At 45.8% G+C, this 57,671-nt stretch carries 54 protein-coding genes and 3 pseudogenes (1 of these 57 running past the window's edge); 36 read left to right on the forward strand and 21 right to left on the reverse strand.

The features are described 5' to 3' along the window. Window positions 1-53 precede the first annotated feature (53 nt). Window positions 54-2,015 (reverse strand): annotated as a pseudogene (gene mgtA, locus NIES593_RS14700) (magnesium-translocating P-type ATPase); the annotation flags it as partial. 61 nt (window positions 2,016-2,076) lie between these two features. Then, window positions 2,077-2,268 carry a hypothetical protein gene (locus NIES593_RS14705; RefSeq protein WP_073600298.1) on the reverse strand — a complete coding sequence of 64 codons (192 nt, stop codon included), beginning with the start codon at window positions 2,266-2,268 and terminating at the stop codon, window positions 2,077-2,079. 54 nt (window positions 2,269-2,322) lie between these two features. Between NIES593_RS14705 and NIES593_RS14710 the strand changes: the two genes are divergently transcribed. Further along, a complete protein-coding gene (locus tag NIES593_RS14710) occupies window positions 2,323-3,810 on the forward strand; it encodes an Ig-like domain-containing domain (RefSeq protein ID WP_073600299.1) in 1,488 nt (495 codons plus the stop codon). An 8-nt stretch (window positions 3,811-3,818) separates the two neighbouring features. On the opposite strand, the gene NIES593_RS14715 is transcribed toward NIES593_RS14710, so the two are convergent. The 3 genes from NIES593_RS14715 to NIES593_RS14725 form a co-directional block, all read right to left on the reverse strand. Next, a complete protein-coding gene (locus NIES593_RS14715) occupies window positions 3,819-4,016 on the reverse strand; it encodes a hypothetical protein (RefSeq protein WP_073600300.1) in 198 nt (65 codons plus the stop codon). Window positions 4,017-4,093: 77 nt separating this feature from the next. Beyond that, window positions 4,094-4,774, reverse strand: coding sequence for an ImmA/IrrE family metallo-endopeptidase (locus tag NIES593_RS14720; protein WP_073600301.1), 681 nt, complete (start codon window positions 4,772-4,774; stop codon window positions 4,094-4,096). A gap of 8 nt (window positions 4,775-4,782) precedes the next feature. After that, entirely contained in the window at window positions 4,783-5,124 is a 342-nt protein-coding gene (locus NIES593_RS14725; protein WP_015145250.1) for a helix-turn-helix domain-containing protein, read from the reverse strand. Window positions 5,125-5,305: 181 nt separating this feature from the next. Here NIES593_RS14725 and NIES593_RS14735 point away from each other — a divergent pair, with 181 nt between their 5' ends. From NIES593_RS14735 to NIES593_RS14745, 3 genes are all read left to right on the forward strand, one after another. Further along, window positions 5,306-6,295 (forward strand): coiled-coil domain-containing protein, encoded by a 990-nt coding sequence (locus NIES593_RS14735; RefSeq protein ID WP_073600303.1) that lies wholly within the window; start codon window positions 5,306-5,308, stop codon window positions 6,293-6,295. 30 nt (window positions 6,296-6,325) lie between these two features. Continuing rightward, window positions 6,326-7,414 carry a coiled-coil domain-containing protein gene (locus tag NIES593_RS14740; RefSeq protein WP_073600304.1) on the forward strand — a complete coding sequence of 363 codons (1,089 nt, stop codon included), beginning with the start codon at window positions 6,326-6,328 and terminating at the stop codon, window positions 7,412-7,414. Window positions 7,415-7,643: 229 nt separating this feature from the next. Further along, complete coding sequence (locus NIES593_RS14745; RefSeq protein WP_073600305.1) at window positions 7,644-9,239, forward strand: DEAD/DEAH box helicase; 1,596 nt, start codon at window positions 7,644-7,646, stop codon at window positions 9,237-9,239. 388 nt (window positions 9,240-9,627) lie between these two features. Here the strand turns inward: NIES593_RS14745 and NIES593_RS14750 are convergent, their stop codons facing one another. Next, on the reverse strand, window positions 9,628-11,037 hold the full coding sequence (locus NIES593_RS14750; protein WP_073600306.1) for a DUF3370 domain-containing protein: 1,410 nt from the start codon (window positions 11,035-11,037) through the stop codon (window positions 9,628-9,630). 256 nt (window positions 11,038-11,293) lie between these two features. On the opposite strand from NIES593_RS14750, the gene NIES593_RS14755 reads away from it, so the two are divergent. From NIES593_RS14755 to NIES593_RS14765, 3 genes are all read left to right on the forward strand, one after another. Next, window positions 11,294-13,024 carry a diflavin flavoprotein gene (locus tag NIES593_RS14755; RefSeq protein ID WP_073600307.1) on the forward strand — a complete coding sequence of 577 codons (1,731 nt, stop codon included), beginning with the start codon at window positions 11,294-11,296 and terminating at the stop codon, window positions 13,022-13,024. A gap of 34 nt (window positions 13,025-13,058) precedes the next feature. After that, window positions 13,059-13,583, forward strand: a complete 525-nt coding sequence (locus NIES593_RS14760) for a phosphate-starvation-inducible PsiE family protein (protein WP_073600308.1) — start codon at window positions 13,059-13,061, stop codon at window positions 13,581-13,583. 63 nt (window positions 13,584-13,646) lie between these two features. Continuing rightward, window positions 13,647-15,386 (forward strand): diflavin flavoprotein, encoded by a 1,740-nt coding sequence (locus tag NIES593_RS14765; protein WP_073600309.1) that lies wholly within the window; start codon window positions 13,647-13,649, stop codon window positions 15,384-15,386. Window positions 15,387-15,396: 10 nt separating this feature from the next. Here the strand turns inward: NIES593_RS14765 and NIES593_RS14770 are convergent, their stop codons facing one another. After that, entirely contained in the window at window positions 15,397-16,158 is a 762-nt protein-coding gene (locus NIES593_RS14770) for a GAF domain-containing protein (RefSeq protein ID WP_073600310.1), read from the reverse strand. 160 nt (window positions 16,159-16,318) lie between these two features. Between NIES593_RS14770 and NIES593_RS14775 the strand changes: the two genes are divergently transcribed. From NIES593_RS14775 to NIES593_RS14795, 5 genes are all read left to right on the forward strand, one after another. Beyond that, window positions 16,319-18,811, forward strand: coding sequence for an EAL domain-containing protein (locus NIES593_RS14775; protein ID WP_073600311.1), 2,493 nt, complete (start codon window positions 16,319-16,321; stop codon window positions 18,809-18,811). An 87-nt stretch (window positions 18,812-18,898) separates the two neighbouring features. Further along, window positions 18,899-20,998 (forward strand): EAL domain-containing protein, encoded by a 2,100-nt coding sequence (locus NIES593_RS14780; protein ID WP_073600312.1) that lies wholly within the window; start codon window positions 18,899-18,901, stop codon window positions 20,996-20,998. A gap of 322 nt (window positions 20,999-21,320) precedes the next feature. Next, window positions 21,321-23,120, forward strand: coding sequence for an EAL domain-containing protein (locus tag NIES593_RS14785; protein ID WP_073600313.1), 1,800 nt, complete (start codon window positions 21,321-21,323; stop codon window positions 23,118-23,120). 131 nt (window positions 23,121-23,251) lie between these two features. Next, window positions 23,252-25,015: a S8 family peptidase gene (locus NIES593_RS14790; RefSeq protein ID WP_073600314.1), complete on the forward strand. Its 1,764-nt coding sequence runs from the start codon at window positions 23,252-23,254 to the stop codon at window positions 25,013-25,015. Beyond that, window positions 25,012-25,236, forward strand: a complete 225-nt coding sequence (locus NIES593_RS14795; protein WP_073600315.1) for a hypothetical protein — start codon at window positions 25,012-25,014, stop codon at window positions 25,234-25,236. The genes NIES593_RS14790 and NIES593_RS14795 overlap by 4 nt, the downstream gene beginning before the upstream one ends. A 34-nt stretch (window positions 25,237-25,270) precedes the next feature. Here the strand turns inward: NIES593_RS14795 and NIES593_RS14800 are convergent, their stop codons facing one another. The 4 genes from NIES593_RS14800 to lysA all read right to left on the reverse strand — a co-directional run bounded on the left by NIES593_RS14800 (window position 25,271) and on the right by lysA (window position 28,906). Further along, window positions 25,271-25,615, reverse strand: a complete 345-nt coding sequence (locus NIES593_RS14800; protein WP_073600316.1) for a hypothetical protein — start codon at window positions 25,613-25,615, stop codon at window positions 25,271-25,273. A gap of 39 nt (window positions 25,616-25,654) precedes the next feature. Then, window positions 25,655-26,404 carry a polyprenyl diphosphate synthase gene (gene uppS / locus NIES593_RS14805; RefSeq protein WP_073600317.1) on the reverse strand — a complete coding sequence of 250 codons (750 nt, stop codon included), beginning with the start codon at window positions 26,402-26,404 and terminating at the stop codon, window positions 25,655-25,657. Then, window positions 26,401-27,318: a diadenylate cyclase CdaA gene (cdaA, locus tag NIES593_RS14810; RefSeq protein ID WP_073600318.1), complete on the reverse strand. Its 918-nt coding sequence runs from the start codon at window positions 27,316-27,318 to the stop codon at window positions 26,401-26,403. Before cdaA ends, uppS begins: the two co-directional genes overlap by 4 nt. A 148-nt stretch (window positions 27,319-27,466) precedes the next feature. Then, window positions 27,467-28,906, reverse strand: a complete 1,440-nt coding sequence (gene lysA / locus NIES593_RS14815; protein WP_073600319.1) for a diaminopimelate decarboxylase — start codon at window positions 28,904-28,906, stop codon at window positions 27,467-27,469. Between the two features lie 1,058 nt (window positions 28,907-29,964). Between lysA and rimI the strand changes: the two genes are divergently transcribed. From rimI to NIES593_RS14835, 4 genes are all read left to right on the forward strand, one after another. Then, a complete protein-coding gene (gene rimI / locus NIES593_RS14820) occupies window positions 29,965-30,618 on the forward strand; it encodes a ribosomal protein S18-alanine N-acetyltransferase (RefSeq protein WP_073600320.1) in 654 nt (217 codons plus the stop codon). A gap of 160 nt (window positions 30,619-30,778) precedes the next feature. Continuing rightward, window positions 30,779-33,244, forward strand: coding sequence for an ATP-dependent Clp protease ATP-binding subunit (locus NIES593_RS14825; protein WP_073600321.1), 2,466 nt, complete (start codon window positions 30,779-30,781; stop codon window positions 33,242-33,244). A gap of 466 nt (window positions 33,245-33,710) precedes the next feature. Next, entirely contained in the window at window positions 33,711-34,220 is a 510-nt protein-coding gene (locus NIES593_RS24895; protein WP_425432541.1) for an HPP family protein, read from the forward strand. Between the two features lie 23 nt (window positions 34,221-34,243). Then, entirely contained in the window at window positions 34,244-34,879 is a 636-nt protein-coding gene (locus NIES593_RS14835) for a MarR family winged helix-turn-helix transcriptional regulator (protein ID WP_073600322.1), read from the forward strand. A 104-nt stretch (window positions 34,880-34,983) separates the two neighbouring features. On the opposite strand, the gene NIES593_RS14840 is transcribed toward NIES593_RS14835, so the two are convergent. Then, complete coding sequence (locus NIES593_RS14840; RefSeq protein WP_073600323.1) at window positions 34,984-35,823, reverse strand: DNA adenine methylase; 840 nt, start codon at window positions 35,821-35,823, stop codon at window positions 34,984-34,986. A gap of 49 nt (window positions 35,824-35,872) precedes the next feature. Between NIES593_RS14840 and NIES593_RS24250 the strand changes: the two genes are divergently transcribed. After that, window positions 35,873-36,046 (forward strand): hypothetical protein, encoded by a 174-nt coding sequence (locus tag NIES593_RS24250; RefSeq protein WP_175561144.1) that lies wholly within the window; start codon window positions 35,873-35,875, stop codon window positions 36,044-36,046. Between the two features lie 41 nt (window positions 36,047-36,087). Here NIES593_RS24250 and NIES593_RS14845 read toward each other — a convergent pair whose 3' ends face one another. The 5 genes from NIES593_RS14845 to NIES593_RS14860 form a co-directional block, all read right to left on the reverse strand. Continuing rightward, complete coding sequence (locus NIES593_RS14845) at window positions 36,088-37,086, reverse strand: LysR family transcriptional regulator (RefSeq protein WP_073600324.1); 999 nt, start codon at window positions 37,084-37,086, stop codon at window positions 36,088-36,090. A 185-nt stretch (window positions 37,087-37,271) separates the two neighbouring features. Continuing rightward, window positions 37,272-37,523, reverse strand: coding sequence for a thioredoxin family protein (locus NIES593_RS14850; RefSeq protein ID WP_073600325.1), 252 nt, complete (start codon window positions 37,521-37,523; stop codon window positions 37,272-37,274). Continuing rightward, window positions 37,510-38,127, reverse strand: coding sequence for a carbonic anhydrase (locus tag NIES593_RS14855; protein WP_217651918.1), 618 nt, complete (start codon window positions 38,125-38,127; stop codon window positions 37,510-37,512). The genes NIES593_RS14850 and NIES593_RS14855 overlap by 14 nt, the downstream gene beginning before the upstream one ends. An 11-nt stretch (window positions 38,128-38,138) precedes the next feature. Then, window positions 38,139-38,303 carry a hypothetical protein gene (locus tag NIES593_RS24255; protein ID WP_175561145.1) on the reverse strand — a complete coding sequence of 55 codons (165 nt, stop codon included), beginning with the start codon at window positions 38,301-38,303 and terminating at the stop codon, window positions 38,139-38,141. Window positions 38,304-38,397: 94 nt separating this feature from the next. After that, window positions 38,398-40,059 carry a SulP family inorganic anion transporter gene (locus NIES593_RS14860; RefSeq protein ID WP_073600326.1) on the reverse strand — a complete coding sequence of 554 codons (1,662 nt, stop codon included), beginning with the start codon at window positions 40,057-40,059 and terminating at the stop codon, window positions 38,398-38,400. A 321-nt stretch (window positions 40,060-40,380) separates the two neighbouring features. On the opposite strand from NIES593_RS14860, the gene NIES593_RS14865 reads away from it, so the two are divergent. The 5 genes from NIES593_RS14865 (at window position 40,381) to NIES593_RS14885 (ending at window position 42,928) form a co-directional block, all read left to right on the forward strand. After that, entirely contained in the window at window positions 40,381-40,602 is a 222-nt protein-coding gene (locus NIES593_RS14865; RefSeq protein ID WP_073600327.1) for a hypothetical protein, read from the forward strand. Window positions 40,603-40,629: 27 nt separating this feature from the next. Beyond that, entirely contained in the window at window positions 40,630-41,472 is an 843-nt protein-coding gene (locus NIES593_RS14870; RefSeq protein ID WP_073600328.1) for a ComEC/Rec2 family competence protein, read from the forward strand. A 61-nt stretch (window positions 41,473-41,533) separates the two neighbouring features. Next, entirely contained in the window at window positions 41,534-41,896 is a 363-nt protein-coding gene (locus tag NIES593_RS14875; protein WP_073600329.1) for a response regulator, read from the forward strand. A 132-nt stretch (window positions 41,897-42,028) separates the two neighbouring features. Beyond that, a complete protein-coding gene (locus tag NIES593_RS14880) occupies window positions 42,029-42,349 on the forward strand; it encodes an ArsR/SmtB family transcription factor (RefSeq protein ID WP_073600330.1) in 321 nt (106 codons plus the stop codon). A gap of 156 nt (window positions 42,350-42,505) precedes the next feature. Beyond that, entirely contained in the window at window positions 42,506-42,928 is a 423-nt protein-coding gene (locus NIES593_RS14885) for a heavy metal-responsive transcriptional regulator (RefSeq protein ID WP_073600331.1), read from the forward strand. Between the two features lie 77 nt (window positions 42,929-43,005). Here the strand turns inward: NIES593_RS14885 and NIES593_RS14890 are convergent, their stop codons facing one another. Further along, window positions 43,006-43,317, reverse strand: a complete 312-nt coding sequence (locus NIES593_RS14890) for a YnfA family protein (RefSeq protein ID WP_217651927.1) — start codon at window positions 43,315-43,317, stop codon at window positions 43,006-43,008. Between the two features lie 97 nt (window positions 43,318-43,414). On the opposite strand from NIES593_RS14890, the gene NIES593_RS14895 reads away from it, so the two are divergent. From NIES593_RS14895 to NIES593_RS14940, 10 genes and pseudogenes are all read left to right on the forward strand, one after another. Further along, on the forward strand, window positions 43,415-43,660 hold the full coding sequence (locus NIES593_RS14895; protein ID WP_073600332.1) for a thioredoxin family protein: 246 nt from the start codon (window positions 43,415-43,417) through the stop codon (window positions 43,658-43,660). Between the two features lie 235 nt (window positions 43,661-43,895). Then, window positions 43,896-45,212 (forward strand): permease, encoded by a 1,317-nt coding sequence (locus NIES593_RS14900; protein ID WP_073600333.1) that lies wholly within the window; start codon window positions 43,896-43,898, stop codon window positions 45,210-45,212. A 45-nt stretch (window positions 45,213-45,257) separates the two neighbouring features. Beyond that, window positions 45,258-45,554, forward strand: a pseudogene (locus tag NIES593_RS25615) (IS607 family transposase); the annotation flags it as partial. Between the two features lie 28 nt (window positions 45,555-45,582). Then, window positions 45,583-46,750 (forward strand): annotated as a pseudogene (locus tag NIES593_RS14910) (RNA-guided endonuclease InsQ/TnpB family protein). Between the two features lie 36 nt (window positions 46,751-46,786). Continuing rightward, window positions 46,787-47,170, forward strand: coding sequence for a F0F1 ATP synthase subunit epsilon (locus tag NIES593_RS14915; RefSeq protein ID WP_073600335.1), 384 nt, complete (start codon window positions 46,787-46,789; stop codon window positions 47,168-47,170). After that, window positions 47,167-47,520 (forward strand): AtpZ/AtpI family protein, encoded by a 354-nt coding sequence (locus NIES593_RS14920; protein ID WP_217651922.1) that lies wholly within the window; start codon window positions 47,167-47,169, stop codon window positions 47,518-47,520. The genes NIES593_RS14915 and NIES593_RS14920 overlap by 4 nt, the downstream gene beginning before the upstream one ends. Next, window positions 47,513-47,815 carry an ATP synthase subunit I gene (locus NIES593_RS14925; protein ID WP_073600337.1) on the forward strand — a complete coding sequence of 101 codons (303 nt, stop codon included), beginning with the start codon at window positions 47,513-47,515 and terminating at the stop codon, window positions 47,813-47,815. Before NIES593_RS14920 ends, NIES593_RS14925 begins: the two co-directional genes overlap by 8 nt. A 4-nt stretch (window positions 47,816-47,819) precedes the next feature. Beyond that, window positions 47,820-48,575: a F0F1 ATP synthase subunit A gene (locus NIES593_RS14930; protein WP_073600338.1), complete on the forward strand. Its 756-nt coding sequence runs from the start codon at window positions 47,820-47,822 to the stop codon at window positions 48,573-48,575. 11 nt (window positions 48,576-48,586) lie between these two features. Beyond that, window positions 48,587-48,865 carry a F0F1 ATP synthase subunit C gene (locus NIES593_RS14935; protein WP_073600339.1) on the forward strand — a complete coding sequence of 93 codons (279 nt, stop codon included), beginning with the start codon at window positions 48,587-48,589 and terminating at the stop codon, window positions 48,863-48,865. Between the two features lie 3 nt (window positions 48,866-48,868). Continuing rightward, window positions 48,869-49,666 carry a F0F1 ATP synthase subunit B family protein gene (locus tag NIES593_RS14940; protein WP_073600340.1) on the forward strand — a complete coding sequence of 266 codons (798 nt, stop codon included), beginning with the start codon at window positions 48,869-48,871 and terminating at the stop codon, window positions 49,664-49,666. On the opposite strand, the gene NIES593_RS24260 is transcribed toward NIES593_RS14940, so the two are convergent. The 3 genes from NIES593_RS24260 to ribBA form a co-directional block, all read right to left on the reverse strand. Beyond that, a complete protein-coding gene (locus NIES593_RS24260; protein WP_175561146.1) occupies window positions 49,656-49,817 on the reverse strand; it encodes a hypothetical protein in 162 nt (53 codons plus the stop codon). The two genes, NIES593_RS14940 and NIES593_RS24260, sit on opposite strands and share 11 nt — an antisense overlap. A 215-nt stretch (window positions 49,818-50,032) precedes the next feature. After that, on the reverse strand, window positions 50,033-51,013 hold the full coding sequence (locus tag NIES593_RS14945; protein WP_073600341.1) for a CHAD domain-containing protein: 981 nt from the start codon (window positions 51,011-51,013) through the stop codon (window positions 50,033-50,035). Window positions 51,014-51,037: 24 nt separating this feature from the next. Next, window positions 51,038-52,708: a bifunctional 3,4-dihydroxy-2-butanone-4-phosphate synthase/GTP cyclohydrolase II gene (ribBA, locus tag NIES593_RS14950; protein WP_073600342.1), complete on the reverse strand. Its 1,671-nt coding sequence runs from the start codon at window positions 52,706-52,708 to the stop codon at window positions 51,038-51,040. Window positions 52,709-53,176: 468 nt separating this feature from the next. On the opposite strand from ribBA, the gene argC reads away from it, so the two are divergent. From argC to larE, 4 genes are all read left to right on the forward strand, one after another. Then, entirely contained in the window at window positions 53,177-54,235 is a 1,059-nt protein-coding gene (gene argC / locus NIES593_RS14955) for an N-acetyl-gamma-glutamyl-phosphate reductase (protein WP_073600343.1), read from the forward strand. Between the two features lie 165 nt (window positions 54,236-54,400). Continuing rightward, entirely contained in the window at window positions 54,401-55,174 is a 774-nt protein-coding gene (locus NIES593_RS14960) for an ABC transporter permease (RefSeq protein ID WP_073600344.1), read from the forward strand. A gap of 137 nt (window positions 55,175-55,311) precedes the next feature. Next, window positions 55,312-57,039 (forward strand): sensor histidine kinase, encoded by a 1,728-nt coding sequence (locus NIES593_RS14970; protein ID WP_083602455.1) that lies wholly within the window; start codon window positions 55,312-55,314, stop codon window positions 57,037-57,039. Window positions 57,040-57,137: 98 nt separating this feature from the next. Beyond that, on the forward strand, window positions 57,138-57,671 hold the 5' portion of the coding sequence (gene larE, locus NIES593_RS14975; RefSeq protein WP_073600345.1) for an ATP-dependent sacrificial sulfur transferase LarE. It continues 312 nt past the right edge of the window; only the first 534 of its 846 coding nucleotides appear in the window; it begins with the start codon at window positions 57,138-57,140; its stop codon lies beyond the right edge, outside the window.

Raw genomic sequence — 57,671 nt, forward strand, 5'->3', positions numbered from 1 at the left:
TGATAGTTAAAGCTAGTAAGCAATAGTTAGCGTTTAATTAACTATTAAAGAACCCCCAAAAAGCCGACAATGTGACCCTTCCGGCGCAGTAACTTGACAATCCTGGCTTTTTGCAGCGGAGAGAGTTTGGCAAAAATCGTTGTTGTTACTGCTATCTCTGCCAATTCATCATCGGATAAAGCATCGATTTCGCTACCCAAGAGGATGTGATGAACGTACAAGCCAACATCTTTGCAAGTCTTGCGGGCGATAATCTCATTGTCGCCAGTTAACACTTTTACTCGTACGCCATTGCGATCGAGGGCGGCAATTGCCTGAGCAGCAGATTCTTTGGGAGGATCGAGAAAAGCAATATAACCTAACAGGATCAGATTGCACTCGTCGGCAACGGAGTATGTGAGTTGCTCTGTGGACAAATCTTTGTAGGCAACAGCAATAACCCGCAATCCATCTTCATTGAGTTCTCGATCCAACTGGAGTACTTGCGCTTGGATTGACTCGCCCATTGGCAAAATTTGCTCTTGGACTTTAACCCGCGTGCTGACCCGAAGAATTTCTTCGGCTGCGCCTTTGCAAATCAGTATATGCTTATGATGGGTTTCTTCCACCACAACTGACATCCGACGGCGCACGAAATCGAAGGGAATCTCATCAATTTTACGGAAGTCTTTTTCGACTTTCAAATCTTCGTGCAATTCGATGTGTTCGAGGACGGCGATATCTAGCAGATTCTTTAGTCCAGTCTGATAGAAGCTGTTGAGATAGGCATACTCCAGAACTTCCTCGCTTTCTTCGCCATTAATGTCCAGGTGCATCTCTAGCACGATCCGGTCTTGAGTGAGGGTTCCGGTTTTGTCGGTACACAGAACATCCATTGCGCCAAAGCTCTGAATGGAGTCGATGTTTTTGACGATGACTTTTTTCTCGGACATGGCGATCGCGCCCCGCGCTAAATTAGCCGTTACAATCATGGGGAGCATCTCCGGTGTTAACCCCACGGCAACTGAGAGGGCAAAAAAGAATGCCTCAGTCCAATTGCCTTTGAGAAAACCATTGATCGTAAAAACCGCAGGAGCAATTACCAGCATGAAGCGCAGCAGCAGCAAGCTAACATCATTCACCCCCCGATCGAAACTTGTCATCGCTTTTTGACCGACAACGGTTTTGGCTATCGCACCCAGGTATGTATTGCTTCCCGTTTCTATTACCACTGCGGTACCCGTACCGCTAACAATGGTGGTGCCTAGAAAACAAATATTCGCAAGTTCCAATGGGTTTGCGATCTGGGTTTGACTATCAGGTAAGGTTGGCTGTTTCTCGACTGGCAGAGACTCCCCCGTCAGCGCTCCCTGGCTGATAAACAAATCTTTGGCTGAAATAAGCCTTATATCCGCTGGGATCATATCTCCAGCGGACAGATAAATGATATCTCCAGGAACTAAGAACTTGATAGGAATTTCTTTTCTTTTTGGAGGACGTGAATGGAGCGCGACTTTGTATTTTTGCAGGACTTCTGAGGAAATATCCGGACTCAACTCTCTCCGACTTACAGTTGCAGTTGTTCTGACCATTTCCCGCAGTTTTTCCGCCGCAAGGCTGGAGCGAAACTCCTGAGAGAAACGCAGAATTACGCTGAAAATCACCATTATTAAGATGATGGCTGATGCTTCGAGATCGCCTGTCACCCAAGAAATAATTGCCAGCGATATCAAGAGAATGACTAAGGGATTGTGAAACGTTTTTAGGAACTGGATATACCACTTGGGGGGCTTTTCGCGGGCAATCTCATTTAAACCGCATTCCTCTAAACGATCGCGGGATTCTTCCTCGGTCAAACCGTCTGGAGAGGTATCGAGCGATCGCAAGACAGTGGGAACATCCTGACGAGCAATATCGAGAAGTTTTGCTGATAGTGCTGTAGGGAATGCCGGCGTTGCTTGAGAAACTCTTCTTGAGCGAGGCAGCCGTTCTAGAAATCGATGCAAAACCGCTCGGTTAAGCCAATTAAATCTCATAGGAAAAGCCTTTTCCTAATTTCTCCAATTTTAATTGGCAACTGCTATGACCTCTTTATGCTTAAACAATATTTAGGTTAAATCCCCATGTAAATTTAGCTTCAATCGCTTCTATTGCAGAAAAATTTGAGACAATATCCACAGAAGCGATCGCATCAAGAAAAACCTCGGATAACAACAAATCGCGCCCGACTTTTTCCCCACTGACCGAGATTGCTCGAAACAGCCCGGAAGCGATCTGAGGAAAAACCACTAACGACTAACCAATAACTGATAACTAATTGACGAATAGTTGATAACTGATTAGATGTGGAAAAGCTTACAACCGATCGATAAGATTGCACTTACCCTAATTTTAATTCTCAGCCTAGTCATCGGCGGAGTAGTTTTAGGAGGGCAAGCTTGCGGAACGAATTGTGTTTTCGGAATGAAACCGCGAGTGCGCGAGTTTAGTTGGCACAATAAAGCAGTCGGGGCGGAAGATAAAGCATTTATCCTGGATTTCGATCGCCCGATGGATCGAGAAAGCGTCGAAAAAAATCTCGTCATCGATCCTCTGCTACCGGGTAAGATAAGCTGGGCAGGACGAAGACTTGCCTATACCCTAGACGCGCCCGTTCCCTACGGAGAAGCCTATCAAGTTAAGCTCAAGAATGCCAGAGAGCATTTTCGAGGCAAAAAGGAAGCAGGACAAGAAATACAGCCTTTCATCGGTCAATTTCGCAGTCGCGATCGCGCTTTTGCTTACATCGGAACTTTGGGGCACGAACGGGGTAGATTAATTCTCTACAACCTAACTCAAAACAAAAAAGCGATCCTTACCCCTCGCGATTTAGTGGTAGTGGATTTCAAATTCTATCCCGAAGGCGATCGCATTTTATTTTCAGCCGCCCAACGCCATCGAGGCAACGACACCTTAAGGAATCTTCAGCTTTATCGCGTATCTACTCAGATACCGGAAAATGTCTCCGAACGCTCCCAATCAGTAGAGTTAATCCTAGACAATAAAGATTATCAAAATAATCAATTCGATTTGTCCTCCGATGGAAAAACCATCGTCGTTGGGCGAGTCAATCGCAAAAATCCGGCGGATTTTGACTTGTGGGTCCTCAAAAAAGGCAATAAGCCAGAACGCCTCAATGCCCCAGGCGGAGAATTTCTGATTGCGCCTGACGGACAAACGCTAGCGGTAGCACAAGGACAGGGAATTGGCATTATTCCCTTGCAATCAGACGCTCAAGCGATCGAGTTTTTGCCCAAATTTGGTAAAGTTCTCAGCTTTTCGCGGGATGGTTCGGCGGCGGCGATGGTGAATTTTAATATGGATAATGCTAAATTGCGCTATACGCGATCGCTTTTTTATGTCAACAACCAAGGCGTACAAAAAGAACTCCTCAATATCAAAGGTTCGATTCTCGATTGTCAGTTCGATCCCACAGCTACCCATCTCTTCTGCTTGTTAACTCAGTTAATCGAAGGAGAAGAATATCGGGAAGAACCCTACCTTGTCAAAATCGACATCAAGACCTCTCAAGTCATACCCTTAGTAGCCTTACCCGATTATCGGGATATGAAAATTAGTCTTGCCCCCGATGGACTCGGCATTCTTTTCGATCGCATCGTTACCGCCAATAGTAACCATTCAGCCGACCCATTAATAACCAGTTCGGGAGAAACGATTCGCGAGAGTCGTCTTTGGTTGCTGATTCCTCCCCCTGCGGATGCGCCTGGCGGTGCCGAACCCAAATTAGAGGAATTGCCGATAGGGGGTTTTCGTCCCCAGTGGTTGCCGTAGAGATGCTCCTATTGCTCAGCGTTTCGAGCGAAATTGCGATCGCTGTCCTGCCCTGTTAAACTCATACCATTGCTAAAAAAGAGCGCTACAGAGGCTCCATGAAAAAGCCTTATACCAATTTTCAGGTTTTCGCGATCGACATTCTTCTCCCCTCTCCCTATTTGGGAGAGGGGTTGGGGGTGAGGGCGATCGACTATCTGTGTCATTAATGAATGAAAAATGGTATTACACAAAAAGCTTTAGCTAATTGCTGATTGTCAATTGTGAACCGCCCCGCAGGACGTTAGTCCGAGGAGCGGCGAATTGGTATCACTCTCTTTCTTCTAGGCAACTTTGACTTGCCCAACTCGATTTGACGGGAATGTTCGGACAGACAAATCCAGTCCAGATCTTTTAAACGATGGATGAGATTAGAAATGGTAACGCCTAACTCTTCGGCAATTTCGTATAAATGCGACCATTTGGTTAAATCTCGCCCTTGTCTAACTTCTTCTAATTTGTATTGCGGCATCAACAGGCAACTGGCAAAATGTTGCGCCTGCCATTCTATCCCGTTTAAATGAGTATCGCTGCGGCACAATAACGGTTCTACTCGTATGTCTTTTCCTCGCTCGTGCAACTCTAAGCACCGCTTTACCGCTTCTGGATTGACGTGCAACACCCAATGTCCGATTTCATGGGCAATGGTGGATTCCCCAAACCCTCCTCGCAATTTGGGAATATCTTCATTGATTTCGATCAAGCGTTCTAGGGGGAGAATCCTTGCTGCTATCGTACCATCGCGATCGCTCGGTATGCTGTCCCAAACTACATCTAATCCCAGAAATTCAGCTACTCGACTCGCATCTAAAGCCCATTTGGGAGAATAGTTAGGCGTTTGCTGCATTCTGCGCAAGATCTCGGTTGCCTCAGCTTCAATCTCTTGTTTGGAAATGAAACGATACGGTCTGAAGATGTTTGTCATAGTAACTCCTATTGGTCTGCTTCTTGCGCTGCTTGAAACACCTTTTGAGCAAATTCAGGGTTTTCTCGCATTCTCCGAAACAGAGTAGGCATGTTTTTATAGTGTTGTTTGAGAACTTCTTCATCGTTTTGGGGGATGCGTCCGGACAAGAAGATTAATTCTTCAGCATCTAAATCTAAATGAGTTGCTAGCGCTCTGATTACCTCTTCTTTTGGCGGATAATCGGCTCGGTTGTTCTCTAGTTTGGATAAATAGGTGAAATCTAGCCCCAATTTTTCGGCTAGTTCCCGCTGGCTATATCCCTTGTCTTTTCGTGCTTGACGAATCAGATGACCAAAGCTTTGATTCACGTTTTTTTCCTTAATCTATTTTTTATTTTAATCTTGCTTGACGAAAAAATCAACAAGGGATATGATAGTTTTGTTGATGAAAAAATCAAGCAAGCTCTGCAATTCATTTTCAGTCAATCGTGGCAATCAAAAAGATTGCCCGCAAAACAAATTTTTTGACAATTTTTGGAGAATTATTCTTATGGGTAACCTTGCTCCCAAAGAGAGCAAAGAGCAAATTATGGCAGCTTTTGCCAAACTGTTATCCGAACAGAAAAAAGTTGAATCGAAAGTCGCAACCAAAGAAGAAGAAGCCGAAAAAGAAAAGAGCAAACAACTACTAGAAAAAGCTACTGACTATACAGTTGACAACATAGTCAATACAATGGCTTCTCTGCAATTAGATTTTGGTCGTACTATTAATAATCTTTCCGATCGCTTAGTCGAGGAATCTTCTAAATTAGATGAACTCAAGCGAGCCATAGCAGTCAAAAAAGAACAGTTAGAGCAAGTTCATAAAGTGCGTTTAGTAGCTGATGCATTGTATCTTTTAAGACAAGAGCATCAAGAACAGCTAAAAATCCTAGAAAATAAGACCAATAGCCAGCGAGAATCCCTAGAGAAAGAAATAACTCAAACTCGCAAAGCTTGGGAAAAAGAACAGCAAGAATTCGAGGCAAGAGTCTCAGAAGCAGCCGAATTAATTGCGAAACAAAGAGAACAAGAAGTAGCCGATTATCAATATCAAATTGAGCGCGATCGCAAGATCGAAATGAATGAGTACGAAGAATTCAAGCGACAACAAGAAAGAGAACTACAAGAGGCTAATCAAGACAAAGAAAAAGCTTGGCAAGAGCGAGAAAAATTCTTAGCAGATAATGAAGAAGAATTTAAAGCCAATCTCAAGAAAATAGAAGGCTTTGAAGAAACTATTAAACAGGAAACCAATAAAGCTAGAGCAGAAGCCATTAAAGAGACAGAAAGAGATGCCAAAGTTAAAGCCGATCTCTTTGAAAAAGAGTGGGAATTAACTAAACAAGGATATGAATTCAAGATTCAAGCTCTTGATGCCACCATTCAAAAACAAGTCGAACAGATAGCCGAACTCACTACCGAATTACAAAAAGTCACGACTCAAGCACAGAACTTGGCAATAAGAGCATTTCAAGGCAATGGAACCGCTGCTAATTAACTTGATTAACATTCACTAGGAGATTTATTGATGGTTGCTAGAGTAACGTCCAAGAGTACAAAAGCTGAATTAATGGAAGCTTTTGAAGAATTAAAAAAAGAGAAAACAGCCCTAGAATCGCAACTCAAAAAAATTGAACGAGAAAGAAAAACTGAATCTCAAGAATCTTCAATAGCCCATAAGGATAAAGAAGAAAAACAAAAAATCATGAGTTCGATAAACCAAAATAACATTAACCAAATTATTCAAAATCTAGAAAAACTGCAAGTAGGATTTGGTAGTGCAGTTAGTCATTTATCAGAACAACTTATCGCCGAAGCTTCATCCCTTGAAGAACTGCAAACTGAGGTAGCCGAAGAACTAAAAAAATTAGAAGAATTACACGAGATAGAATCAGTCAAAGAAGACACTTTAGATACTTTAGTTGCATCCTATGAAGAAAGTGCAAAAGCATTTGAAGAAGAAATTAGCCAGCGGCGAGAGACGCTAGAACAACAAATTATAGCCTTAAAAAAATCTTGGCAAAAAGATCAAGAAACTTATGCTCGCCAGCTCAAAGAACGCAATGAATTTTATCAAAAAGCACGCCAGCGAGATGAAGAAGAATATTGGTATAACTTGGAATTGGAAAGAGATTTAAGCGAAGAAGAATATCAGCAGCAAAAGAAAAATCTCTACAAAGAATTAGACGAAGCTCGTCAAGCACAAGAAAAGCAGTGGAAACAAAGAGAAGAAAGCATTGCCGAGAAAGAAAAACAATATGCAGAGACAAAACAAAAAGTAGAAGCTTTCGAGCAAGAACTCAAGAAAAAAATCGAACAAGCTCAAGGAGAAGGAAAAGGTATTGGCAACTATCAAGCCAAAGTGAGAGCCGATTTGCGAGCTAAAGAAATTGAAGGAGAAAAACGCAATTACGAACTGCGAATTGGAGCGTTAGAACAAACCATTCAAAATCAGCAGGCTAGAATTCAAAACTTGTCTCAACAACTCGATGCCGCACTCAAACAAGTACAAGATTTGGCAGTTAAAGCGATTGAAGGTGCTTCCAATCGCAATTCATTCGAAGCTATTAAAGAAATTGCTCTGGAACAAGCTAAAAATCAGCAAAAAAACAAGTAGTTTAACCTGAGTTTTGAATAACTTAACTCAGACCTTTTTATGCCTGGGCACGAGAAAAGTGGCGCTCAGGCATAAGATCGACTCGCTTGCTGTAAATATTACAATGAACATGAAATCTATCGAGGAGCTTTGTCAAACAAAACACTAGGCATCGAATCTGTTTCTAAAAATAGTAATTTCTTGCTCTTCGTTGGGAATACTTAAAGGAAACACTATGCGGAGAAATTAAATGGTTGAGAATACTGTTGCGGAAACTCTACCTTCCGGATCTTGTCGTCAAATCCCAGAAGGAATGCCTGTTGATAGTCCACTTAGAGTCATTTGCCATCTCGAATCTTCCCTCAAAGTATTAGACGAGCAGCAACAAGAAATTGCTTCTAAATATCCCGATGGGCCGCAGCGCATTCGAGGATTGGCAGGTACGGGGAAAACGATTCTTTTAGCCAAACGCGCAGCCAAAATCCATTACGAACATCCCGACTGGCAACTTGCTTTTGTCTTTTTTACGCGATCGCTTTACAACCAAATCAAAGAACGCATTAGTACATATTATGGCGAACTCAGCGAGGGAAGAGAACCCAATTGGGATAATTTAAAAGTCTTACATGCCTGGGGAGGCAAAGAACGAGATGGCTTTTATCGGCGGTTAGCCATTGAGTGTGGAATGCAACCCAAAACCGTCAAAGATGTTGAAAATGAAATTGGCAAAGTTTCTCCTGGAGGAGCTTTTAAATATGTTTGTAATATTCTCGAAATAGAAATTACAAATTTTCCTATTCTCTACGACGTTATCTTAATCGATGAAGCTCAAGATTTACCAGCGTCATTTTATCGACTTGTTCGCAATACTTTGAGCGAACCCAAACGACTCTATTGGGCGTATGATGAAGCTCAAGGAATAGACTCTTTAATCGTTCCAGATGCCACTAAAATTTTCGGTCGCAATCCCGACGGAACTCCCGTAGTCGATCTGGGATTGGCAAGTAACGGTTCCTTCTTTTATGAAGGAACCAATATCCGCAAGTCAGAAAATTTAAATCGGTGCTATCGAACACCTAAATCGTTACTAATGGCTGCCCATGCCGTCAATATGGGACTTTTGCGTCAAGGAGGCGTATTGCAGGGAGTTAGCAATCAGCAAGAGTGGAAAAAATTAGGCTATAACGTACTCGAAGGTGACTTCAGCGATGCCAGCGTCAAAGCCAGAAAACAAGTCAAAATCGAACGTCAAGTTGAGAAAAGCCCTCATCCGATCGATCGCGATAATTTTGAAGTTCGAGAAGGAATAAAAGATCTGCTCGCGCTCCAAACTTTTCATGACGAGTCAGAAGAACAGGAATGGATTGCCCAGCAGGTTGCCAAGGACTTGCAAGCGGGACTCGCTCCGTCAGACCTAATGATAACAGCGATCGCCGCAGAAAAAGAGCAGGATTATTTCTGTCGCCTGCAAGAGGCTCTAAAATATTACGGCATCAAAAGTTGCATTGTCGGCACGGATAGCGACCCTAGCGAGTTCGGCAAACCGGGTTGCGTCACGATTGCTAACATTTATCGCGCTAAAGGAAATGAAGCTTGGAAAGTGTATGTCTGTCGCTTCCACTACGCTACTCAGCCTTCGGCATGGAAGAAAGAAAACGAACTGCAAAAGCGCAATGAAGCCTTTGTTGCTATGACTCGCGCCCGCGTTTGGTGCGTAGTGACAGGATTAGAAAATCCGATTTTTGACGAGCTGCGGACGGCAAAAGAACAATTCCCCTTTCTAATTTTTCCAGCTTTTAACAAAAATTCGCTCAAACGAGTCATCGACGAACAAGAGAGCGAATAAATTAGACCTATCTTAGATTATCGACGCAAGAATTTAAGTAGAAGCGGCAGAAATGGGATCGAGGTTAGGACTTACCCAGTCACCTGTCATGCAAGGGCGATAGTGAAGCATCTGGGACTCCTGCGAGATTCTTCCCCTTCGCTATCGCTAGGGGCTACGCTGCGCTTCGGCTCACATCGCTCTCCAATGACAAATTAGGTTTGAGTGCGTAACTCCTGGGGGTTTCCCTGGCTTCTAAATGATAAGTAGGTAGGCAGAATTAAATACACGTAGTGCGCTCATCGTAGCGTGCGCTCGCCATTAGCGCATACGTCCTGCTCGCGCGAGCGGGACGCTCGCACTACCTCGCGCTACAACGATCTGGAGATTAATTCTGCTCATCTATTTATCAACGCAGGGGAGCCATGAAGTAATCCATCGTTTGCACCGTCAATACCTGGGGCGGCGTGGCATCGGGAGGATAAAGTAAGTCTATATTCACTTCGCGCGACTCTCCCGGCTGCAAATTTAGAGTTAAGAATGGCTGTCCTTGCTGTCCCTGTCGCTGGACGATATGGAAATATCTTCGCTCGATTAGCCCGCTATCGCCTTTATACTCAACTCGTATCGTTCCTCGGAAAAATACTTGTCCTCTTGGCGCTTTTAGGAAAAATAGACGATCCGAATACTTATCCTGTTTGAGCGGCGTTTGTATCGATAGCGCTACGGTTTGCCGTTTATCGGTGTTGTTAATTAGCGGTAGGGTCAAATTGTAGTGCACTGCATAATTGCCGTGAGCGCGGAAAGCTGTATCGGGATAGCGTACTTGCATTGGGGCGCTTTGTATCTGTCGAGTTCCGTGAGTGCCTCGATTGACCGTACTCAGGGGATAGGAAAAGGCTTTTCCTCGTTCGGGGATGCTCAGATTGGACGTACCCGGATCGACTAACGTGCCTATCCATTCCGAACCGACAGAGATACCAGCCACGCGACCGTAAATGATTTTCTCGATCCGAGGATCGTCTATAGCGTGTAGTGGCGTTGGCGGTCTGTCTCTGGGGACGACTAATCTTCCTTCAACCAGGATTTTCTGCCATTCCTCTAAAGTCGGGGCGCGGAAAGAAGTCGTGCGGGCGTTGCTCCTATCCTTGGTCTTGGATGCCGTTTCGGGAAGGTTGGGAACCTGGTACATGGATAAATTCGCCATGTACACGGGACCGTCGCTTTCCAAGCGCATGAAGGTAGAACGGGCGCTACCAGTCGTAATCGGCAAGTTAAAGAGCATGCGAGTCTGATAGGGAGGAATCAAGATTTGAGTGGGAAAATTCGAGTGCCCGATCCCTCGCAAAATATCTCCCATCAATCTAGATCCCGGTCCGGAAAACACTCGACCCCAGCGATCCTCAACAATAGCAGGGAGATTGATGAAAGGCGCATCGGGTTCGGTCAGATAGCTAGCCCCTTGCAAAACTCTCAGCCTTACCAGTTGTTCGCTAGGGTTGTAAACGATAACGCCTTGATAAAGCGTCCGCCTCTGTTCCTGTGGTCTGGCGATGTGATGGGTAAAGAGATCGAAACGTCCTTCTAGGGTAAGTCCTAGGTGAGCGCTAGGAAATTGCATGCCAGCCGATGGAAAGGTGGACAAGAGAATGCCTTCAGTTTGAACGACTTCGGGACTGTTGCTGTTGAAGACTAAAACGTCATTCAGTTTTCCGGGTAAGGAGCGGATCTCCTGGGATTGTATGATATATTGCTGCTGCGTTAAGGATGGCGGCGTAGCAGCTTGAGCGATTATGACTGAGGAGAGTAAGGGCAGCATTAACCCGAAAATTCACCATTTTTAAGTTTCCTTTAAGCTTGTGCTGTCTTACTCGCGTTTGTCAAGCCTTTTAATAGATGACAAACCCATCTAGATCTATAGATAACTTAAAAGCAACTATTGCGTTTAAATATATAATTATTGCTAATAAGTATCTTTACGAATTGACATTTTACAAATTCAGTGTTCTGGGTAAGGATAAAGAAAGATTAAGCCAACTTACGATCGCTCGCTCAAGTTTTGGAGACAACACTTTATGGTTGCACTGACTGCGCGTTCTCAAAGTACTCGTCCGTCAAGTCGCTTGACGATGCAAACCGTCGAGATCGGCGACCAAACGATCGCCATTCGCTCGCTCGACTGGGATCGCGATCGCTTCGACATCGAATTTGGTCTGCGGAACGGAACGACTTACAATTCTTTTCTGATTCGGGGAGAGAAAACCGCTCTCATCGATACCTCTCATCGCAAATTCGAGCAATTGTACCTGGATGTCCTGAGTGGGCTAATCGATCCTGCTACCCTAGATTATCTCGTTGTCAGCCATACCGAACCCGACCACAGCGGCTTGGTCAAAGAAATCTTGCAACTAGCGCCAAACGTTACCGTGGTCGGGGCCAAAGTGGCGATTCAGTTTCTAGAAAACATGGTGCATCAGCCTTTCAAATACCAAATGGTCAAGAATGGCGATCGCATCGACTTAGGCAACGGACACGAGTTAACATTCGTCTCTGCCCCTAATTTACACTGGCCCGATACAATCTTTACCTATGATGCCAAGACACGAATCCTCTTCACCTGCGACGTGTTTGGCATGCACTATTGCGACGACTATACGTTTGACGAGGAGCCAGATCTTATCGAAGAAGACTTTAAATATTACTACGATTGCCTAATGGGTCCCAATGCTCGTTCGGTGCTGTCCGCCTTAAAACGGATAGAAAAACTGGAGCTAGCAACGATCGCCACCGGACACGGACCGCTGCTGCAACATCACATCCCAGACTGGGTAGAGCGCTATCAAGGTTGGAGTCAAGAGCAGGCAAAAACGGATACGCTCGTGGCTCTATTCTATGTCGAAGATTACGGTTTTAGCGATCGCGTCGCGCGAGCAATCGCCCAGGGTATTACCAGGACTGAGGTAGCCGTAGAGCTGGTAGATTTGAATGAAGTAGACCCCCATGAAGTGCGGGAATTAGTCAACCAGGCGAAGGGATTGGTCATCGGCATGCCTCCCCAGTCTTCGAGCGCAGCCCATGCCGCCCTGAGTACGATTTTAGCCGCCGCGCACAGCAAGCAATCTGTCGGACTGTTTGAGTCCGGCGGCGGTGAAGACGAGCCGATTTTTCCCCTGCGCAACAAGTTTCAGGAAATTGGATTAACAGAAGCGTTTCCGCCGATTTTGCTCAAACAAGCGCCCAATCCAATCATCGAGCAAGCTTGCGAAGAAGCTGGAACCCATTTAGGTCAGTCGCTGACAAGAGATCGTACCATCAAGCAAATCAAATCCCTCGATAACCATTTAGAGCGTGCCCTGGGACGAATCAGCAGCGGACTGTACATTATTACCGCTAAAAAAGGCGATCTTTCTAGCGCAATGGTTGCTTCTTGGGTAATGCAAGCCAGTCTCGAACCTTTGGGAGTCGCCATTGCAGTCGCTAAAGACCGCGCCATCGAGTCAATACTACACGCAGGCGATCGCTTCGTTCTCAATGTCCTAGAGGAAGGCAATTACCAAAAACTGATGAGACATTTTCTCAAGCGCTTACCCTCCGGTAGCGATCGCTTTACTGGCATCAAAACCTATCCTGCCAGCAATGGTGCCGCGATTTTGGCAGATGCCCTTGCCTATATGGAATGCGAAGTGAATAGTCGCATGGAGTGCAGCGACCACTGGATTATTTACAGCACCGCGACAACCGGACGAGTGGCGAAACCAGATGCCCTGACTGCCGTCCACCATCGCAAAGTCGGAAATCACTATTAGTCATTGGTCATTAGCCATTTATTGGATTTTCATCATGTACGAAAACCTTAAAAACTCTCCACTGGAACGGTATAGCTGGTTAAGTCTGAGTCGCATCGTCTTTGCCCTCGAACTCGTTCAAGACTTGATTGTCATTTGTCTGTGCATCGGTCTGTTTAGCTTCATGGTGCTGGAGATAAGAGAGATGTTTGTCTCCTTGCTGCCACCATTAGAGTTTCAGGCTGTTACTGCCGATATCTTGTTTTTGTTGATTTTGGTCGAGTTATTCCGATTGCTGATTATTTACCTCAAAGAACGGAGAGTCTCCATCGGCGTTGCTGTAGAAGTCGCTATTGTCTCCGTTCTGCGAGAAATTATCGTGCGAGGCGTACTGGAAACCAATTGGAGCCAGGTTTTAGCGACTTGTGCTTTCTTACTCGTGCTAGGAGTATTGCTGATAGTTAGGGTTTGGCTGCCACCAACATTTGATGGAATCGACCCAGAGCAAGAGATCGCCAAACGCCATAAGAAGCGCATGACGAAGGAAATGGTCGAATCAAACAGACATTACCAAGACTAAGCCGCCCTCAGCTGTCAACCATTAAACCTCCCAATCTAAAATCTTAAATCCAAAATTATCATGATGTCCTCCCAAACGTTATCGACTACAACAACTCGTCCTCGCGACGTTCAAGTCGCCGAAATCGGTAAAGAAACCATCGTTTTGCGATCGCGTACTTGGGATCGCCTCAAGTTTGAAGTAGAATATGCTCGCCAAAGGGGAACGACCGCTAATTCCTATCTGATTCGATCCGATCGAACTGCCTTAATCGATCCGCCAGGAGAATCGTTTACCCAAATTTACTTACAACAATTGCGGCAGCATCTGGATTTAGCCGCTTTGGATTACGTCATCCTCGGTCACGTCAATCCCAACCGCATGGCAACTCTAAAAGTTTTGCTCGATGAAGCGCCCCAGGCGAAGTTGATTTGTTCTCGACCGGGTGCCAACGCGCTCAAAGCTACTTTTCCTGCCTGGGAGTCGAAAATTGAGATCGTTCGTTCGGAAGATAGCCTTGACTTGGGACAAGGACACGAATTACAGTTCGTCACCGTGCCGACTCCCCGTTGGGCAGACGGACTGTGTACCTACGATCCTCAAACTCGCATTTTATATACCGATAAGTTCTTTGGCGTTCACATCTGCGACGATGCTATCTGGGATGAAAACTGGAAGCAGCTAGACGAAGATCGGCTTTACTACTTCGACTGCCTCCATGCAACCCAGGCAAAACAAGTAGAGGCGGCGCTAGACAAATTGACATCTTTCTCGGCGAGGTGCTACGCTCCCAGTCACGGACCACTGGTTCGCTATAGCCTTAGTCGCTTTACCTACGATTACCGCGACTGGTGCCAGCAACAGAAAACTAGAGAATTGCGGGTTGCCTTGCTCTATGCTTCTGCCTATGGCAATACGACTGCCCTAGCTAGCGCGATCGCGCAAGGACTCCTGCAAGGTGGAGTAGCAGTCGAGTCGATTAACTGCGAACTGGCAGATCCTGCCGAGATTACCCGCGCCGTTGAAGCTTGCGATGCTTTTATTATCGGCTCTCCCACCCTAGGCGGTCACGCTCCAGTCCAAATTCAGACGGCGCTGGGGATCGTTCTGGCGGCAGCGGCAAAAACTAAGCTAGCCGGGGTGTTTGGCTCCTATGGCTGGAGTGGAGAAGCGATCGACTTGATTGAGGGCAAGCTGAGGGATGCCAATTATCGCTTTGGCTTTGAAACCATCCGCGTTCGCTTTAGTCCCACGCCGACAATTTTGCAAGAGTGTGAAGATGCGGGAGCTGAATTTGCCCAGAAGTTGAAGAAAACGAAGAAGCTACAGACTCCTCGCCAGGGGCTAAGCGAAGCGCAAGCCGATCGCACCGAACAGGCAGTCGCGCGTATCATCGGGTCTTTGTGCGTCGTTACTACCCGACGCGGCGAAACTCACCACGGATTCCTTACTTCTTGGGTATCTCAAGCCACATTCAATCCGCCGGGTTTGATGCTTGCCGTCGCCGAAGACCAAAATGCCGAATTGATGATTCATCCCGGCGATCGCTTCGTCCTCAACATTCTCAAAGAGGGACGCAACCTCAGACGGCATTTCTCCTATCGCGCTACGCCAGGGGAAAACCCGTTTGCCCAGCTTGACACGCAAACGGCCGAAAATGACTGTCTCATTCTCAACGAAGCACTTGCCTATCTCGAATGCACGGTACAAAATCGGATGCAATGCGGCGATCGCTGGTTGGTCTACGCCACTGTCAGTCGAGGCGACGTAATCGAATCCGACGGCGTTACCGCGATCGCTCACCGCAAGACGGCGAGTTATTAGCAGCGTTCGGTCACTCCCGCGAAAGTCTCTTTTTATACTGGTCGATATTCTTTTGCAGTAAATCGAGGACTTCGGTGGCGATTTCAATAATTTGATTGGCTCCAAAACCCGCTTTGGTGAGTTCTTTATAAAACGATTTGGCTACGATTTTGGCTAATTTTGTGGGATTGGGAGCGATCGCGATCCCACTTTCTGAGGGAATTTCTGCCAATTCTCGAACGACAGCCCTCTCGACGAATCTAGAACGCAAGATTGCTTGCATCTGAGCAATATGAATGGATTTTCCGATAAATAAAGCAAAAAGTTTGAGGGTTTCTAAATCTTGCTCTTTAAAGCTTTTTCCATTTAACGGAATGCTGACATTAATGACGCCAATGGTCTGCTCTCCAAATGGAATGGGGGCAGAAATTAAACTCTTATTCGCTTCATTTAGATAGCGGGCAGCCTCAACAAATTGCGACTGGGTAATATCCTCAATCAATAGCGGTGTGCCCGTAGCAGCGACGTAGCCAGCAATTCCCTCGTTGAGCGACGTTATTTGTTGGTAAGCCGATTGAGGCAGGTTGCCATAGTGAGTAAAAACTCGCAGGTAGTAGCCGTCATTGTCTTGCGTTGGCGACTCGGACAGCAGCATAATCGAGCAGCGTTGTGCGTCGAGCATTTGGGCTGTTAGAGAGGCAACTTCTCGCAAACCCTGCTCTAGATCGGTTTGCTCCTCCAGTAAATTGGAAACGCCGAGTAACTGTAAGATAAAGCTGTTGGAATTGTCCATATCTATCGCGATAGGTAGAAAGTCCGGTAAACTCGGATCGTCTTGGCAAATGGATCGGCTTTGTGAAGAAAAACTTCAGGATTTTGCTACTCTATAGTGTTAGAGATCGAGGATTTTAGGGAACTCTATCATTGTAATCCTTGCTCGCCGTTAATCTAAGATGACTAATCCGCAGGAAGTTCGTCATATCCTGGTTATTGAAGATCAGAAGTCGAGACGCATTATCTCTCTCAAAGACGAAACTTATTCTATCGGTCGCGACCCTAACTGTGCCATTGTTTTATACGATCGCCAAGTCTCTCGCCATCATGCCACGCTCGTTCAAGTAGCCGACCTCGAAGATAGCGATCGCTATTTTTATCGAGTAGTTGACGGCGATTCGCAGGGAAAAAGAAGCACGAATGGAATCAGCGTTAATGGCAAGCGCTGCCTCTCTCACGACTTGAAACACGGGGATTTAGTCTGGTTTGGCAATAAATCAAAAGCGAGCTATCATATTATATCTACCGCTTCAGAACTTTACTTGCTTAAAGCAGGCGAACAAGCTGAAAGACCTAAGCCACCGCTCGCCAATTTTAGCCGAGACACCCAAAGCGATGACATCGATGCAAAAAAGACGATTGCCTTATCCCATCCCTCCGAACTCGCCCATCAAAAAGATTTAGCCAGGTTATCTTCTCTAGCAGAATTTAGCCCCAATCCGATTATTGAAATTGATTTTCAAGGAAAAATTAATTATCTCAATCCGTCCGCTAGCGTCAAGTTTCCCGACCTTCAAGAACGACAACTAGAACATCCCATTCTCAAAGACATTCTCACCCAATCTCAGTGTCGAGAAGGCACTTCCCTAATTCGCGAAGTCCAAGTCGATCGCGAAATTTTTGAACAACACATTCACTATCTAATCGACAATAAAGTTATTAGAAGCTACATTTTTGACGTTACTAAGTATAAAAAACTCGAAGTCGGTTTCAAAAATAGCGAGGAACGATACAAATTCATAGTCCAGCGAGCATCAGAAGGAATTTTCTTAGTAGACGCTCAAACCAAACAAATTATTGAAGCCAATCCGGCTTATTGTAATTTACTCGGATATTCCCCAGAAGAACTGTCCAAACTGACGCTATACGATATCGTTGGCGGCGATCGCGAAACTCTAGAAGGCGAACTTCAGCAAATCGGTTCGGATCGACCCCATTTCGTAGCCGAGTCCGAGCATCGTCGAAAAGACGGTTCCTTCGTTAGCGTCGAAGCCAACATCAGCCGTACCGACAACTACGACAATAAAGAGATTTTCTGCTTCGCCGTGCGGGATATCAGCGAGCGAAAGAAATCGCAAGAAATGCTACGCTATCAAGCCTTTCACGATGCGCTGACCAATCTCCCCAACCGTACTCAGTTTACAAAACAATTAGCTGCGGCGATCGATAATGCCAAACAACAAGAGCAACTAATGGCAGTCATGTTCCTCGATCTCGACTCGTTTAAGAACGTCAACGATACCCTCGGTCATAGCATCGGCGATCGCCTTCTGCAAAACTTTTCTCAGCGTCTGGGATCGTGCGTGCGAGAGGGCGATATCATCGCCCGCTGGGGCGGAGATGAATTCACCGTGCTCTTGCCGAAAATCAGAAGTGCCGACGATACCGTCAGACTGGCCCAGAGAATTTTTGACGTTCTCAAAAAGCCCTTTGAAATCGATAAGCATCAACTGAATATCAAAACCAGTATCGGGATTGCCGTCTATCCCCAAGACGGGGAGGATGCAGAAACGCTGCTGAAAAATGCCGATGCTGCCCTCTATCGCACCAAAGATCTAGGGCGAAATCACTATCAGTTCTACAATCCCAACATGACCTCCGAAGCTTCCCTGATCGTGAAGCTCGAAACCCTACTGCATCAAGCTCTGGAGCGCAAAGAATTCTATCTGAACTACCAGCCTCAAGTGCAACTGGCGACGGGCGAAGTGACTGGCATGGAGGCACTCTTGCGCTGGCAGCACCCTGAATTGGGCGTTGTCTCTCCCGCTAAATTTATTCCCTTAGCGGAAAAAACCGACCTGATGATCCACATCGGCAAATGGGCGATCGAAACTGCCTGCGAGCAAAATCTGGCTTGGCAGCGGGCGGGCTTGCCTCCCATCCCCATCAGCGTTAACCTTTCCGCCAGGGAATTAAAACAGCCGAATCTTGCTGAAGTCGTTGCCAGAATCGTTGACAAAACCGGACTCGATCCCCAATGGCTGGAGTTGGAGATTACCGAAGTCAGGCTAAGAGAAAATCTAGAAGTCGCGCAAACGACGCTGCGAGATCTGCAAAACCTAGGGGTTCGCATTGCCTTAGACGATTTTGGCACGGGCTTTTCATCCTTGGGCTATCTCAAGCAATTTGCTTTCCGTACCCTTAAGATCGATCGCACCTTCATTCGCGATCTCAGGGGCAATCCCCAGGAACGCGGGATTATCTCGGCAGCGATCGCGCTAGGACGCGGCTTCAATTTGAGAGTGGTTGCCGTAGGAGTAGAAACGCAGCAGCAACTCGATTTGTTGCGCAGTCTTCAGTGCGAACAAGCGCAAGGGTATTGGTTCGGTCGTCCCCTGTCTAAAGACGAAGCAACTCAATTGCTGATCGGGGGCAGTGCATCCAGAGGATAAACCCGTTTAACTTTGTAAGTGATAGATTGAAATCAGTTCAGGGAATTCTATAGACAACCCCTTTCTCTTCCCCTTCATCTGTCGTCGATGGAAAGTCTACAGCCCTTCCGCCATGTTTTAGTCATCGAAGATCAAAAGGCTAGGCGTATCGTTGTTCTGGAGCAATCGACTTATTCGGTCGGTCGGGAGTCAAGCAACGATATTGTCATTTACGATCGCATTGTTTCTCGCCATCATGCCACTTTATTGCGAATCAAAAAATCTCCCCGTCACGATAGCTATTTCTATCGAATTATCGACGGAGATTTAGAAGGAAATAAAAGTACAAATGGCTTAATGATTAATGGAAAACGTTGCGAATCCCATAACCTCAAACATGGCGATGTCATTTTACTCGGCAACAAGGCAAAACTGAGTTACTATATCCTGTCCAATGCTATAGACATTGCTTTGTTCAACCCCATCGAATCTGCCAAGGTAGAGTCGTTGAGCGAGGCAACGATTTCCTGGAGTGACAATTATAAATCGACCGCGATCGAATCCGAAAAGCTCGAACAATTCGATCGCGATGACTTGATGCGATTGGCTTCTTTTCCCGAACTAAGTCCCAATCCCATTATCGAGATCGATTATGAGGGAAATCTCACCTATCTCAACCCAGCTGCCAGCATCAAATTTAGCAACATGCAGCGGGCAAGTCTCGAACATCCGATTTTGATGGGTTTGCTCGCTCAAGCGCCCAATGTTGAGGGGAACTTGCTGTTGCGAGAGGTAAAAGTTGGGGAGGAAGTTTACGAACAATACGTTCACTTCCTTTCGGAAAACAAGCTAATTAGAAGTTATCTGTTCGATGTCACCGAACGAAAACGCGCCCAAGAAAACCTTCAGTATCAAGCTTTTCACGACTCGCTTACCAATCTGCCCAACCGAGCCTTTTTTAACGAACAACTCGCGATCGCTCTTGCCAATGCCAAACGGAATCGCAACCTGATGGCAGTTATGTTTCTCGATCTCGATGGGTTTAAAAATATTAACGATACGCTCGGTCACACAATTGGCGATCGTCTCTTGCAAAGCTTTGCCAAACGCTTGAGTGCCTGTCTGCGGGGAGGAGATACTTTAGCTCGCTGGGGCGGTGACGAGTTTACGATCCTGCTGCCGCAAATTCGTAGCGCCGAGGATACAATCAAACTCGCCCAACGAATTCTCAACGAATTAAAGCTGCCTTTCGAGATCTCCGAAAATCAAATATACATCAAAAGCAGCATCGGAATCGCGCTTTATCCCCAGGACGGTCAAGATGCAGAAACCCTCGTCAAACATGCCGATGCTGCCCTTTATCGTGCTAAAGAACAAGGTCGCGATCGCTATCGATTCTACAGTTCTAGCATGGCTTCCAAAGCCTCTCTGCTGCTGAAACTAGAAGGACTACTGCGCCAAGCACTAAACAAGAACGAGCTGTCTTTGCACTATCAACCCCAGGCAGATGTCAAAACCAATGTGCTGACAGGGATAGAAGCGCTTCTGCGTTGGTCTCATCCCGAATTAGGACAGGTTTCGCCGGTCAAATTAATCCCTCTAGCTGAAGAAACCGACCTCATCGTACCTTTGAGTGAGTGGGTTTTACAGACTGCTTGCAAGCAAAATCGCCTTTGGCAAGAAGCGGGCTTGCAATTGGTGCCTGTAGCCGTGAATTTCTCGCTTCGCCAGTTTCATCAACCCAATTTCGTCAAAATGGTGATGCGAACCCTAGAAGAAACGAGATTGGAGCCTCAGTGGCTGGAGATAGAAATTACAGAAGCTGCGATCGCGCACAATCTCGATTATGCTCTTCAGACGCTTCAATCGTTGCGTCAGATAGGCATTCGCTTCGCTCTAGACGATTTTGGCACCGGGCAGACTTCTCTTAGCTATCTGCAAAAATTTTCTTTTCATACGCTCAAAATCGATCGCTCTCTCATCCAAATCCTAAAGGATAATCCCCACGATAGCGCGATGGTTAGGGCGATCGTTGCTTCGGGACGCAGCTTTAATTTAAGAGTTGTCGCAGAAGGGGTGGAAAATCTCCAACAACTCGAAATCTTACAACGCCTGCAATGCGAAGAAGTTCAAGGGTATTGGTTTAGCCGCCCTTTGAAGCCAGAAGATGCTACTCAATTTTTAGTCCGCAGTCGGGTGGAAGCGTAACCAATTCGGAGTTAGATCGATTACATAAATACGAGAATGAAATAGCCCTAGGTAACGGGTAAGGAGAAAAGGGACATTTTTCTCTTTAACCTTTCCCTGCATTTGGATTAGCATCTTTCTCAGTATTTTTACGCAATCACTTAAGCAACTGAAGTCAGCTTCACGAGAAATTTAAAAATTTGGCATAGTAGTTTAAAGATTTGGTAAAAATTTCAATAAACTCTTACGAATAGCCCCTAAATTTTCTACGATTGAATAAATTAGCATAACAAGATTTTTATTGTTTATCTAATCAGTTAAAATCAGCACTCAGGAGACTGGGATGGTATCGGAACAAGTCCCACAAGTTAGTCATGTATTAATTGTTGAAGATTTACAGGGAAGGCGGAGCATTCCTTTGGAAGAGTCTCACTATTCGATTGGTCGTCATTCCAGCAATTCAATTGTTATCTATTCCAAACAAATTTCCCGTAGGCATGCCACTTTAATCCTCAAAAAACATAGCAATCCCGATAAAAATTCCTTTTTTATTATTGATGGAGACGGAGAAGGTCATCAAAGTCATAATGGCATATTTGTCAATGGGAAAAAAAGTTTATTTCACGAACTCCAAGATGGAGATTTAATTAATTTTGGCGGGGATGTTAATGCTAGCTATCACGTTATTGCATCCGGAATTTCAGCCCCCAACCCCAAAGAGATTGTTACCCTCGATAGCATCGCGACGGGGATGAATGGTCAATTGGCTCAAAGCCGTCACAACCAAGCAACGCTGAGGCTATCGGATACTTTACCAGAAACCTCGGACGGAGAAGACACCATTCTCAAACCCGCGCACCAGGATTGGTTGACAGGGCTATCGGATCGCACCCTATTCAACGAACACCTTTCCATCGCCTTGACGAATGCCAGAGAAAAACAACAGCAACTCGCCGTCATCTATCTCGATTTAGAACACTTTGAAACGATTAATAACAAGTTCGGCTATTCTGTTGGCGATCGCTTACTCAAAGAGTTTTCCAAACGATTGCATGACTGCCTGCGTGCAGGCGATATTGTCGCTCGCTGGGGAGGCGACGAGTTTACGGTTCTTCTGAGGCAGATTAAGACTCCAGACGATCCCGTTAGAGTCAGTCAGAGAATTCTCAATACGCTCAAAGCCCCCTTTACCATCGAAAAACATCAAGTTTATCTCAGATGTCATATCGGGATCGCCATCTATCCTCAAAATGGAGAAGATAGCGCAACCCTGATCGAGACCGCAGAACATAACTTAGACGACAATAAGAAACAGAATAACCATGGTAGGCGATCGCCCAGCGCTCCCCCAATCGATCCCAAACTATTGAGAGTAGAATCGCTGTTGCGCAAAGCGCTTGAAAGAGAGGAATTCTCTCTTTATTACCAGCCCCAAGTCAATATCAACACGGGGGAAATCTATGGCATGGAAGCCCTAATACGATGGCACCATCCCAAGCTGGGAATAATTTATCCCCATCAATTTCTTCCTTGGGCAGAGAAAACGTCTCTCATTGTCTCCATTAACCAGTGGGTACTACAGACAGCCTGCCGTCAAAATCGCGCTTGGCAAGCGGCTGGGTTGCCCCGTCTGCCCATGTCAGTTAACCTGTCTCCCCGACAATTTCAACAGCCCAATTTGACGCAGATAGTAGCTCAGGTGTTGGACAAAGCCAAGTTAGAACCCTATTGGCTGGAGTTGGAAATTACAGAGAGGGCGATCGTGCAAAATGGGAACTTGGCTCGCCAGCTTTTCCATCAATTATCCCAGCTAGGAGTTCCCGTTGCCATCGACGATTTTGGTACGGGGTATTCTGCCATTGGCTATCTGCAAGAATTTCCTTTCAATAAACTCAAAATTGCTCAATCGTGCGTCAACAAACTCAAAGATAACCCGAAGAAGACGGGGATAATTTCTGCCGCGATCGCTTTGGGACGGGCGTTTAACCTAAGAGTAGTAGCAGAAGGCGTAGAAACCCAACAGCAACTGGACTTACTGCGCCGACTTCAATGTCAAGAGATACAGGGGTATCGATTCAGCAAGCCATTGAGCGACACGGAAGCCACTCAGTTTTTGACCCAGCATTGGATCGTTACAAAATAGCGATCGAATGGAAAACCATTTCATAAGAAAGTAAAGAAACAGTAAAATCAAGACACAGAACATACCATTGGGCAAACAGATGAGTTATGCTAATGGTCGAACTGGCGCTTTGGTAGCAGGCAAAAAAGCGTATGAGAAGGCTATTGTTGTTGGTTTTATTTCTCGTCGGGCTATGGGCTGCGCTCTCAAACTTTAAGGGATTAGCCAATAAAGGAGAATATAGCTCGATCGTACTCGACTTTCGAGATAATCTGCCAACGACAGTTATTAGCGAGCAATTACAAGCGATCGCGCAAAAATATAACAAAACTGCCACGCTTAACAGCATTTTTTCTGTCAGCGACAATATCTACACCCTCGAAGGCGACGAGCAATTACTAAAAGCCTTGCGGCATTCTCCCCTGAAAAAATTTGTCGAACATATCGAACCTAACTATATTTATCGAGCCTTTGAAGTTCCCAACGACCCAGACTACGGCAAGCAGTGGAATCTCCGCAGCATTAACATAGAACGGGCGTGGGAAGACACCAAAGGAGCGGGCGTTACCGTTGCTGTCATCGACACGGGAGTCAGCCGCGTTCCCGACTTGCAGCAAACGGAATTCGTCGAAGGCTACGACTTCGTAAATGACAAAGTTAACGCCACAGATGACAATGGTCACGGCACTCACGTAGCAGGAACCATCGCCCAATCCACCAACAACAATTACGGAGTAGCAGGAATTGCCTATAAAGCCAAAATTATGCCCCTTAAGGTTCTATCGGCTGGCGGCAGCGGAACCATCTTAGATATTGCTGAAGCCATTCGCTTTGCAGCAGATAGGGGTGCCGACGTAATTAATATGAGCTTGGGTGGCGGTGGCGAAAGTCTGGTGATGAAAGAAGCTATTGACTATGCCCATCAAAAAGGCGTAGTTATCGTGGCGGCAGCGGGGAACTCCAACCGCAATGCGGCAGAATATCCCGCTCGCTATCCTCATGTTATCGGCGTTGCTGCCACCGATTTAGCTGGAAAAAAAGCCCCTTATTCCAACTATGGAGCAGCGGTAGATATTGCAGCTCCTGGTGGCAGCAATGAGGGTAAAATCCTGCAAGAGACAATCGATCCCAGAACCAACCAACCCGTCTTTATGGGTTTTCAGGGAACGAGTATGGCAGCTCCGCACGTCGCCGGGGTAGCAGCTTTGATTAAAGCTTCTGGCATCTCCAACCCCGATGAAGTCTTAAGCGTCCTCCAAAAGTCGGCTCGAACTGTCTCGGAAGATCCTTTCAATCATTTTGGGGCAGGTCACTTAGATAGTACGGCAGCCGTCAAATTAGCCCTGAAAGGTAAAATAACTTGGAAAGACTTTTTCCGATGGCTGCGCGATAATGGCTATCTCAATCCTCGTTTCTGGATTGATGGCGGGGTGGTGGCGCTGTTGCCTAAAATTCTGATGGTGATAGGGTCTTATCTACTCTATTGGTTTTTGCGCAATTACCTGGGTTGGAGTTGGTCGCTCAATAGCGGACTGATTTTAGGAAGTTCTGGATTGTTCTTTCTCCGAGGCGTGTATATCCTCGATCTCCCTCAATGGCCCTTCCGATTGGCGAGTAGTTCGATTCCAGAATTAGGCAATACGATTGTTGGCTCCCCGATGCTGAATCCCCTCTTTGCCAGCGTCTTGATTCCCTTCCTACTAATCGCTCTGTTGTTGGGACATCCCAAGTGGAAGTGGTTTGCCATCGGAACGACTCTCGGCGTTGCTTCTTGTCTGGCGGTGAGTGCTGTTATGTCTCCGGCTGTTTTATGGTTGGGGACGGGAGCGATCGCCCGCATCTTCCTGATCGTCAATGCCCTACTCTGCTTTGGGTTAGCCTATCTAGCAAGTCAAGGAGAAAAACGACTCGCATGAGTATTACCCTTACAGGTACGATCGCGCGGCAAGACTTTGGTTTCGGAATTTGGGCTATAGTCACCGAAGCTGGCGAAACCTACGAACTCAAAGATCCCCCGCAGGAGTTGTGTCAAGAGCGAGCCAAGGTTAGAGTCGAAGGTCGAGTTCGAGACGACGTAATGACCATGGCGATGATTGGTCCGGTTCTGGAAGTAAGCGCTTTTGAATTTTTGGACTGAGATGCATTTTGGGGCTAATGGCTGTCGCTAGCGGCTAGAACCTTACCTTCGTTTGCAACCAATTAGTAACCAGTCGCGGACAGTTTTTTTTAACCCAACGCAGAGCATAGATTTTCGCGACTGGCTTGAATATGCGTGCTATAGATTTCATCATCCTTCTCTGGCGGGGTCGATTGGGAAACTTTTTGTTGATTAAATTAACCGAACCCACATCGTAGAGACGGTCTATGATAAGTTTGAGGGTTGTCTCCTCTCGTTCTACTAAATGCTCCAGCAACACGAGAACGTCTCGCATGCGCTCTTGTTCCATGCGTTCTTCCTCTGAGAGAATGGGAAGACGTTTGGGAGCGTCTACTGTTTTTTTTCGGGATGTCAGCATCAGTTATTGAGTTTTTCTCGCTTCTTCTAGATTATTCCCTCAAACTTTCCCAAAACGTCGCTCTCTTTGCTGATAAGCCGATAGGGCTTGGTGAAATTGAGCGCGATCGAAGTCGGGCCAAAGGGTTGGTGTCACGTAAATTTCGGCATAAGCCATTTGCCAGAGCAAGAAATTACTGATGCGCATTTCTCCGCTCGTGCGGATAAGTAAGTCTGGAGAGGGAAGACCACAAGTATAGAGATGGCGTTCAACTAAGGCTTCGTCGATTTCTTCAGGCTCGATCGCTCCTTGCCGAACTTTAGCCGCGATCGCCCGACAAGCTTGGACGATTTCCTGCCGTCCGCCATAATTAGTCGCCACCGTAAACTGAATTCCTAAATTATCTTTCGTTTCTTCCATCGATCGCTCGATCTCTGCCTGAAGCGATGGCGGTAGCGATTCTAAATTTCCCACAAAGCGAATGCGCACGTTTTCTTCCATCATCTCCTTGAGTTCTTTGCGCAAAACTCGCTCGAACAGCGTCATAAGAAACTCGACTTCTTCGAGCGGTCGTCCCCAATTTTCCGTTGAAAACGCATAAGCTGTGAGCGCTGGAACGCCCCAATCCCTACAGCAACGCAGCAAATCTTTCAAGGTATCTACCCCTCTTTGATGTCCCATAATTCGGGGAAGTCCTCGCTGCTTTGCCCAGCGACCGTTGCCATCCATAATGACTGCAACGTGCCCAGGCAAACGACTTTTATCGAGATCGGCAGGTAACTCTTGTAACGCGATTGGCTTAGTTGTCATTTCTTCTGTTCTTTTGACTTCGATGACGGAAGATGAAATATACGCTCTAATAATATTCGTCCTTGTAAGCCAATTGTACGGCTTAATACGCCCAAACTAGGCGCAACAACGACTTCTCTCTCTACTGATGGAGAAAACCTCTCCTCTAATAGCTCTTTGAGTTTACTGCTAGTTAAGGGTCGGTTGAGATTGCCCCTCTCTGCTAAAGAAATCGAACCCGTTTCTTCCGATACGACTACACAAATACAATTTTCAACTCGCTCGGTAATTCCCATCGCTGCGCGGTGGCGCGTCCCCAACTGCCGCGAGGCAGTACGTTCCGACAGCGGTAAAATTACGCCAGCCGAAACAATGCGAGAGCCGCGAATAAAAACGGCTCCATCGTGGAGTAGGGTTTTGGGTTGAAAAATGGTTTGCAAAAGTTCTTTAGAAACTTCACCATTGAGACTTACCCCCGGATTCACAAATACTCGCATATCGATAGTTCCTGATGTTTCGAGAACCATTAAAGCTCCGGTTCGATTTTGCGAAAGTTCTTTGACAGCATCGACAATTTCATCGATTACGTTGTTGGGTTTGGGCAGAGAACGCTGGCGCTGAAACAATTGGAGAATCTGTCCTCGTCCTAACAACTCCAAAAATCGACGGAATTCTGACTGGAAGATCACTGCCATGGCGACAGCCGCTCCTAGCACTAGCTTCTCCAGTACAAACTTGAGCAGTTCTAGCTTAAGTCGCTCGCTAAGTACTGCTGCCAACATTAAAATAATGAGTCCTCGCACCATCCATAGGGTTCGCCGCTCTCCAATAATGAGGAGCATTAGATAAGTGAGTATTAGGACTAATCCAATATCGAGACCGTTATGGATTAGCCAAGATACAATCCAGCTTTGACCAGGAGCAGAACCCGACATGGGTAATGATGAATTTTAGAGAATGAATTATGAATTAGTAAAGGTTGGCGAAGTAGGAGGAATGCGATCGATCGCCCAATCCAGGAGATCTTTCCCAACGAGGGGGTCTGAAAGTATGCTTCTAGAAAGCGCACGCCACCCTTTCACCTTAAAAATGCGTGGACGAAGTATCTTCCACTAATCTGGCTGGTAGGCGATCTTGTCGAATGAGATCCTCGTAAGTTTCTCGCTCAAGAATTAGATTGGCTTCTCCTTCATTGACCAAAACGGCTGCCGGACGGGGCAAGCGATTGTAATTGGAAGCCATACTATAGTTATACGCTCCCGTGCCCATTACGACCAGAATATCTCCCGATCGCGTCTTGGGCAATCGAGCATCTTTAATCAGAATATCTCCCGATTCGCAGTGTTTGCCAGCAATAGTCACAGTCTCTTCCAAAGGCGCTGACATCCGATTGGCTACAACAGTTCGATAGAGCGACTGATAGGTAATCGGACGCGGGTTGTCTGACATGCCGCCATCGACGGCTATATAAGTGCGAATTTCAGGAACTTCCTTGCGGCTACCAATGGTATAAGCCGTGACGCAAGCCGAACCAATTAGCGAACGCCCCGGTTCGGCAATTAATTTTGGCAAGGGCAACTGCTGGGCTTTGCAAGCCTTCTCAACTGCTTGAGCGGCAGCTTTAACCCATTCCTCGATACTGGAAGGATCGTCTGCTTCTGTGTAGCAAATTCCCAATCCTCCGCCAATGTTTAATTCTCGGACGGACAAGCCATATTCGCTTGCTTTTTTCGACCACTCTACCAAGACTTCTGCCAAGTCTTGATGGGGTTGGCGCTCAAAAATTTGCGAGCCGATATGAGCGTGTAAGCCGATACAATCGAGCTTCGGTTGCTGGCTCACATAGGTAAAGACGGCTTCTAGTTGGTTGGGATCGAAGCCAAATTTGCTGTCTAGGTGTCCGGTGCGAATATACTCGTGGGTGTGGCACTCGATTCCGGGTGTCAGCCGCAGCATCGCGCGAATCGGTTTTTGGGTATTTGCGCCTAATTTGGCCAGCGTTTCTAATTCCAGCCAATTGTCGATAATAATTGTGCAGTTGGTCGCGATCGCAAACTCTAGTTCGGCAACCGACTTATTATTTCCGTGCAGGTAAATTTTATCTCCCGCACGCTCTTTTATGCCCATCTGTTCGAGTGCCTGTAGGGTTGTATACAGTTCTCCCCCCGAAACCACATCGAATCCTAATCCCTCACTGGCAACGATACTGCAAACAGCCAGACAACTCCAAGCTTTAGATGCATAAATGACTTGAGATTCGCCGCTATAATACTGCTTGAAGGCATCTCGATACTGACGGCAAGCGGTTCTTAGAGTAAATTCATCTAAAACATACAAAGGAGAACCAAATTGCTCTACTAAGGTAACGAGATCGCAGCCGCCGATTTCTAGACAGTCACGACTGTTGACTTTGGCAGTGAGAGGTAGTAATTCTTGATTGGGCGATCTTGACGTTAGCTCTGCCGTTGGTTGTGGCAAGTATCGTTGTCCAGAATTCTGCGTTCCGAGATCCGTTGATATCATAGGATAATCTTGTCAGTCGATTAGTGTTCGATTGCAACTTTTTATCGGCCGGTTAGCGGCGAGCGGCTAAATTCGCGGCCGACAGTCGGGAGACAGAAAGTGCCCCGTTCTTTAGTGTACAATCGAACCTTGCCTCTCTTGGCAAAATCATAGGAATTAAAAAGGATAGAGCACATAAATAATTTCTATTTTTATGCGATCGCCACTTTTAGTAAGAGACAGAAAAACAGCTTAAATAGTTCCATCCCGACCGAACTTTAAGTAAATCAAACTAGCTCTAAAATTTAGAGCAGTCCACCAAGAATTAGCAAAATAGCTTTTTTACTATATCTATCAGTATCAGTATAAATGGCAGTTCCAGCCGAGATTTCATGACTTTCTCTAGCAAAACTAAAGTGTGAATCAAGCCAACTTTCATATTAGAATTATACGTTTTCCCTAGTGAAGACAGTGGTAAAAGATTCGATCGCAAAAATGTGTTCCGCAATCATGATAAATTCTGACCAGATGCTATATATAATTAATAATTATTTTTTCCCTTTAACCTTTCCCCGCTTCGCGAAGACCCTTTTCCCAATCGATAAAAATTTCGTCTTTCATCTAACTCAAAAGTGCAATAAGATGTTTTTAAGTTAGCCATCCTTTCCAAACTAATTCTGCTTTAACCGTATACTTATTCGCTTAAAATATAATTCTTGGGAGAGTCTTGTGAATCGCTCTCACTATTTTTTAAATTTAAAACCTGTCAGTAAAACTCTTCTCGCAATATTTTTTATATTTAATTTGTTTCTCAATTTACTTTTTTAAAAAAACAGTTTTTTTGTATAGAGATATCTTATTAAAGATTTATTTTGGTTATAAAAATATGAATGCTAAAAATAATATTGATTGATATAATTTCGTAATTTAAATCGAAAAATAGTGTAATTTTTTTGATAGTCGTTTTTTTCATAAGAAATGTAATTACTCAAAAGAGCTGTGGCTCAGACTCGTTTACTTCCTCTGAAAACTTTAAAGTACAATTGTACTGAGAACATTGACCGAAAAATGTGTTATCGATGGAACTCAAGCTCAAACCTCCTCAAACCGAACAGCTCACACAGGTACTCGAACTGGATCGACTTTGTTTGGGCGGACTGTGGACGTTAGAAGGATATCAGCGAGAATTAGCCAGTCCTAATAGCAGCCTAATAGCCTTATCAGTCCTAGATCGTGCAAGACAAGAAGATAAGACTCTTTTATCATCCCATCCCTTAGCATCCTTATCTCCTCGTCTCCCTGCCTCTTCATCCTCCCCTTCCTCTGTATCTACAATCGCCTCTGAGGAATCAATAATCGGATTCGGTTGCTTTTGGGCAATTTTAGAAGAAGCTCACATTACCTTGTTGATGATTCATCCAGACTATCAAAGACAAGGACTAGGACAACTACTGCTGTACGCTTTGCTAAAAGACGCATGCAAGCGCAAACTGGAACGCGCTACATTAGAAGTTAGAGTATCCAATCAAGTAGCCATATTTCTTTACAAAAAATTTGGTTTTAAAGTAGCAGGACGACGCAAAAATTACTATCAAAAAACAGGGGAAGATGCTCTAATTCTCTGGCGAGGCAATTTGCATCGACCAGAATTCTCTAAAGAACTAGAAATATGGCACGAACGAGTTGGCGCTCGCCTCGCCCAAAATCACTGGACGCTTAAGGAGGAAACGTAAAGACAACAGAGAAACCAAGAGAAGGAACTAGAAACTAACTGTTCGCGGAGAACGACTTATTAACGAGAGTTCGCCGATAAGTAATAAACCAACAGATTTTTCAAAAGACTTTTGCTAAAATCAGCTTACACGGGCAAGCAGCAGGTGATGGATATAGGTTATGTTTGAACGCTTCACAGAAAAAGCTATAAAGGTGATCATGCTCGCCCAAGAAGAAGCTCGTCGCTTGGGACATAATTTCGTAGGCACGGAGCAAATCCTTCTTGGGTTAATTGGCGAAGGAACTGGCGTCGCCGCCAAAGTTCTAAAATCTATGGGGGTCAATCTCAAAGATGCCCGAATTGAAGTCGAAAAGATCATTGGTCGCGGGTCCGGTTTCGTGGCGGTGGAAATTCCGTTCACCCCAAGAGCCAAGAGAGTTCTCGAACTTTCCCTCGAAGAGGCTCGTCAACTCGGTCACAACTACATCGGCACAGAACACTTACTTCTCGGCTTGATTCGGGAAGGAGAAGGGGTTGCCGCTAGAGTTTTGGAAAATCTAGGAGTTGACCTCGCCAAAGTTCGGACTCAGGTGATTCGGATGCTGGGCGAAACGGCTGAAGTTTCGACGACACCGGGCGCTCAAGGACGCACGAAAACGCCAACCTTGGACGAATTTGGCTCTAACCTCACTCAAATGGCAAGCGAGGGCAAGCTAGATCCCGTTGTAGGACGGCAAAAAGAAATCGAGCGCGTGATCCAGATTTTAGGTCGCCGTACCAAGAACAATCCCGTTCTCATTGGCGAACCGGGGGTAGGAAAGACCGCGATCGCAGAAGGTCTGGCACAGCGCATCGCCAACAAGGACGTTCCGGATATCCTAGAAGACAAGCGAGTCGTCACGCTCGATATTGGCTTGCTGGTCGCCGGAACCAAGTATCGCGGAGAATTTGAAGAGCGCCTCAAGAAAATTATGGACGAAATCCGTCAAGCCGGAAACGTGATTCTGGTAATTGACGAAGTTCATACCCTAATTGGCGCAGGTGCTGCCGAAGGCGCGATCGACGCGGCAAATATCCTCAAACCCGCTCTGGCGAGAGGAGAATTGCAATGCATCGGCGCGACCACCCTCGACGAGTACCGCAAGCACATCGAACGCGATGCAGCGCTAGAGCGACGCTTCCAGCCAGTGATGGTGGGCGAACCTTCCGTAGAAGAGACGATCGAAATCCTCTACGGCTTGAGAGAGCGCTACGAACAACACCACAAGCTGAAGATTTTGGACGAGGCATTAGAGGCAGCAGCCAAGCTTTCGGATCGCTACATCAGCGATCGCTATCTGCCAGATAAAGCGATCGACCTCATCGACGAAGCCGGATCGCGCGTGCGCTTGATCAACTCGCAACTGCCCCCAGCCGCTAAGGAACTCGATAAAGAACTGCGTCAGATCCTCAAGCAAAAAGACGATGCAGTTAGGGCGCAGGACTTCGATCGCGCGGGAGAACTGCGCGATCGCGAAATGGAAATCAAGGCACAAATTCGGGCGATCGCCTCTTCTAAGAAGAACGAAGGCGAAGGAGACGAACCCGTCGTCACCGCAGAAGAAATCGCCAACATCGTCGCCTCTTGGACTGGCGTTCCGGTTAACAAGCTCACAGAAACCGAATCCGAGAAGCTGCTGCACATGGAAGATACCTTGCACCAGCGTCTCATCGGTCAAGAAGATGCCGTCAAAGCCGTGTCTCGCGCCATTCGTCGCGCCAGAGTCGGTCTGAAGAACCCCAACCGACCCATTGCTAGCTTCATCTTCTCCGGTCCTACGGGAGTCGGTAAGACAGAACTGACCAAGGCCTTGGCTGCTTACTTCTTCGGTTCCGAAGAGGCAATGATCCGTCTGGATATGTCGGAGTACATGGAACGCCATACCGTATCCAAGCTGATCGGTTCGCCGCCGGGATATGTCGGGTATAATGAAGGCGGTCAACTTACCGAAGCCGTGCGTCGCCGTCCTTATACTGTCGTTCTCTTCGACGAAATCGAAAAGGCGCATCCCGATGTCTTCAACATGTTGCTGCAAATCCTCGAAGACGGTCGTTTGACCGATGCCAAAGGTCGGACGGTAGACTTCAAAAATACGCTGCTAATCATGACCTCGAACATCGGCTCGAAGGTGATTGAAAAAGGCGGCGATCGCTTGGGATTCGAGTTTGAAGTAGACCAAGCCGAAGCCCAATACAATCGGATTCGCTCCTTAGTTAACGAGGAACTCAAACAGTACTTCCGTCCTGAATTCCTCAACCGGATCGACGAAATCATTGTCTTCCGTCAACTGACCAAGGAAGAGGTCAAGCAAATCGCCGATATCCTCCTCAAGCAGGTCTTTGCACGACTGACGGAACAAAATATCAACCTAGAAGTAACCGAGAAGTTCAAAGAACGTCTGGTCGAAGAAGGTTACAACCCCGCTTATGGGGCAAGACCCTTACGTCGAGCTATTATGCGTCTGTTAGAAGACGTGCTGGCTGAAGAAATCCTTTCCGGTCGCATCCAGGAAGGAGATACAGCTGTCGCCGATATCGACGAGGAAGGCAAAGTGAAGATCGTTCTTGGCGAAAGGCAGCAGCTTTTAGCTCAAGCAACTGATTGAGGTTGCGATCGCGCTTTTAGCTACAAGCCTAACCTTAATAGTTAATTTAAAAACGGTAGGAGTTGAATTTCTCTTACCGTTTTTTAACACGGGTCGCATTTTAAGCTTTTGAGCTAATATTTTTCATTACTTAAACTTAATGGAAAAGAAGGCGTTGTCAAACAAGCCAGTGACTTCTTGACACACTAGCAACAATCTGAATAATATTTAGGAGTCCTAACTATTATCCCAAAGGATTTATAAAAAAAGTAGTTTTCTACCATGCTGATTAAGATTTGGAGCTTCTGCCTGCTCGAAAACAATGAAAATTAATTTTTTATCTGTGTTACGGCAGCACTTGAAAAGTCTGCTATCAAAATTTTCTTCACTCAGTCAGCAACCAAGCCCGATCCCCCACCAAACCTCAACTCCTTCGAACAAAAGGAAAAATAAGTTTTTCAGAGACATTAAGGCATATCGAAGATTAATAGTTCATTCCCGTAAATCTTATCGCCGAGGTTGCGCCTATCAACCTCGGTTTTCCTTTGCTCAGGCTCTCATTTCTTGGCTTGGCAGTCTGGTGGCAATTGAACTGTTGGCTTATCTTTCTCTTTATACCCACTATCCGTTAATTGCTGCACCTTTTGGGGCAACAGCAGTTCTAGTATATGGCATACCTGAAAGTCCTCTAGCTCAACCCCGTAACGTGATTGGCGGGAATTGTCTGGGGGCGTTGGTGAGTATCGTGTTAGTCCAATATTGTGGTTCGGAGCCTTGGGTTATGGGTTTAGCCGTGGCAACCGCTATCAAGCTGATGAAACTAACGAGAACCCTTCACCCACCAGGTGGCGCGGTTGCTTTGGTGGGTGTAATGAGCAATGCATCTTGGAGTTTTTTGTTTACTCCCGTGTTTGTTGGCTCCGTTATTATGGTCTTGTGGACTTTTGTATTCAATAACACAGCACCTGGTAGAAGCTATCCCAGACATTGGTTATGAATAGTTCGTGACTGCCAACCCCTATGAGTACAAATGAATCTAACAACCCTTCTGACTTTTGTCACGACTCTACGGAACAACGGATTCTAGTCGGGCTATCTAAAGTGAGTCTTGCCCTCAAAAGTCAATCTTGGCAAGATGCCGGACGGTATGGACTCTCCCCAACTCAAGTTCAAATTCTCTCGTTGTTACAAACAAAAGGGCATGAAGGAATGGGTTTGTCTGCTGTGGCGGAAGGTTTAGCCGTAACGCCAGCGACTGCCAGTGATGCGGTACGGGTATTAGTAGAAAAAGGCTTAGTGCAAAAAAAACCATCGCCAGAAGATAAACGGGCGATCGCAATTACCCTGACTGCGAAAGGACAACAGCTAGCCATTAAAACCGCTTGCTGGTCTGACTTGTTACTAGATGCTGTGGGAGAACTGTCGGAATTGGAGCAAACAGTTTTCTTGCGGGGACTGATTAAAATGATTCGCAAGCTACAAGAAGCAGGTCAAATTCCCATTTCGAAAATGTGCGTGACTTGCCGTTTTTTCCAGCCCAATCGCTATCCTAATAGCGATCGCCCCCATCATTGTGCATTGGTCGATGCTCCTTTCGGCGATCGCCATTTGCAAATCGACTGCCCCGATCAAATTATGATTAATTCAAGAGATTGACAGCTTTAAACGACTACGCTACCTGTAATTTAAGGAATTTTTACTGAAGAGTCTTATTTGCCCAAAGAATAAACTCTTCTAGAGAAAAAATATTAATATTCTTTTTAATAGTTGGTAATTATCACTTCAGGAATTTTACCTCGCTTATAACCTTTAGAATTAATCGCTCTGGTTGCATAGACAAACTCGATTTTGTAATGGTTGTAGAGATCGAGAATCAGTGGGGCGTTGGAGTTAGAAACCATAAATCGAACGCCCTTAGCATCAAGGCGATCGCACAGATCTCGCAGGCTCGATTGCATCGCTAAATCGAACCCATCCTGACTGTATCCTGTAAAGTTAGACGTAGCGTTTAGCGGGGCATAGGGAGGATCGAAATAGACAAAATCGTCCCTGGTAATTTTTTCTTCAACTTTAAGGAATGAACCAGTGATAATCTGCGCTTTTTGAAGTGCTTGGCTACAAGCTCTTAAATTAGTCTCGTCAACAATCTTGGGATTTTTATACTTCCCCATAGGCGTATTAAATTGACCTTTAGAGTTCACGCGGTATAATCCGTTAAAACAGGTTTTATTTAAGTAGATCAGTCGGCTTGCTTTTTTTACTGCTGACCAAGACTTATATTCGTCGGTGCGATCGATATTTCTGATTTGGTAATAGTAGTCTTTTTCGTAAATGTGTTGCTTTAGATCGGCAATCAGTTCTTCAACTCGCTCTCTAATGACTCTGTAAGTTAAGGTCAATTCCTCGTTGATATCGATGAGAACGGATTGCTCTGGTAAAAGATGAAAAAATAATGCCCCGCCACCCACAAACGGTTCAAAATATCGAGAGAAATCGCGAGGAATTCTTGCTGTTAGTTCGCTCAGCAGTTGAGTTTTACCACCAACCCATTTAACGAAAGGTTTAGCTTGAATATTTATGTCTATTTCTCTAATCTTCAATTGATGCGATCGAACTCCTCTCTTAGTCTGTCAAGGATTATAGATAATTTTGTCAGCAGACAGAGCGATCGCGTCTCATTCATGGGCTGTCGCATGTTGGGAAAAAGCGGAACTGAGAGAAGCATTGACAGGGTGCGATCGCATTCTCAACGACGAGTTTTCTGACTATCCAGAGAAATCTCTGTACGCGATCGGCATAGTTGACGAGGCGAAAAAGCTTTAATAATCTCAACTCAGGTTAATTATTTGCTTCTTTCTCATTTTTTAAGAAGCTTTGAGTTCCCTGGGGAAGACAATGCCCTTACCAGCCAAACTTGAGAACGCCTGACAATATCCCTGGCTTTCTTTGAGCAAATAATCCAGAAAGGTACGAGCAACGAGCGAAAGTTTTTTCTCCTTGAGGAAGATGACGTGCCATTGGCGATGAATGGGAAAGCCCTCTACGTTAAGAATTGCCAGTTGATTCATGTCAGTGGCACTCAGGCTATGCAGCGATAAAACTGCTAGCCCCAAACCTTCAACAACAGCCTGCTTGATAGCTTCATTACTATTCAGTTCTAGCTTGATCTGTACTGAGACCCCCTGCTGGCGCAATAACTGTTCTACTGACTCGCGAGTTTGAGAACCTCGCTCTCTCACGATCAAGGATTCCTTTTCTAGAGACTCTAGAGGAAGACGACATTGGCGTGTTAGGGGATGGCGTTTGGGCGCAACTAAGACTAACGGATTACAAAGAAATGACTCTGCTTCAATTTTTTCTTGTTCTGGCAAGCGACTGAGGATATAGAGATCGTCAAGGTTTTTATTGAGCCGCTCTAAAACCTCATTATGATTGGTAAACTCAAGAGAAATGCCGATATTGGGGTAGCGTTGGCAGAAGGAATTGAGTAGCTTAGGAATAAAGTACTTCGCAGTGGTTGCCGCAGCTAGGCGCAAGTGACCCTGTTCCATACCTCTAAACTCAGCTAGATTCGCCTCTAACTGCTCCAGTCGCTTAAAGATGATTTGACAGGCATCGAAAACTTCCTGACCTGCTGGTGTCAAATATACCTGCTTTCCTACCTGCTCAAATAGGGGCATTCCGAGCGCAGTGGAAAGATGTTTGATTTGAGAAGATACGGTGGGTTGTGAAAGATATAACTGTTTGGCTGCATGAGTGAAGCTACTGTGCTGCGCTGTTGTCTTAAAAACCTGTAATTGATTGAGCGTAATTGATTTCCAGAGAGGATTGGTTGGAAAACTGTCAGGGAAATTTGGTTTCATGATGCTGTCAGATTGTATCTTAAAAACTTTAACAATATTGATGTTGCTCAATTTAAGTTATATTCTACTTTAACAACATTAATGTTGTTAAAGTCGAGACAAACATCACAATTGCGCCGAGATTTAAGTCAAATCAGACGACATCATGCAAAAAGCTTTCCTCTGACAGCGGTTCGAGTTTCAGATTAGCCGATCGACTCCAAGAGCAGGGATTGAATTTGTTTGGAAGCAAGAATTTTCCCCTGACAGATGATTTGACCGTTAACGATTAAAGCTGGGGTGCATCTAAGTCTTCGTCTATTTATTTCTCCGAGATCGGAATTACAGTTCACCTTAGCGGGAACGCCAAGTTTGGCAACAGCCGTGCAAACGTTATTTTCCAGAAGACGACGACTCTCGGTATTTAAACCAATAATTTCAATGTTAAGCGTATCCATAATTGACTTTTAGCTTTTCAGCCATTTGGGGAATTTCATTCGCGGGGAGAATTGATTTAACTTCTCGATCGAGTTTAAGAAAATAAAGCTCGACGTTAAGTTGTGGGTAGCGTTTTTTAATTGCCGAGTAAGCCCGATTTAAGTAATCTTTGTGAACCTGTTCTTCCCGGTCAGGATTTTTACTTAATTGAGGGTCTATTAGACTGGCATAAGCCCCACAGTCCTGATGGTCGAAAATGATGACCTTTTCAACGTGGTGCAGTCGATAGGACAAATCCAGTTGATCCCAAAAAGCAGCAGCATCCGCTTGATGGGGAAAGCCCGCTAGCGCCAAAGAAGCTCCGGCTAGTGCCGTCCAGTCATACTGTTGGGCAAAAGTTGGCTCTAAAAACTGTTGTAATGCCGTTACAAAGCGGAAATCAATGCAACTAAGCACTAAAGCTTTAGGCTGATGAGCGGCGGCAATAGCAGGCTGAGTAACTGGGAGGAAAGGGAAAGCGATCGCCCCAGCCAGAAGCGATCGCATAAACGTGCGTCTCGCCATTTGATGGGATTGACCGCAGGGACAGGCTTTTAACTTACAAGTGGGAGAGATTTGCTCCATCGCTGTTCGCTCTATCTCTCCAGAAACCCTTTATGAGTCAACGATTTCGTCTCCACAGGCACTTCTTGAAGGTTCAAAGCTGTTTTGGGGAATAGCAATTGGTACAAATCTCCTATCTGGGAAATAAGTTCTTGCCAGAGAGCTGTTAAAGATTTGAGAATGGTTTGGCGTTTCATGGACTTTTTCCTTAATTAAAGTTAATGTGGGTTATGGTTTCACTCCCCTCAATCGAAGGGCTAAGCAGAAAATCTAAGAACCAAGGGACTTTCTTTACCGCTCCATCAAAGCGGATGGCTGGCGGCATTCTTCAAGATTTGGGTTGAGCGAGCAAATAGCGGCATCAGTAGTCTCAAAACAGTTTTCTTGACCGATCTTGTCTAGCAAACCACTGCGTTCTAATCTTTGTTGAACTTGAGGCTGTAAACCACTGAGCAGCAAGCGACATCTTCGACGGGTCAAATCCTGATAGATATCTTCTAGGGCAACTAAACCCGTCGTATCTATATTCGGCACAAACCGCATCCGCAAAATCAGATACTTAACTTGGGGTTCATCCCGCAAAAAGGTAACAAACCGTTCGGCAGCCCCAAAAAATAGCGGTCCATCAACCCGGTAGACGGCAATTTCTTGAGTCAGTTCTAGCGGTACGCCCGGAGGAAAGGCTTCGGTTTCGGGAACTTTGGCTAAGTTGAGGTCGCTCATCCGTTTAATCAATAACGCTCCCGCCGCTATCAATCCTACCTCCACGGCGAGGATCAAGTCGAAGCCAATCGTAACCAGCCAAGTCAGCAGCATGACGGCTAAGTCGGCGTAACTGGCACGCACCAGTAAGCCGATCGCTTCCCACTCGATCATCCGAACGCTAGTCACCATGAGAATCCCCGCTAGTGCCGCCAGAGGAATTTGAGAGGCTAAAGGAGCCAACGCCAGCACGATCGACGCTAAGGCTACTCCATGAATGATTCCAGAGAGGCGGGTTTTGCCTCCAGAGCGCACATTGACCGCCGTGCGAGCGATCGCCCCAGTGGCTGGAATTCCTCCAAAGAAAGGCACCACAATATTCGCCAGTCCTTGACCGATGAGTTCGCGGTTGCTGTCGTGCTTCTCGCTGACCGTCATGCCATCGGCGACAACAGCAGACAGTAAAGATTCGATACTGCCTAGTGCAGCTAAAGCAAGGGCTGGATTAATCAGTTCTCGCAACAGCCCCCAGTCTTGCCAGTGGGGAATGGTTTGCGGCAGGGGCAGCGATTGAGGGATCTCGCCAATCGTAGGAACATTGAGGTGGAATAAAGAAGCCAATCCGGTTGCCAATACCAATCCCACCAGAGAACCGGGAATGGCAGTGGTAATTCTTGCCCAAAATAACTTGGTCGCGATGACCGTAGCGGCTACAACTACGGCTGCCCAATCGATGTTGTCCAGATGGGTGAGAGTTGCCCAGAGTCCGGGCAGAAAATGTTCGCTGCGCGGTAAGTGCAACCCAAAAAAGTTATTGAGTTGACCGCAAAAAATAATGACAGCGATGCCGTTGGTAAAGCCTGCTGTCACGGGGTAGGGAATAAATTTAACCAGTTGACCTAATTTGGCAATTCCCAGGGCGACTTGAATGATTCCAGCCATCACCCCAGCTATCCATACCTTCTCAATGCCGTACTTGGCAACAATCCCTACCAGGATAACTGCCATCGCCCCAGTTGGTCCGGTTATCTGTACGGGAGAGCCGCCAAATACCGCCGCTACAATTCCCGCCACAATTGCCGTATAGAGTCCGGCTTTGGGTTCTACTCCACTTGCTACTGCAAATGCCAGTGCCAGGGGAAGCGCAACCACTGCCGCCGTCAGCCCTCCGGTCAGGTCGCCCCGCCAGTGGGCAAAGAAGCGACTGAACCGCAACCATTGCTCGCCACTGAGAGTAATTGTTACTGTCATCGGGTTCAATGAACCTCCTTGCAATTTAAAACTGATTGGAATTGCCGATCTCCTTCCAGTTGCTCCAAACTGTTACGAATTTCAACCAGGCGGAAGTAACTTGCTTTGAAGGGCATCGGTCAGATTTATAAATCTATGTAATCGTTTATCTTTGTATCTATTAATCTGCAAAGTCTTGCATATAATTTATCACCCGTGTTAAGATATGGCAAGCAGCGATTGATTGAGAGCTTTCATTCAGTTGAGTTGCCGCATTTGCCATGCCCACGAGCATTAGCCATCGACGCTAATGCTCGTACATTCCTGAACTCTCAATAAAATATGCAGACTGAGACTAATCGCATTGAGCGCAATTTGTCCGATGGCACTGAAGCTTCACGTCCCCTCTGGTATCTTGTCCGCCATCTTCCCAATTTTCAGCGCGTCACGATCGCCCGGTTTCTTTCTCGCGCAGCTGCCGAAGCACATTTGCGGTTTCTAGCGCAGAGGTTTCCAGAGGCTTCATACGCCGTCGTGTTCGACCGACCAGTTGTCGATCGATAATTCTTTGGCTCAAAGGGGAAAGAAGAAATGCTAGACATCAAAATTTTTAACGTCGATCGCGGGTTTTGCGCCGCGGTCGATCGCCACGACCATCACGCGATCGTCATTGATTCCGGTTACAATTCTCGCACCGGATTCAGACCCTCACAATACATTTTTCAAAAGCATTTCAGGACTCTAGACTGCCTGATTGTCTCTGCCTATACCGAAGATCATTTGGCAGGCATCCCCGATTTACTCGACCAGTGTTTAAAACACGGCTTGCCCGTCAATTTTTTCGTCTCAAATCCCTCAATTAATCCCGAACACTTTCCTGGATTGAAGAGTGTCAATCGGCAGCTTGGCAATGCACTAACATTTACAACAGCACTGCATCCAGAATGTGAAAAGATCGGTCAAACGATGACCATTGATGAGGTCAGTCTCTCGTTTTTCTGGAACCATAACCGAGATTTTCAAGATCTCCACAACTTGAGCCTGGTTACTTTTCTGTCCTATCGGGATATTAACATTATCTTTCCTAGCGATCTCGAAACAGAGGGCTGGCGTGCCCTTCTCAAATGCAATGACTTTCGCGATCGCCTGCGTCGCGTTAATATTTTTGTAGCATCTAATCACGGACGAGAAGATGGGTATTGCCCGGAAGTTTTTGACTACTGTAGACCAGAGCTAATCATTATCTCGAACGAGTCAGATCGACGCATTTCCCCCTTAATGCTCGATCGATATAATAGCCATGCCAAGGGGACTTCATTCGGAGTCTGCGAGAAAAAACTGCTAACTACCTACGATGATGGAACCATTACTATCTCAAAATATTTGGATAGGCTGCGACAAGTGACAACGCAGTCTCAAGCTTACCGGCACTGAGGTTTTATCAGAACGCTTATTCGGAGTCATTTTTATCTCTAGTCAAGCCAAGGAGAGATATATGAAAAGGATTCTGATTATCGAGAAACATCCCCTCTACCGAGCCGAGATTTGTAGATTGCTTCGGTTTGATAAATATCAAGTTCTTCAAGCCGAGAATGGCATAGAGGGTCTCAACCTCGCACGAGAAAAGCATCCGGATTTAATTCTTTGTGATGTTGAAATCCCTGGATTAGATGGATATAAAGTTCTAGAAAGCTTACGGGCAGACACTACTGCCTCTAAAATTCCTTTTGTTTTTCTAGCAGGCCGCATAGATGTCGACAGCCATTCTCGCGCTATGAAGCTAGGAGCATCTGCCTATCTTAGTAAACTCGTCTCACCGAGCGAATTATTGCGAGTTATTGCTACTAAACTCAAATAACTACTTTTCTGCAACACAGTTTACTAACCTAAAAAAAATTAAGGAAGCGACCCGATTCAAGCTATCGCTTGTGACATCAGAACCTAAAATGTTAAGTTAACATAAAAGTTTTGAAGATACGAAGATATTCAGATGACATTTAAGCCCAGTTACTTTAAAGCCGATCTTTTTAAAGTGTTGTCTAATCCAATCCGGATTCAGATTCTCGATACCTTGCGGCTGGGCGAACAAAGCGTCAATTATATTGCCGATTGGCTCGATGTCGAGCCTTCTTCAGTCTCTCAGCAGCTGGCAGTGCTGCGGAGTCGCAACCTAGTCACAAGCCGCAAGCAAGGTAACTACGTTTTTTATTCGGTGAGAGATCCAGCACTTTTTAAGGTACTCGATGCCGCCTTGGAGGTGTTTAACAACCATCTAGTAGAGATGCGCGATACCTTAGAACAAATGGAATAAGTGAGAACTGTATTTTTAGATACGCTGCGATAGCGATCGCGTCTCATTCATCGGCTGTCGCATGTTGGAAAAAGCGGAACTTTGTGGCAACCCTTGACCTTATACCAAGGTATAAGGTTTACCATGAAGACAACAGAAATAAATATCCAACTTAAGATGCTACACATCAGTGAAGTTGCCCGCCAGTTGGGATTGAATCCCCAAACTATCTACTTCTGGGAGCGGATCGGACTGATCGTGCCGCCGCAGCGCACGGAGTCGGGCTACCGTCTCTTCAGTCAAGAAGATGTCGATCGCCTCGCTTTCATCACTCGCGCTAAGTCCCTGGGCTTAACCCTGGAGGAAATTCGCGAGATTCTGGCACTCAAAAACGGGCGATCGCTGACTTGTCAAGCACTCTACGAGCGACTCCTGAAAAAATTAGAGCAGATCGACCAAAATATTCGCCATTTACAAGCGTTGCGCCAGGAACTTTTACCGCTATTAAATCGCTGTCGCCAAAACCGCGATCGCGCCGAACTCACTCAAGAGTGTGTCGTGCTAGAAGAAGCTGCGGCGGCGAGAAATTACCCTAAGTAGTCATGCTGGGACTAAAAATTGTATCTGAAAAGGTTCCGAAACAATGCTGAAAACCATTGGCTTGAGCAACTCTATTTTTACCCTCTGGGAAAATACATAATAACTCCCACGCCTAACAAAACGATCGCACAGCCGATGACATCAAAGCGATCGGGAGGAATGCGATCGATCTGCCAACCCCACAGGAGGGACAAGAGAATGAAAAATCCGCTATAAGCAGCATAAACTCGCCCAAAGTGGGCGGGTTGTAGAGTGGGGACAATGCCGTAAAGCATCAAAATTACCCAACCCAGAAGCGCAAAATGGAAACTTCTGCCTTCCCGCAGCCACAGCCAAACTAAATAACCGCCTCCGATTTCACACAGTCCCGCTAGGATGAAATAAACCAGCGATCACGCTACATCCATTATCTGTCCTTTGAGGTTACAGACCGTTCATTTTAGCAGCTTTTTCAATTATCAGTTGCATCGCAGGAGATCTAAGACTATGAATACTATTAAAGTTGAAATTTTAGGTACGGGTTGTAAGAAATGCCACCAGCTAGAAGCCAATGCTAAAGAAGCGATCGCGGCGGCTGGTCTGGAAGCGGAAGTACAACACATCACCGACACGATGGAAATTATCAAACGCGGCGTAATGCGGACTCCAGCCCTAGCCATCGAAGGCAAAGTCGTCAGTCAGGGCAAGGTCATCGCGCCGGAAGAAATCCAACCCTTGTTGCCGACTAAGTAACGCGATCGCTGGCACAATTTACTCCGCAAAGCAAGGCTGCCATGTACACACAAGTGAACCAATCTAGCCAAAGTCCCTGCCAAATTGCCCCCCAGCCCCCAAATTTGGGGGAGCAAGAGTCACAAATTGATTCTCAAAGCCCCCAGAATTGGGGGTTTGGGGGCTTCGATTTTAAGCAAATCGATAGACAGATCGACTTGTGTGTACACCGTAACTAAAACAAGGAGGAGCAACGATGCATTTTTGGAAAGAAGAATGGAAACCCCTTGCCCTGATTGTGGCAGTTTTTCTGGTCTGTTTTTACCTGCCCGTAGAAGCGATCGCCAATTCCGAACGGCTGAGAAATGCCTTCTTTGAATCGCTGTATCTGGTGCGCTGGTATGCTCGAGAACACGTTTTGCTGTGTCTGATCCCAGCGTTTTTCATTGCCGGAGCGATCGCGGTTTTCATCTCCCAAGAGTCGGTAATGAAGTACCTGGGAGCCAGGGCAAACAAGGTACTCGCCTATGGCGTAGCCTCGATTTCGGGAACGATTTTAGCGGTCTGTTCCTGTACCGTACTGCCGTTGTTTGCCGGAATTTATCGCATGGGTGCGGGATTGGGACCCGCCACCGCCTTTCTCTATTCTGGTCCGGCGATTAACATCTTGGCAATCATTCTCACGGCGCGGGTATTAGGGCTGAAACTGGGGATCGCCAGAGCAGTCGGGGCAATTCTCTTCAGCATTATCATTGGCTTGGCAATGGCGTTCATTTTCCGCAAGGAAGAACTGGAGAAAATCGAAGCCCAAGCGGGAATGCCAGAACCCGAAGTAGCTCGCCCTCTGTGGCAAAACGTGCTATTCTTTGCCGTCTTGGTGGGCATTTTGGTGTTTGCTAACTGGGCAAAACCTGGCGCACCTGTAGGACTCTGGGCTAGCATCTATGCAGTTAAGTGGTTAATTACAGGGTTATTGGCGATCGCTCTAGCAGCAATCCTCATCTTCTGGTTTCAGTTAAATGCCGGTAAGGTTATCTTAATCGCAGGCGTTACCGCGATTCTTGCCCTGCGCTTTTCCCAGGAGCCACTGATTCCCTTTGCTGCCGGAGTTGTCGGTCTTTCCTGGCTCACCAGCACCAACAAAGACGAAGCCGGGGAATGGTTTTCCTCTTCCTGGGACTTTGCCAAGCAGATTTTGCCCCTTTTACTGATGGGAGTGCTGGTGGCGGGAGCATTGCTCGGTCGTCCCGGTCACGAAGCCTTGATTCCTTCAGAATGGGTAACGCTGGCAGTTGGCGGGAACTCGCTGCTGTCTAACTTCTTCGCTGCTTTCGCGGGAGCCTTCATGTACTTTGCCACCCTCACAGAAGTTCCCATCCTCCAAGGGTTGATTGGCAGTGGCATGGGGCAGGGTCCAGCCCTGGCACTTTTGTTGGCGGGTCCGGCGCTGTCGCTGCCGAATATGCTGGTCATCCGCAGCATCATGGGAACGCAGAAAACCGTCGTCTTTATCTCGTTAGTCGTCGTCATGGCAACGATTACAGGGATGGCTTACGGGGCTATCTGGGGCTAGAAACAGTTAGCTAAAATCTCGTAAAATCTCTTATAATCTCTAACTCTGGAAAACAGATTTGTCAAGATTGAAGCAGCAGCTAACTTGCTAGGCGTATCAGTAGAAACGTTGCGTAAGTGGGCAAAGACAGGTGAGTTACTACCAGATAGGAAAACTAAAGGTGGTACTCGCTTTTATGATGCTGCGAAACTCTTGGCTCTTGGCGATGGAGATTCGCCTACTGTATGTTATGCGAGAGTTAGTAGTTCTGACCAGAGATCTGACCTAGATAGACAGCAAACAATGTTGGAGACATATTGTGCTGCTAAAGGTTGGAAATCAGAAGTTATTACTGAAGAAGGTGACAAACTGTTTGAGGAAACCAAGAAAAATGTTGAGCTTTAAGACTGAATTACAACTAAATAACAAACAACAGTCAAAAATGGCTCAACACGCTGGTTGTGCTAGATTCGCCTTCAACTGGGGACTAGCTGTTACTAAAGAAATTCTCGACCACAATAAAACTAATCCAGACATTCCCAACAGCTATTGACCTTCATAAAAGATTTGTGGCTGAGGTTAAATCAGTTAACCAATGGCTTTATAAGTCATCTAAATGCGCTCCACAGCAAGCTCTACGAGACCTTAGATTAGCTTGGGATAGATGTTTTAAAAAGATAGCTAAACCGCCTAAATTCAAGAAGAAGTATCGCAAAGATGGCTTTTATCTTGAAGGTTCTATCAAGGTTGAGTCTAACCGTATTCGATTACCTGTAATAGGTTGGGTCAAGACTTATGAGACCTTACCAACTGGAATTATTAAGAATGTTAGACTAACTCGTCAAGCTAACCGTTGGTTTGTTGCTTTCAAGCTTGACCATACACCACCAGTACCTATTAAAACAAGTAACGTCATAGGTATTGACTTAGGTGTTAAGTCATTGGCTGTATGCTCCGACGGAACTACTTTTGAAAACCCTAGAGCGTATAGAAGATTAAAGCGGAAGCTAGCTAAGTTACAACGCACCTTTAGTCGTAAGGTTAAAGGCTCTAACAATCGTAAGAAAGCTGGTTTGGCTGTTGCTAAACTTCACTATCGAATTAGTTGCATTCGTAAAGACACCATTCATCAACTCACATCATGGTTAACCAAGAACCACGGAACCATAGTTATTGAGGATTTGAATGTTAGCGGAATGCTTAGAAACCATCGCTTAGCTAATGCAATAGCTGATAGTGGTTTATCTGAATGTCGTCGTCAACTGGAATATAAATCTAAGTTGTATGACACGAAATTAATCATAGCTGATAGATACTATCCTTCTAGTCAGTTGTGTTCTAGATGTGGGCATCGTCAGAAGATGCCTCTCCAAGAACGTATATTCAATTGTCAAAAGTGTGAGATGAGCTTAGACCGCGACTTCAACGCAAGTCTTAACCTAGCATCTCTGGCGGTAAGCTCTACCGTCATCGCTTGTGGAGCAGTACACAAACCTTCAACCCAGGTTGAAGGACTGTTGAGAAACAAGAATGAGACAGATAGTTACAGATTAGTGTGATTATCATAGGTTCTCAAGAGCGGTTGAGAAGTTAAGATGAGACTCAAGGTTATGCTCCCAACGAAAATTCTGGTGGATGAAGAAGTCACCAAAATCATTGCAGAGGCGGAAAACGGTTCCTTTTGCCTGCTACCCCATCACATTGACTGGGTTAGCGCTTTGGTTCCGGGGCTGCTATCCTTTGTTTCTGTTCGGGGACAGGAAAAATTTCTCGCTGTGGACGAAGGCATTCTGGTAAAGTGCGGCACCCAAGTGCTAGTATCAACTCGACAGGCAGTGCTGGGCGACAATCTAGGAACGTTGCGGGACACGGTTGCCAGCCAGTTTCGCGCGATCGACGAGCGAGAAAAGTTAGCTCGTTCGGCTCTGGCAAAACTCGAAGCCAGCGTTATCCGGCACTTTATCGAGCTAGAGGAATGATGGACGATCCTGAAGTTCCCAAAAACCGACACCAACTCCAGAGAGACTTTACCCACAAGGTAGGAGTCAAGGAGAAGCACAAGCTGAGAGCTAGGCGAGAAAAGAGCAAGAGCGTCTGGTTTGGGTTGGGTCTGCTGGGACTGATCGGCTGGTCGGTAGTCGTGCCGACTTTGCTGGGAGTGGCGCTAGGAATTTGGCTCGATAGGCGAATGCCCAGTCGCTTTTCTTGGACGCTGACGCTCATGTTTGCGGGGTTAATTCTGGGCTGTCTGAATGCTTGGCAGTGGGTAACTCGCGAGCAGGCATCGATACAGCGAACTGACGAGGAGGACAGACAAGATAATGAATGAACTTTTTCCCTTAACTTTTGCTCTAGCAGCAGGGAGCGGACTGGGTTTATTTTACTTCGGCGGTTTGTGGCTGACGGTAAAGCAGTTGCCAACGACGCGCCATCCGATCGCTTGGACGCTAGGCAGTCTTTTGGTACGGCTGGGCGTTGTCCTGGTCGGCTTTTATCTGATTATGGGCAGCCATTGGGAACGACTCTTGGCTTGCCTGCTGACTTTCCTGTGGGTGCGAAACTTAATGATACGCCGCTTGCAGGTTAAAGGACGCAAGGTCTCTGTTCTCGGTCGTCCCAGGTAAAACGATGCAGATTACTCCCGATGCGATAATTATCTGGCAATGGGGAGCGGTGAAGTTGAATGCCACGCTGCTATTTACTTGGCTGGTGATGGTTCTGTTGGTATTTGGCTCTTGGCTGATAACGCGCCGACTATCTAATGGCGATCGCCGGAGGCGCACCTGCGGTGAGCGCTTGTCGCGGGGACAAAATCTCCTGGAAGTTTTGGTAGAAGGGATTAGAGAGCAAATTCGTCAAATCGGCTTGTCCGATCCAGATCCTTATTTGCCCTTTCTCGGCACGCTTTTTATTTTCATTGCTGCCTGCAATATTTTGAGTATCGTACCCGGCTATCAACCGCCAACGGGTTCGATTTCTACTACGGCAGCCCTGGCAATCTGCGTCTTCGTTGCCGTTCCTTTTTATGGCATTCGCCGACAGGGGTTGGTCAGATACTTAAAACAGTATTTAGAGCCGAGTCCCTTGATGTTACCCTTTAATATTATTGGAGAGTTGTCGCGCACCCTGGCACTGGCAGTGCGGCTCTTCGGCAACGTGATGAGCGGTTCGACTGTCGCGGCGATCTTGCTATCCCTCACGCCACTATTTTTCCCGATTCTCATGCAGGCATTGGGATTGTTAACCGGAGTGCTGCAAGCTTATATTTTTTCCGTCCTCGCCTGCGTGTACATTGCCGCAGCCAGCCAGGTACAGGATGAAACGGGACGGCGATTGCCCTCCGGGCAGCGCCCTCAAGGGCGATCGCGCCAGCCTTCTCAATAAAAATATATCGCATGGATAATATTAGTCTGATCGGAATGGTATCGATTTTTACAGCCGGATTGACGATGGCGGTCGGTTCGGTGGGACCCGCCCTGGGAGAAGCGAGGGCAGTCGCCCAGGCATTGATTTCTCTGGCGCAGCAGCCCGATGAAGCCAATACTATCACTCGCACCTTGTTTGTCGGCGTAGCCTTTATCGAAACAACTGGGATTTACTGCTTCGTCATCAGCCTGATTTTAATTTTTGCCAATCCCTTCTGGAATTACGTGACGACTAAGGCGGGAGGCTGATCCGTGCAAATCGACTGGTTTACCCTTGTCGCCCAGATCGTCAATTTTCTGATTTTGCTGGCACTGCTCAAGCGCTTTCTCTACGGTCCGATCGTGCGAGCGATGGAGCGACGGGAGCAAAAAATCGCTGGCTACATGCAAGAAGCGCGAGAGAAAGTACGAATTGCCGAACAAGAAAGCGATCGCTATCGCCAACTGCAACAGGCGTTGGTCGAACAGCGAGAAGCCGCGATCGCCCAAATGAAAGCCGAAGTAGAGCAAATGCGAGAGGTTTTGTTACAAAATGTCCGCGACGAAGTAAATGCCATGCAATCTCGCTGGCACGAGGCGATCCAACGCCAGCAAAGTGCTTTTCTGCGAGAGTTGCGCTATCGATCGCTTCAGGAGATTCAGACTGCAATCCGCCAAGCCTTGCGGGACTTAGCCGATGCCGATCTAGAGCAACAGGCGATCGCGGTTTTCCTACGGCGCATCCAGAAACTGACTGGGGAAGAGCGACAGGCGCTTTGTAGCGTTGCTTCTCCCAGAAACCACAATGCCCCGGAGGTAGTGGTAGCAAGTAGTTTTGCGCTCCCGGAAGCCTTGCGACAGGATATTGCCCAGGTATTGCGGGAACAGCTACCTAACGATGTCAGGCTGCGGTTTGAGACGACGGAGGACTTAATCTGCGGCATCGAGCTAAGATCGGCAGGTTGCAAGCTTGCCTGGAGTCTGGAGAATTACTTAGCTAGCTTGGAAAATAACTTGTCTGCTGTTTTTGCCCAAAAGACTGACAAGAAAATTAGGGAAATCATGAAGTAATGCTCGCCATTGACCTACTCTCCTCATCTGTAGCAAGATTAAAGAGAAACGATATAATACCAATTTTTATGTTTTCGCGATCGACATTCTTCACCCCTCTCCCTATTTGGGAGAGGGGTTGGGGGTGAGGGCGATCGACTATCTCTATCATTAATGAATGAAAAATGGGATAAGATGTTTTGCTTCGCTATCGCTACTCTCAACATGACGAAGTGCAAGATATCTCTCTTGTCTGCCTTCTTTATTTTTTTTTAAAACAGCCTCCGATCGTATCAAATCTGGTTGAACGACCACAATAACAAGTCCCGCTCGCGACTCCTGTTGGTCGCACTACGTATTATGACTAATTAAACAGATTTGATATTATTAAGTGGTTACTTGGCTCGATCGCAGCACGGTTAGGTGTAAATCTTTTCGATTTTTAGAATTGAGAAATTTACGCTGCAATTCTTTCCATTCTTGCCATTTATGGTAGCGAATGTCTGCTAGTTTCTCAGTAAGAGTTGGCATTTTAGTAGAATAATCTTTTTCAAATACTTCGGTGATAAACTCTGCTAAAATAAAACTATCTTGCATATCGCCAAGCACAGTTTGTAAATCTTTGATATCTTTGACATAATTTTGATAAGCGTCGCTATAAAACTGGGTAAATAGTTCCATGTTATAGCGCGATCGCTTGGCTTCTTTTCTCAAATCATGAAGCATTGTACCTTGACGATTTAAAATTTCTTCTACTTGTTTCTTGTCCCATTCATCAGGAAATTTAACTTCTCCCTCTTGAAATTTTATCCCTACTAACCAACCTGGATTCAGTAGCAATTTGCTAATTTGAGGCAACAAGAGATCGGGTAAAATGTTATTGATATCAATCTCGGCAATTTCTTGATAGGTAGGATTTTCTAACCAATTTTGAAAAGCTTCTTTGAGGTTAATATAAATTCGATCTTCTAAAATTTCTCTAACTTGTTTGAAAGTAGATTTTCGTTGCTTGGTCAAAACCTCTAAGGCTTTGTCTAGTTGTTTTTTTTCGTTTTGGGGTAAATCCGACTGATACCAATGTTTGAGAATATCTCCTAAAACATCAATGTCTCGCAATTTTCCTAGGATTCGCGCGACTTGACCGACCTTTTTTTCATCTGCATTTTTAGGGAAATTTAAAGCGGGAGAAAATCCAACGATCGCGCTTCTCAAGCGTCGCATTCCTACCCGCATTTGATGTAATTCTTCTGGATCTTTGTCTTTGAGAACTTCATTTTCGTGTTTGAGGATTTTATTAAAGTGTTTAGCGATCGCTAAATATGCCCAGTCGCCAAAAGTTTTTGCTTCGCGATCTAAATATTTTTTCATTATCTAACCATCAATTGAATCGATTTACCGAGCAAAACTATAAATTGTTTGCCGTTCTAATTGAGAACAAAGTTCGGAAGGTTTTTGAGTGAGAGAAAAAGTATGTCGGTCTAACTTGACTTGTAATCCCATCATGGGATCGTCTCCTGAAGAAATTAGAAATTCAAGACGTTTAATGTGCTTCCAGGTGACTAAATCGTCCAAAATATTGTTAATTGCTTGTACGTAGGGATGACGGCTATTTTTGTACCAATTTGGGGCGACGAGATTAGCGCGATCGAAACCTAAGTGAAAAATAAGAGAAGGATTGCCAAACAGCGCGATCGCGACTGGTCTGACTTCTTCTTGTAGCACCAACTGCGCCGATTGGCTTAAATAGCGCAATTTTTCTAGCCTTTCATACCGTTGTGCGATCGATCGCACTTCCGGTTCCCACTCGATCGCTACTGTAATTAGATAAGTTTGCAATAGCAAATGACCTAACTTTTGGGCTTTGGTAGCTAAATAACCAGAATTATAATCATTTGCCTCAATTAGTAGGGGCACTCGTTCTACCACTTCCAACCCATACCCCTTTAACCCGGCAATTTTTCGAGGATTATTGGTGATCAGGCGAATTTTTTTCACGCCCAGATCGTTGAGCATTTGCGCCCCCATACCATAATCGCGCAAATCTGCCGGAAAGCCGAGGCGTTCGTTAGCCTCCACCGTATCTAAACCCAAATCTTGCAGGGAATACGCCTTCAGCTTATTAATCAAACCAATGCCGCGTCCTTCCTGCCGCAGATAAACGACTACGCCCAAACCAGCATTCTCGATCATTTTTAGGGCGGCGTGTAATTGCATGCGACAGTCGCAGCGCAGCGATCCCAAAGCATCGCCCGTCAAACATTCCGAGTGCATCCGCACCATTACCGGATGGTCTTGAAATTGAGACGGATCGCCTTTGACGATCGCAACGTGTTCCGTCCCATCTAGGGTATTGCGATAGGCATAAAGCACGAAAGTGCCGAACTGAGTGGGAAATTGACACACCGCTTCTCGATAGACAAAGCGATCGTATTTGAGACGATAGCTAATTAAATCGGCAATGCTAATCAGCTTTAGATCGTGCTTCTTGGCATACTCGAATAGCTGGGGCAATCGCGCCATCGAACCGTCGGAGTTTTGGATTTCGCAGATGACTCCTGCCGGGTACAGCCCCGCCAGTCTTGCCAAATCCACTGCTGCTTCGGTATGTCCTGCCCGTTTCAGGACGCCCCCTTCCTTAGCACGGATGGGAAAGATATGACCGGGACGAGTCAGATCTTCTGGGCGCGTTGCCGGATTGATAGCTACTTGAATGGTGCGGGCGCGGTCTTCTGCCGAAATTCCCGTAGATACACCCAAATGAGGGGCAGCGTCGATACTGACGGTAAAGGCGGTTTGATTGCTATCGGTATTTTTGGTAACCATCAGGGGTAAGTCTAGTTGGTCTAGACGTTCTCCCGTCATCGCCAGACAGATCAGTCCCCGCGCTTCCACTGCCATAAAATTGATCGTCTGCGGCGTGGCGAACTGGGCAGCACAGATGAGATCGCCTTCGTTCTCTCGGTTTTCGTCGTCAACAACGACAACCATACGCCCCGCTTTGATGTCTGCGATCGCTGCGTCGATGGGGTCGAATTCAATTGGGACGTTTTGAAGCGCTTCCACTATTAGTCAATTGTCAGTTATCAGTTATCAGTTTTAGAAAGCAGGAGAGTTAACAATGGGCCTGCTATACCAAAAACTGAGGGTTGTTCGAGATTTCTACCTCTGATTGTAGCTCTAGGAGGCGTATCAATTAGTAGAGAGTCGCAAACATTGAGATGAAAAAAGCGCAGTGACAAACGTCACAGGGAGTTAGTGTCGCTTCTCGTTGGCAAATCGCTTTTGAGGCAAGAAACTGGTCGAATACCCCAAATTTACCAAGCGTTCTTATACCATTTTGGATGAAAGGATTGGGAAACCCTTTCTACGATTGAATTGTGTAAATTCATCTGTCGCCTTCTTATTTCAAATTGGTATTACTTGCGCCAAGATCGCTAAACTTTATTAAAAAATTTCGATTTTAAGTTTTGATTTGATACTAAAATGCAGCCAACGCTAAACTATATGGGCGGTGACTAGGAAGTCGGAACTATGAGGGATTCAGACAAAATAGCAGTAGGAATTATCGGGGCTTCTGGATACGGTGGCGTGCAACTGGTGCGGCTGTTGCTAGATCATCCCAAGGTAGAAATTGTCTATCTTGGGGGCGATAGCAGTGCTGGGAAGCCGTATTCCGAACTTTATCCCCATCTCGGTCACTGCTTCAATTTAACCATCGAGCCGATCGATTTGGATAAGGTTACTTCTCGCTGCCAGGTTGTCTTTCTTGGTTTACCTAATGGTCTTGCTTGCGAGATAGCGCCTACGCTGATCGAAAAAGGCTGTAAAGTCTTGGATTTATCGGCTGACTACCGTTTTAGCAATTTGGAAACCTATAGCGCTTGGTACAAAAAAGAACGCAGCGATCGCGCTACGGCAGCTATGGCAGTTTATGGCTTACCAGAATTATATCGAGACGAAATTCGACAAGCGCAATTGATTGGCTGTCCCGGTTGTTATCCCACTGCCAGTCTTCTAGCATTAGCTCCTTTGCTCAAACAGGGGCTAATCGTCCCAGAAACGGCAATTATCGACGCTAAATCGGGCACTTCTGGCGGCGGTCGTCAGGCAAAAACGAATTTATTGCTAGCAGAAGCCGATAATTCTCTGGGGGCTTATGGTGTGACCAAGCACCGCCATACCCCAGAAATCGAGCAAATTTGCAGCGAGTTAGCCGGACACGAGATCAGAGTCCAGTTTACTCCCCATCTAATTCCGATGGTGCGGGGCATTCTGTCAACCGTCTATGCGACGATGCGAGATCCGGGATTGGTTCGAGAAGATCTGATTACGATCTATACTGCCTTATACCGCTCGTCTCCCTTTATCAAAGTATTGCCCACTGGGGTATATCCTCAAACTAAGTGGGCTTGCGGGACAAATCTCTGTTACATCGGCATTGAAGTCGATCCCCGCACCGATCGCGTCATTGTTTTGTCTGCTATTGACAATTTAATTAAGGGTCAGTCGGGACAAGCGATACAATGCTTGAACTTAATGATGGGGTGGCAGGAAACTCTGGGCTTGCCTCAGCTCAGTTTTTATCCCTAATGCAAGCGAAAAAAACGTTGAGCGAAACAATTGCTAATGGCTTCAATTGAACTTTAACTGGTTCACTTTTCATGACAAACCCAAAAACTCGTTACTTTTGGGATTAAGATAGAAGCAAAGTTAATTAACACAAAAACGATTGGGTTAAAGGTCGGTTAAATTCCTATGAATTTAGCGAGAATCTGGACGATTGCCAATAATGGATTTAGAGAGACAATTCGCGATCGCATATTCTATTTTGTGGGATTTTTTGCTCTGCTGCTCGCGATCGCCCTCCGTTTGTTGCCAGAAATTTCTGTCGGCACCCACGAAAAAATTTTCCTAGATTTGGGACTCGGTGCTATGGCACTTTTGGGTGCTATTGTCGCTATCTTCGTTGGTACGGGACTAATCAACAAAGAAATTGAAAAGCGTACCGTCCTAGTGTTGATTCCAAAACCTCTTAGTCGAGCAGAATTAATTCTTGGCAAACACCTGGGACTATCTGCTGTATTGACTGTCATGTTAGCCATCATGACAGTTATTTATTTAGCGCTTTTGAGCCTATCGAAAATTTCCTATGCTTTAAACACGATTCTGGTATCTCAACTGTTTTTATTAGTTGAATTAGCGTTACTGATTGCCGTTGCCATACTTTTTGGCACTTTTACCAGTTCGATTTTGGCAACGCTTTTTAGCTTCGGCATCTATTTAATGGGACATATTAGCAGTAATTTACTCAAACTCGGTGCCTTGAGTAAAAATGCCACAGTAGAATCGATTACTAAAGCGATTTACTTAATTTTGCCAGATCTTGAGCGATTAAACCTCAAAAATCAAGCTGTATATGGCTTGTTGCCCAGTTCTGAAGAACTGGTTAGTAACGCCGCATACGGAATTTTGTATGCAGCACTCCTTTTATCAATTGCAATCTTGATATTTTCCAGACGAGAATTTTAAAGTAAGACTCTCTTGCTTAAGGCTCCAGAATACTCTAAATTACATAGCGGAAGAATAAGAACTTGTGAAAATGAAATTCCCGATCGCGCTTCCAAAAACTTCATCAAAACTTTATCTTTGACTTAGAAAAGACTAAAATGCAAGCGGCTCCAATTGAGAAAAAATCTAAAAGTTACTCGCCAGATGAAGCAACACAAGACCCCCAAGGTTTAGACGAACCCCTTCAAAGTCTAGTCAATTTATTAAATGAAACCTTTGAGGTTAGTTACTGTTTGATGTTGTGTTTTGATGGCGAGAAAAATAGTAAACTTTGCTACCGCTCGCAAACAACATTCGTATCGGACAACTTGCTCGATCTCTCCTATAGGATTGTAGACGATTATCAACCGATACTTCTCCAAGGCAGACCGATCGTTTTTTACGATCGCGATTGCCTGTTTCCTTTATTCGTGCAACATCCCGTTAAAACGGAGCGAATTCGTTCGCTTTTACTCGTTCCCATCATCTATCAGTATTCCTATTTAGGAGAAATTTTTCTCTATTCGTGCGATCGCGATCGTCAATGGAGCGAACATCAATTAGAGTTAGTACGCCTTCTAGTCGAGCAATGCGCGATCGAAATCGTTCAATCCCAATTAAAGCGGCAAATCCAACAGCAGAAATCACGACAAAAATTACTTTGGCAAATCGAGCGAAAACTAAACTCTAATCTCGCTCCAGAAATCGCCATAGCAGAAACGCTTGCCCTAGTCGGTGAAAACTTTCAGGTCGATCGCGTCGTTCTTTTCCGACTAGATGAAAAGACCAGTCAAATTGAAAAAGAATGGTGCAGTAGCGATAAAATTCCTCTTCTATCAACTTTAAACATATCTCTGTGGGAAGAATTGAGAATACTGACTTTTAAAAAACGAGGCAAAGTCAGCCAATTTGATTGCAAGTTAAACGAACTAATAGTTTCTTTCGCCAACGTTCCTATTTTTATTAAAGAACAACTTTTTGGATGTTTAGCCTTACAACAATCGATTTCTAGAAAAACTTTTACGCTTGAAGAAATTAATATTCTGAAATCTATTGCCGAACAAATTGCGATCGCTCTCTATATCGCTCAAACTCAAAAAAACCTGAAAAAACTAGAAGAACGCGCTAAAAACCTAGAATTAGAAAAGCAACAATCTGAAGCTGCCAATCAAGCAAAAAGTGAATTTCTCTCTCATATCAATCACGAGCTACGCACGCCTTTAACAGGAATTTTAGGCTTTGCTCGCATGTTAAAAGATGAAATTTATGGGTCTCTCAATCCAAAACAGCAGCAATACGTAAGTGCTATTGCCTCTTCTGGGGAACACTTATTGTCTTTAGTCAATGATTTCTTAGATATTGCAAAAATTGAAGCCAATCGCGAAGAACTTTTTCTAGAAACATTACCAGTTGAGGACTTGTGTATCGCTTCCCTCTCTATGGTAGAATCGCGAGCAAGAGAACAAGGGTTAGACTTGCGACTAGAAATCTGCCCCGGCGTCGATTTTTGCCATGCCGATCGCCGTCGCATCAAGCAGATTTTAGTCAACCTACTTTCTAATGCCATCAAGTTCACTGAAGTCGGTTCGGTTACGCTCAAAGTTCAGCGCCAAGAAAATAGGCTGGAGTTTTGCGTAATCGACACTGGTATTGGGATCGAACCAGCCGATCGAGAAAAGCTATTTCAACCGTTTCAACAAATTAACAATCCTTTGAGTCGCAAGCATAAAGGCACTGGTTTAGGATTAACCCTTTCCCGCAAGCTGGCGCAACTCCATAACGGCGATATTACCCTAGTTTCAGAAGAAGGTAAAGGAAGCTGCTTTACCTTGCATTTGCCGATTTAAGTGTCGGTTAGTAATTAGTAATTAGTTATTAGCCATTGGTTTCGACGAAAGAGATAAGATCGATTTATAAATACCAACTAACTGCCGGCCAATCTAAAATGCTCGAACAAAAGTTAGCACGACTCAAAGCCATTTTTGCTGAAATGGATCGGGCTTTAATCGCATATTCTGGGGGCATCGATAGCAGCTTGGTTGCTAAAGTTGCCTACGATGTCTTGGGCGATCGCGCTTTAGCCATAACCGCAGTTTCTCCCTCCCTGCTGCCAGAAGAACTAGATGACGCGCAAATTCAGGCAGATGAAATTGGCATTCGCCACGAGTTGGTAGAAACCCACGAAATAGAAAATCCCAACTACACTGCCAACCCCGTCAACCGTTGCTACTTTTGTAAAAGCGAACTCCACGACACCCTAAAACCGCTTGCCCTAGAGCGAGGCTATCCCTACGTCGTCGATGGAGTCAATGCAGACGACCTCAAAGACTATCGACCGGGAATCCAGGCAGCAAAAGAAAGAGGTGCGCGATCGCCCCTAGCAGAAGCAGGGATCGCTAAAGCAGAAGTTCGTCAACTGTCTAAACAATTGGGATTGTCTTGGTGGGACAAACCCGCCCAACCCTGTCTTAGTTCGCGT

Source organism: Hydrococcus rivularis NIES-593 (assembly GCF_001904635.1).
Lineage (GTDB): Bacteria > Cyanobacteriota > Cyanobacteriia > Cyanobacteriales > Microcystaceae > Hydrococcus > Hydrococcus rivularis.

Excerpts from the sequence above, each read along its gene's own strand:
- NIES593_RS14960 (WP_073600344.1), top strand. The coding sequence starts at position 54,401 with ATGAATTTAGCGAGAATCTGGACGATTGCCAATAATGGATTTAGAGAG.
- NIES593_RS14885 (WP_073600331.1), top strand. The coding sequence starts at position 42,506 with ATGCTACACATCAGTGAAGTTGCCCGCCAGTTGGGATTGAATCCCCAA.
- NIES593_RS14720 (WP_073600301.1), bottom strand. The coding sequence starts at position 4,774 with ATGACAAACATCTTCAGACCGTATCGTTTCATTTCCAAACAAGAGATT.
- NIES593_RS14765 (WP_073600309.1), top strand. The coding sequence starts at position 13,647 with ATGTCCTCCCAAACGTTATCGACTACAACAACTCGTCCTCGCGACGTT.
- NIES593_RS14900 (WP_073600333.1), top strand. The coding sequence starts at position 43,896 with ATGCATTTTTGGAAAGAAGAATGGAAACCCCTTGCCCTGATTGTGGCA.
- NIES593_RS14750 (WP_073600306.1), bottom strand. The coding sequence starts at position 11,037 with ATGCTGCCCTTACTCTCCTCAGTCATAATCGCTCAAGCTGCTACGCCG.
- NIES593_RS14935 (WP_073600339.1), top strand. The coding sequence starts at position 48,587 with ATGGATAATATTAGTCTGATCGGAATGGTATCGATTTTTACAGCCGGA.
- NIES593_RS14835 (WP_073600322.1), top strand. The coding sequence starts at position 34,244 with ATGAGTACAAATGAATCTAACAACCCTTCTGACTTTTGTCACGACTCT.
- NIES593_RS14865 (WP_073600327.1), top strand. The coding sequence starts at position 40,381 with ATGCAGACTGAGACTAATCGCATTGAGCGCAATTTGTCCGATGGCACT.
- NIES593_RS24260 (WP_175561146.1), bottom strand. The coding sequence starts at position 49,817 with ATGATAGAGATAGTCGATCGCCCTCACCCCCAACCCCTCTCCCAAATA.
- rimI (WP_073600320.1), top strand. The coding sequence starts at position 29,965 with ATGGAACTCAAGCTCAAACCTCCTCAAACCGAACAGCTCACACAGGTA.
- NIES593_RS14785 (WP_073600313.1), top strand. The coding sequence starts at position 21,321 with ATGGTATCGGAACAAGTCCCACAAGTTAGTCATGTATTAATTGTTGAA.
- lysA (WP_073600319.1), bottom strand. The coding sequence starts at position 28,906 with ATGATATCAACGGATCTCGGAACGCAGAATTCTGGACAACGATACTTG.
- NIES593_RS14875 (WP_073600329.1), top strand. The coding sequence starts at position 41,534 with ATGAAAAGGATTCTGATTATCGAGAAACATCCCCTCTACCGAGCCGAG.
- NIES593_RS14740 (WP_073600304.1), top strand. The coding sequence starts at position 6,326 with ATGGTTGCTAGAGTAACGTCCAAGAGTACAAAAGCTGAATTAATGGAA.
- NIES593_RS14925 (WP_073600337.1), top strand. The coding sequence starts at position 47,513 with ATGAATGAACTTTTTCCCTTAACTTTTGCTCTAGCAGCAGGGAGCGGA.
- NIES593_RS14715 (WP_073600300.1), bottom strand. The coding sequence starts at position 4,016 with ATGACACAGATAGTCGATCGCCCTCACCCCCAACCCCTCTCCCAAATA.
- cdaA (WP_073600318.1), bottom strand. The coding sequence starts at position 27,318 with ATGTCGGGTTCTGCTCCTGGTCAAAGCTGGATTGTATCTTGGCTAATC.
- NIES593_RS14755 (WP_073600307.1), top strand. The coding sequence starts at position 11,294 with ATGGTTGCACTGACTGCGCGTTCTCAAAGTACTCGTCCGTCAAGTCGC.
- NIES593_RS14880 (WP_073600330.1), top strand. The coding sequence starts at position 42,029 with ATGACATTTAAGCCCAGTTACTTTAAAGCCGATCTTTTTAAAGTGTTG.
- NIES593_RS14845 (WP_073600324.1), bottom strand. The coding sequence starts at position 37,086 with ATGAAACCAAATTTCCCTGACAGTTTTCCAACCAATCCTCTCTGGAAA.
- NIES593_RS14915 (WP_073600335.1), top strand. The coding sequence starts at position 46,787 with ATGAGACTCAAGGTTATGCTCCCAACGAAAATTCTGGTGGATGAAGAA.
- argC (WP_073600343.1), top strand. The coding sequence starts at position 53,177 with ATGAGGGATTCAGACAAAATAGCAGTAGGAATTATCGGGGCTTCTGGA.
- NIES593_RS14780 (WP_073600312.1), top strand. The coding sequence starts at position 18,899 with ATGGAAAGTCTACAGCCCTTCCGCCATGTTTTAGTCATCGAAGATCAA.
- NIES593_RS14930 (WP_073600338.1), top strand. The coding sequence starts at position 47,820 with ATGCAGATTACTCCCGATGCGATAATTATCTGGCAATGGGGAGCGGTG.
- NIES593_RS14870 (WP_073600328.1), top strand. The coding sequence starts at position 40,630 with ATGCTAGACATCAAAATTTTTAACGTCGATCGCGGGTTTTGCGCCGCG.
- NIES593_RS14855 (WP_217651918.1), bottom strand. The coding sequence starts at position 38,127 with ATGGAGCAAATCTCTCCCACTTGTAAGTTAAAAGCCTGTCCCTGCGGT.
- NIES593_RS14860 (WP_073600326.1), bottom strand. The coding sequence starts at position 40,059 with ATGACAGTAACAATTACTCTCAGTGGCGAGCAATGGTTGCGGTTCAGT.
- NIES593_RS14800 (WP_073600316.1), bottom strand. The coding sequence starts at position 25,615 with ATGCTGACATCCCGAAAAAAAACAGTAGACGCTCCCAAACGTCTTCCC.
- NIES593_RS14945 (WP_073600341.1), bottom strand. The coding sequence starts at position 51,013 with ATGAAAAAATATTTAGATCGCGAAGCAAAAACTTTTGGCGACTGGGCA.
- NIES593_RS14735 (WP_073600303.1), top strand. The coding sequence starts at position 5,306 with ATGGGTAACCTTGCTCCCAAAGAGAGCAAAGAGCAAATTATGGCAGCT.
- NIES593_RS14745 (WP_073600305.1), top strand. The coding sequence starts at position 7,644 with ATGGTTGAGAATACTGTTGCGGAAACTCTACCTTCCGGATCTTGTCGT.
- NIES593_RS14825 (WP_073600321.1), top strand. The coding sequence starts at position 30,779 with ATGTTTGAACGCTTCACAGAAAAAGCTATAAAGGTGATCATGCTCGCC.
- NIES593_RS14760 (WP_073600308.1), top strand. The coding sequence starts at position 13,059 with ATGTACGAAAACCTTAAAAACTCTCCACTGGAACGGTATAGCTGGTTA.
- NIES593_RS14850 (WP_073600325.1), bottom strand. The coding sequence starts at position 37,523 with ATGGATACGCTTAACATTGAAATTATTGGTTTAAATACCGAGAGTCGT.
- uppS (WP_073600317.1), bottom strand. The coding sequence starts at position 26,404 with ATGACAACTAAGCCAATCGCGTTACAAGAGTTACCTGCCGATCTCGAT.
- NIES593_RS14795 (WP_073600315.1), top strand. The coding sequence starts at position 25,012 with ATGAGTATTACCCTTACAGGTACGATCGCGCGGCAAGACTTTGGTTTC.
- NIES593_RS14770 (WP_073600310.1), bottom strand. The coding sequence starts at position 16,158 with ATGGACAATTCCAACAGCTTTATCTTACAGTTACTCGGCGTTTCCAAT.
- NIES593_RS14970 (WP_083602455.1), top strand. The coding sequence starts at position 55,312 with ATGCAAGCGGCTCCAATTGAGAAAAAATCTAAAAGTTACTCGCCAGAT.
- NIES593_RS24255 (WP_175561145.1), bottom strand. The coding sequence starts at position 38,303 with ATGAAACGCCAAACCATTCTCAAATCTTTAACAGCTCTCTGGCAAGAA.
- NIES593_RS14710 (WP_073600299.1), top strand. The coding sequence starts at position 2,323 with ATGTGGAAAAGCTTACAACCGATCGATAAGATTGCACTTACCCTAATT.
- NIES593_RS14790 (WP_073600314.1), top strand. The coding sequence starts at position 23,252 with ATGAGAAGGCTATTGTTGTTGGTTTTATTTCTCGTCGGGCTATGGGCT.
- NIES593_RS14920 (WP_217651922.1), top strand. The coding sequence starts at position 47,167 with ATGATGGACGATCCTGAAGTTCCCAAAAACCGACACCAACTCCAGAGA.
- NIES593_RS14775 (WP_073600311.1), top strand. The coding sequence starts at position 16,319 with ATGACTAATCCGCAGGAAGTTCGTCATATCCTGGTTATTGAAGATCAG.
- NIES593_RS14895 (WP_073600332.1), top strand. The coding sequence starts at position 43,415 with ATGAATACTATTAAAGTTGAAATTTTAGGTACGGGTTGTAAGAAATGC.